General features: G+C 68.1%; 48 protein-coding genes and 3 tRNA genes. 26 read left to right on the top strand and 25 right to left on the bottom strand.

Going from position 1 to position 57,671, the window contains the following annotated elements; all coding sequences use genetic code 11:
• Nucleotides 1-145 precede the first annotated feature (145 nt).
• A tRNA-Ser gene (locus ABI385_RS18340) sits at nucleotides 146-232 on the top strand.
• On the opposite strand, the gene ABI385_RS18335 is transcribed toward ABI385_RS18340, so the two are convergent.
• The 4 genes from ABI385_RS18335 to ABI385_RS18320 form a co-directional block, all read right to left on the bottom strand.
• Entirely contained in the window at nucleotides 214-486 is a 273-nt protein-coding gene (locus tag ABI385_RS18335; protein ID WP_348105204.1) for a hypothetical protein, read from the bottom strand. The genes ABI385_RS18340 and ABI385_RS18335 overlap by 19 nt on opposite strands.
• A 44-nt stretch (nucleotides 487-530) precedes the next feature.
• Nucleotides 531-2,579: a glycosyltransferase family 39 protein gene (locus ABI385_RS18330; protein ID WP_407068301.1), complete on the bottom strand. Its 2,049-nt coding sequence runs from the start codon at nucleotides 2,577-2,579 to the stop codon at nucleotides 531-533.
• 86 nt (nucleotides 2,580-2,665) lie between these two features.
• Nucleotides 2,666-4,243 (bottom strand): HAMP domain-containing sensor histidine kinase, encoded by a 1,578-nt coding sequence (locus tag ABI385_RS18325; RefSeq protein WP_348105202.1) that lies wholly within the window; start codon nucleotides 4,241-4,243, stop codon nucleotides 2,666-2,668.
• Nucleotides 4,221-4,958 carry a response regulator transcription factor gene (locus tag ABI385_RS18320; protein ID WP_348105201.1) on the bottom strand — a complete coding sequence of 246 codons (738 nt, stop codon included), beginning with the start codon at nucleotides 4,956-4,958 and terminating at the stop codon, nucleotides 4,221-4,223. Before ABI385_RS18320 ends, ABI385_RS18325 begins: the two co-directional genes overlap by 23 nt.
• Nucleotides 4,959-5,629: 671 nt before the next feature.
• Here ABI385_RS18320 and ABI385_RS18315 point away from each other — a divergent pair.
• On the top strand, nucleotides 5,630-5,833 hold the full coding sequence (locus ABI385_RS18315) for a cold-shock protein (RefSeq protein WP_348105200.1): 204 nt from the start codon (nucleotides 5,630-5,632) through the stop codon (nucleotides 5,831-5,833).
• A 46-nt stretch (nucleotides 5,834-5,879) separates the two neighbouring features.
• Here ABI385_RS18315 and ABI385_RS18310 read toward each other — a convergent pair whose 3' ends face one another.
• Nucleotides 5,880-6,299, bottom strand: coding sequence for an RtcB family protein (locus tag ABI385_RS18310; RefSeq protein ID WP_348105199.1), 420 nt, complete (start codon nucleotides 6,297-6,299; stop codon nucleotides 5,880-5,882).
• Between the two features lie 242 nt (nucleotides 6,300-6,541).
• Between ABI385_RS18310 and ABI385_RS18305 the strand changes: the two genes are divergently transcribed.
• Nucleotides 6,542-6,614 (top strand) — tRNA-Arg (locus ABI385_RS18305).
• Between the two features lie 69 nt (nucleotides 6,615-6,683).
• Here ABI385_RS18305 and ABI385_RS18300 read toward each other — a convergent pair.
• The 6 genes from ABI385_RS18300 to zwf all read right to left on the bottom strand — a co-directional run bounded on the left by ABI385_RS18300 (nucleotide 6,684) and on the right by zwf (nucleotide 13,896).
• Nucleotides 6,684-8,198 carry a cation:proton antiporter gene (locus ABI385_RS18300; RefSeq protein ID WP_348105198.1) on the bottom strand — a complete coding sequence of 505 codons (1,515 nt, stop codon included), beginning with the start codon at nucleotides 8,196-8,198 and terminating at the stop codon, nucleotides 6,684-6,686.
• 178 nt (nucleotides 8,199-8,376) lie between these two features.
• Entirely contained in the window at nucleotides 8,377-9,315 is a 939-nt protein-coding gene (locus ABI385_RS18295; protein WP_348105197.1) for a hypothetical protein, read from the bottom strand.
• Nucleotides 9,316-9,386: 71 nt separating this feature from the next.
• The gene (locus ABI385_RS18290; RefSeq protein WP_348105196.1) at nucleotides 9,387-10,391 is read right to left on the bottom strand and encodes a radical SAM protein; all 1,005 of its coding nucleotides are present in this window, start codon (nucleotides 10,389-10,391) and stop codon (nucleotides 9,387-9,389) included.
• A complete protein-coding gene (locus ABI385_RS18285; protein WP_348105195.1) occupies nucleotides 10,385-11,197 on the bottom strand; it encodes a PhnD/SsuA/transferrin family substrate-binding protein in 813 nt (270 codons plus the stop codon). The genes ABI385_RS18290 and ABI385_RS18285 overlap by 7 nt, the downstream gene beginning before the upstream one ends.
• Nucleotides 11,198-11,232: 35 nt before the next feature.
• Nucleotides 11,233-12,372: an acyl-CoA dehydrogenase family protein gene (locus ABI385_RS18280; RefSeq protein ID WP_348105194.1), complete on the bottom strand. Its 1,140-nt coding sequence runs from the start codon at nucleotides 12,370-12,372 to the stop codon at nucleotides 11,233-11,235.
• 117 nt (nucleotides 12,373-12,489) lie between these two features.
• Nucleotides 12,490-13,896: a glucose-6-phosphate dehydrogenase gene (gene zwf / locus ABI385_RS18275; protein ID WP_348105193.1), complete on the bottom strand. Its 1,407-nt coding sequence runs from the start codon at nucleotides 13,894-13,896 to the stop codon at nucleotides 12,490-12,492.
• Nucleotides 13,897-14,008: 112 nt separating this feature from the next.
• On the opposite strand from zwf, the gene ABI385_RS18270 reads away from it, so the two are divergent.
• Together ABI385_RS18270 and ABI385_RS18265 are read left to right on the top strand one after the other, a co-directional pair.
• Nucleotides 14,009-14,749 carry a GntR family transcriptional regulator gene (locus ABI385_RS18270; RefSeq protein WP_348105192.1) on the top strand — a complete coding sequence of 247 codons (741 nt, stop codon included), beginning with the start codon at nucleotides 14,009-14,011 and terminating at the stop codon, nucleotides 14,747-14,749.
• Nucleotides 14,750-14,831: 82 nt separating this feature from the next.
• Complete coding sequence (locus tag ABI385_RS18265; RefSeq protein ID WP_348105191.1) at nucleotides 14,832-16,799, top strand: potassium transporter Kup; 1,968 nt, start codon at nucleotides 14,832-14,834, stop codon at nucleotides 16,797-16,799.
• 119 nt (nucleotides 16,800-16,918) lie between these two features.
• Here ABI385_RS18265 and ABI385_RS18260 read toward each other — a convergent pair whose 3' ends face one another.
• The 8 genes from ABI385_RS18260 to ABI385_RS18225 all read right to left on the bottom strand — a co-directional run bounded on the left by ABI385_RS18260 (nucleotide 16,919) and on the right by ABI385_RS18225 (nucleotide 26,274).
• Nucleotides 16,919-18,418: a CoA-acylating methylmalonate-semialdehyde dehydrogenase gene (locus tag ABI385_RS18260; RefSeq protein WP_348105190.1), complete on the bottom strand. Its 1,500-nt coding sequence runs from the start codon at nucleotides 18,416-18,418 to the stop codon at nucleotides 16,919-16,921.
• A 28-nt stretch (nucleotides 18,419-18,446) separates the two neighbouring features.
• Nucleotides 18,447-19,484, bottom strand: coding sequence for a Gfo/Idh/MocA family oxidoreductase (locus ABI385_RS18255; protein ID WP_348105189.1), 1,038 nt, complete (start codon nucleotides 19,482-19,484; stop codon nucleotides 18,447-18,449).
• A gap of 87 nt (nucleotides 19,485-19,571) precedes the next feature.
• On the bottom strand, nucleotides 19,572-20,468 hold the full coding sequence (locus ABI385_RS18250; RefSeq protein ID WP_348105188.1) for a sugar phosphate isomerase/epimerase: 897 nt from the start codon (nucleotides 20,466-20,468) through the stop codon (nucleotides 19,572-19,574).
• Entirely contained in the window at nucleotides 20,465-22,405 is a 1,941-nt protein-coding gene (iolD, locus tag ABI385_RS18245; RefSeq protein WP_348105217.1) for a 3D-(3,5/4)-trihydroxycyclohexane-1,2-dione acylhydrolase (decyclizing), read from the bottom strand. The genes ABI385_RS18250 and iolD overlap by 4 nt, the downstream gene beginning before the upstream one ends.
• Nucleotides 22,406-22,449: 44 nt before the next feature.
• A complete protein-coding gene (iolB, locus tag ABI385_RS18240) occupies nucleotides 22,450-23,382 on the bottom strand; it encodes a 5-deoxy-glucuronate isomerase (protein WP_348105187.1) in 933 nt (310 codons plus the stop codon).
• Complete coding sequence (locus tag ABI385_RS18235) at nucleotides 23,379-24,266, bottom strand: deoxyribose-phosphate aldolase (RefSeq protein ID WP_348105186.1); 888 nt, start codon at nucleotides 24,264-24,266, stop codon at nucleotides 23,379-23,381. Before ABI385_RS18235 ends, iolB begins: the two co-directional genes overlap by 4 nt.
• A 29-nt stretch (nucleotides 24,267-24,295) precedes the next feature.
• Nucleotides 24,296-25,258, bottom strand: a complete 963-nt coding sequence (iolC, locus tag ABI385_RS18230; RefSeq protein WP_348105185.1) for a 5-dehydro-2-deoxygluconokinase — start codon at nucleotides 25,256-25,258, stop codon at nucleotides 24,296-24,298.
• An 11-nt stretch (nucleotides 25,259-25,269) separates the two neighbouring features.
• Nucleotides 25,270-26,274, bottom strand: a complete 1,005-nt coding sequence (locus ABI385_RS18225) for a Gfo/Idh/MocA family oxidoreductase (RefSeq protein ID WP_348105184.1) — start codon at nucleotides 26,272-26,274, stop codon at nucleotides 25,270-25,272.
• 261 nt (nucleotides 26,275-26,535) lie between these two features.
• On the opposite strand from ABI385_RS18225, the gene ABI385_RS18220 reads away from it, so the two are divergent.
• Together ABI385_RS18220 and ABI385_RS18215 are read left to right on the top strand one after the other, a co-directional pair.
• On the top strand, nucleotides 26,536-28,515 hold the full coding sequence (locus tag ABI385_RS18220; protein WP_348105183.1) for an acyltransferase: 1,980 nt from the start codon (nucleotides 26,536-26,538) through the stop codon (nucleotides 28,513-28,515).
• Nucleotides 28,516-28,615: 100 nt separating this feature from the next.
• Complete coding sequence (locus ABI385_RS18215; RefSeq protein WP_348105182.1) at nucleotides 28,616-28,840, top strand: hypothetical protein; 225 nt, start codon at nucleotides 28,616-28,618, stop codon at nucleotides 28,838-28,840.
• Nucleotides 28,841-28,911: 71 nt separating this feature from the next.
• Here ABI385_RS18215 and ABI385_RS18210 read toward each other — a convergent pair whose 3' ends face one another.
• On the bottom strand, nucleotides 28,912-29,502 hold the full coding sequence (locus tag ABI385_RS18210) for a YceI family protein (protein WP_348105181.1): 591 nt from the start codon (nucleotides 29,500-29,502) through the stop codon (nucleotides 28,912-28,914).
• A 184-nt stretch (nucleotides 29,503-29,686) separates the two neighbouring features.
• Here ABI385_RS18210 and ABI385_RS18205 point away from each other — a divergent pair, with 184 nt between their 5' ends.
• Together ABI385_RS18205 and argS are read left to right on the top strand one after the other, a co-directional pair.
• Complete coding sequence (locus tag ABI385_RS18205) at nucleotides 29,687-31,339, top strand: AMP-binding protein (RefSeq protein ID WP_348105180.1); 1,653 nt, start codon at nucleotides 29,687-29,689, stop codon at nucleotides 31,337-31,339.
• A gap of 41 nt (nucleotides 31,340-31,380) precedes the next feature.
• Nucleotides 31,381-33,138 carry an arginine--tRNA ligase gene (gene argS, locus ABI385_RS18200; RefSeq protein ID WP_348105179.1) on the top strand — a complete coding sequence of 586 codons (1,758 nt, stop codon included), beginning with the start codon at nucleotides 31,381-31,383 and terminating at the stop codon, nucleotides 33,136-33,138.
• A 44-nt stretch (nucleotides 33,139-33,182) separates the two neighbouring features.
• On the opposite strand, the gene ABI385_RS18195 is transcribed toward argS, so the two are convergent.
• Nucleotides 33,183-33,956, bottom strand: a complete 774-nt coding sequence (locus ABI385_RS18195; RefSeq protein ID WP_348105178.1) for an IclR family transcriptional regulator — start codon at nucleotides 33,954-33,956, stop codon at nucleotides 33,183-33,185.
• A gap of 141 nt (nucleotides 33,957-34,097) precedes the next feature.
• Here ABI385_RS18195 and ABI385_RS18190 point away from each other — a divergent pair, with 141 nt between their 5' ends.
• From ABI385_RS18190 to pntB, 15 genes are all read left to right on the top strand, one after another.
• Nucleotides 34,098-35,597: an NAD-dependent malic enzyme gene (locus ABI385_RS18190; protein ID WP_348105177.1), complete on the top strand. Its 1,500-nt coding sequence runs from the start codon at nucleotides 34,098-34,100 to the stop codon at nucleotides 35,595-35,597.
• Nucleotides 35,587-37,185, top strand: coding sequence for a malate synthase A (gene aceB, locus ABI385_RS18185; protein WP_348105176.1), 1,599 nt, complete (start codon nucleotides 35,587-35,589; stop codon nucleotides 37,183-37,185). The genes ABI385_RS18190 and aceB overlap by 11 nt, the downstream gene beginning before the upstream one ends.
• Nucleotides 37,182-38,438, top strand: coding sequence for a DUF6986 family protein (locus ABI385_RS18180; protein ID WP_407068300.1), 1,257 nt, complete (start codon nucleotides 37,182-37,184; stop codon nucleotides 38,436-38,438). The genes aceB and ABI385_RS18180 overlap by 4 nt, the downstream gene beginning before the upstream one ends.
• 33 nt (nucleotides 38,439-38,471) lie before the next feature.
• Nucleotides 38,472-39,302 (top strand): bifunctional allantoicase/(S)-ureidoglycine aminohydrolase, encoded by an 831-nt coding sequence (locus tag ABI385_RS18175; RefSeq protein ID WP_348105175.1) that lies wholly within the window; start codon nucleotides 38,472-38,474, stop codon nucleotides 39,300-39,302.
• 143 nt (nucleotides 39,303-39,445) lie between these two features.
• The gene (locus ABI385_RS18170) at nucleotides 39,446-40,894 is read left to right on the top strand and encodes a nucleobase:cation symporter-2 family protein (RefSeq protein WP_348105174.1); all 1,449 of its coding nucleotides are present in this window, start codon (nucleotides 39,446-39,448) and stop codon (nucleotides 40,892-40,894) included.
• 48 nt (nucleotides 40,895-40,942) lie between these two features.
• Nucleotides 40,943-41,269, top strand: a complete 327-nt coding sequence (uraH, locus tag ABI385_RS18165) for a hydroxyisourate hydrolase (protein WP_348105173.1) — start codon at nucleotides 40,943-40,945, stop codon at nucleotides 41,267-41,269.
• Nucleotides 41,270-41,337: 68 nt separating this feature from the next.
• The gene (gene pucL, locus ABI385_RS18160) at nucleotides 41,338-42,219 is read left to right on the top strand and encodes a factor-independent urate hydroxylase (RefSeq protein ID WP_348105172.1); all 882 of its coding nucleotides are present in this window, start codon (nucleotides 41,338-41,340) and stop codon (nucleotides 42,217-42,219) included.
• A gap of 98 nt (nucleotides 42,220-42,317) precedes the next feature.
• Nucleotides 42,318-45,044, top strand: a complete 2,727-nt coding sequence (gene aceE / locus ABI385_RS18155) for a pyruvate dehydrogenase (acetyl-transferring), homodimeric type (protein ID WP_348105171.1) — start codon at nucleotides 42,318-42,320, stop codon at nucleotides 45,042-45,044.
• A gap of 97 nt (nucleotides 45,045-45,141) precedes the next feature.
• Nucleotides 45,142-45,978 carry a TIM barrel protein gene (locus ABI385_RS18150; protein WP_348105170.1) on the top strand — a complete coding sequence of 279 codons (837 nt, stop codon included), beginning with the start codon at nucleotides 45,142-45,144 and terminating at the stop codon, nucleotides 45,976-45,978.
• An 88-nt stretch (nucleotides 45,979-46,066) separates the two neighbouring features.
• Complete coding sequence (locus ABI385_RS18145) at nucleotides 46,067-46,951, top strand: 2-hydroxy-3-oxopropionate reductase (protein ID WP_348105169.1); 885 nt, start codon at nucleotides 46,067-46,069, stop codon at nucleotides 46,949-46,951.
• Between the two features lie 57 nt (nucleotides 46,952-47,008).
• The gene (gcl, locus tag ABI385_RS18140) at nucleotides 47,009-48,784 is read left to right on the top strand and encodes a glyoxylate carboligase (RefSeq protein ID WP_348105168.1); all 1,776 of its coding nucleotides are present in this window, start codon (nucleotides 47,009-47,011) and stop codon (nucleotides 48,782-48,784) included.
• Between the two features lie 12 nt (nucleotides 48,785-48,796).
• On the top strand, nucleotides 48,797-49,978 hold the full coding sequence (locus ABI385_RS18135) for a glycerate kinase (RefSeq protein ID WP_348105167.1): 1,182 nt from the start codon (nucleotides 48,797-48,799) through the stop codon (nucleotides 49,976-49,978).
• Entirely contained in the window at nucleotides 49,975-51,312 is a 1,338-nt protein-coding gene (gene allB / locus ABI385_RS18130) for an allantoinase AllB (protein ID WP_348105166.1), read from the top strand. The genes ABI385_RS18135 and allB overlap by 4 nt, the downstream gene beginning before the upstream one ends.
• Nucleotides 51,313-51,689: 377 nt before the next feature.
• Complete coding sequence (locus ABI385_RS18125; protein WP_348105165.1) at nucleotides 51,690-53,225, top strand: Re/Si-specific NAD(P)(+) transhydrogenase subunit alpha; 1,536 nt, start codon at nucleotides 51,690-51,692, stop codon at nucleotides 53,223-53,225.
• Between the two features lie 3 nt (nucleotides 53,226-53,228).
• A complete protein-coding gene (pntB, locus tag ABI385_RS18120; RefSeq protein ID WP_348105164.1) occupies nucleotides 53,229-54,635 on the top strand; it encodes a Re/Si-specific NAD(P)(+) transhydrogenase subunit beta in 1,407 nt (468 codons plus the stop codon).
• Between the two features lie 24 nt (nucleotides 54,636-54,659).
• Here the strand turns inward: pntB and ABI385_RS18115 are convergent, their stop codons facing one another.
• From ABI385_RS18115 to upp, 3 genes are all read right to left on the bottom strand, one after another.
• Nucleotides 54,660-55,454 carry a PH domain-containing protein gene (locus ABI385_RS18115; RefSeq protein WP_348105163.1) on the bottom strand — a complete coding sequence of 265 codons (795 nt, stop codon included), beginning with the start codon at nucleotides 55,452-55,454 and terminating at the stop codon, nucleotides 54,660-54,662.
• Between the two features lie 144 nt (nucleotides 55,455-55,598).
• Nucleotides 55,599-55,766 (bottom strand): hypothetical protein, encoded by a 168-nt coding sequence (locus ABI385_RS18110; protein ID WP_348105162.1) that lies wholly within the window; start codon nucleotides 55,764-55,766, stop codon nucleotides 55,599-55,601.
• 111 nt (nucleotides 55,767-55,877) lie between these two features.
• Nucleotides 55,878-56,516 carry a uracil phosphoribosyltransferase gene (gene upp, locus ABI385_RS18105; protein ID WP_348105161.1) on the bottom strand — a complete coding sequence of 213 codons (639 nt, stop codon included), beginning with the start codon at nucleotides 56,514-56,516 and terminating at the stop codon, nucleotides 55,878-55,880.
• A 73-nt stretch (nucleotides 56,517-56,589) separates the two neighbouring features.
• Here upp and ABI385_RS18100 point away from each other — a divergent pair, with 73 nt between their 5' ends.
• Complete coding sequence (locus tag ABI385_RS18100; RefSeq protein ID WP_348105215.1) at nucleotides 56,590-57,045, top strand: nucleoside deaminase; 456 nt, start codon at nucleotides 56,590-56,592, stop codon at nucleotides 57,043-57,045.
• A gap of 10 nt (nucleotides 57,046-57,055) precedes the next feature.
• Nucleotides 57,056-57,145: transfer RNA gene (locus tag ABI385_RS18095), tRNA-Ser, on the top strand.
• Here ABI385_RS18095 and ABI385_RS18090 read toward each other — a convergent pair.
• A partial coding sequence (locus ABI385_RS18090; protein WP_348105160.1) for a tyrosine-type recombinase/integrase occupies nucleotides 57,146-57,671 on the bottom strand: 526 nt, incomplete at its 5' end.

Genomic DNA, 57,671 nt, shown 5'->3' with positions numbered 1-57,671 from the left:
CCGCACCTGGGGCCCGCGGCGGGTGGGAGAGCAGCGGGCCTGATGGGCGGGCGGGACGGTGGCGGGGTTTGGTCCGTCCCCGGGGCCCCGGTAGCCTGTGCTGGCTCCGACCGTCGCTCGTCCACGGTCTGGTCGGGTCCGAGCTGGAGGCGTCGCATAGTGGCCTAGTGCGCCCGCCTGCTAAGCGGGTTGGGGGTAACACCCCTCGCGGGTTCAAATCCCGCCGCCTCCGCCGGCCGGTTCCGGATGACCCGGGACCACAGCGAGGACAGCCCGAACCACACGGTTCGGGCTGTCCTCTGTTCCCCCGGTCAGGACGTCGCTCTGGGCGTCCGCGACGACCAGCGACTGGACGTGGTGACGCGCCGGTCCGTTGCCGCCGCGCACCCCGAACGTCCACGCCCGGTTCGCCGCGGTGTTCACGACCGTGGAGACGAGCAGTCCCACGAGGTTCGGGGTCTGGGCCCCCAGCGGCGTCGTGAGCACCGGTGAGCGGGGTGAGTGGCTGGGTGAGTGTCGAGGCAGCCATGTCACACCGTGGCCGTCGTGGTGGCCGTCGTGGTGGCCGTCGTGGTGGCCGTCGTGCTGCCCGAGGTACTGGTCAGCGGCTGCGTCAGGTCGTAGAACGTCGACCCGCCGATGGTGACCGCGGTGAAGTTCGACTGCACCCAGGTCGAGATCTGCGACGAGGCGTTGCTTCCCCCGGTGTTCCCGCCACCTATGCCGCCACCGGCCAGGAAGTAGTGGATCTGCCCGGCTGAGACGTATGCCTGGAACTGGGCAAGCGTCGGTGACGGGTCACTGCCGTTGAACCCGCCGATCGCCATCACCGGCAGCTGGATGCCCAGCTGCAGACCGGCCGCGTTCTGCGAGCCGATCGCCGCGGCGACCCAGGTGTACTTGTCAGCGTTCGCCGACAGCGCCGAGACCACCGCCGTGCTCGGCGCGGAGGCATCGAGCAGGCCGCCCATTCCGCCGCGCTGACCACGGCCGAAGCCGCCCGCCCCCGGTCGGCCGCCCGCACCGCCGGCGACGGTCGGGCCGGCGTCGATGATGGAACCGCTGTGACCCGTGCTCACGGTCTGCACCGAGTAGGCAGCCGGACCGAGGAGCGAAGCGAACAGCGCGGCCCCGATGACGACGGGCACAGCGCGGGCGTGGAGCCGGTTGAGCGCGAGGAACCCGAGCGCCGCAGCGAGACCGACCGCGAGGACGACGACGCGCAGCCAGGAGTTCCAGTCGGTGCTGCGCGACAGGAGCAGGAACCCCCAGACGGACGTAACAGCAGTCGCCACTGCGAGGGTGAGGTAACCGATCGCCTTCTCGCGGCGCTGCCAGGCCTCGGCCGCGCCCATCCCCACCAGGGCGGCGACGGCCGGTGCCAGCGCGATCGTGTAGTACGCGTGGAAGATGCCGGCCATCAACGAGAACGTCAGCATCGTCACGGCCAGCCAGGAACCCCACACCAGGTATGCCGCGCGGCGGTTGTCGGTGCGCGGCCGACGCCCGCGCAGGACCAGTCCGACGACGAGCAGGATCAGGGCTGCCGGGATGAGCCAGGAGGTCTGGCCGCCGATCTCGGAGCTGAGCAGGCGAGTCAGGCCGGTGGCACCCCACCTACCGGTGCTGGTGCCGCCACCGCCGACGGAACCGGTCTCGTTGCCGGTGATCCGACCAAAGCCGTTGTAGCCGAAGGTGAGCTCGAGGAACGAGTTGGTCTGAGAGCCGCCGACGTAGGGCCGCATGCTCGCCGGGATCAGCTCGATGAGCGCGACCCACCAGCCGGCCGAGACGACGATCGCAACGCCGCCGAGCAGGACGTGCGCGACCCGCCGGCCGAACGTCGCCTTCGCCGCCACGAGGTAGGCCACCGCGAAGCCTGGCACAACGAGGAACGCCTGGAGCGTCTTGGTTAGGAAGGCGAACCCGATGAAGACGCCCACCAGCATGAACCAGCGGACCGACGCCTTGTCGACGGCGCACACCGTCGCCCAGGCGCCGAGCACCATGAGCAGGGTGAGCAGTGCGTCCGGGTTGTTGAAGCGGAACATCAGGACCGCGGCCGGTGTCAGCGCCAGTGTCGCGCCGGCGATGAGCCCGGCCGCCGCCCCGAAGTGGCGGCGCACCGTGGCATACAGGACCCCGACGCTCGCTACGCCCATGAGGACCTGGGGCGCGAGGATGGCGAACGAGCTCAACCCGAGGAGCTTGACCGACAGGGCCATCACCCAGAGGGAGGCCGGGGGCTTGTCGACGGTGATCGAGTTCGCGGCGTCCGAGGAGCCGAACAGGAAGGCCTCCCAGTTGGCCGAACCCGCCTGCACCGCAGCGGAGTAGAACGAGTTGGCCCAGCCGCTCGCCGTCAGGTTGTAGAGGTAGAAGGCGGCGGTGGCCACGAGTAGGGCCAGCAGCGCCGGACGCGCCCAGCTCGGCTCGTCCGTGGGTCCGCGCCAGAGGCGCTGGACACGGGAGGCCGGACGGGTGGGAGTGCCGCCGCCGCCCAGGGGCGCGGTCGATGTGCCGGACGCGGGGACGACACGCGCACCGTGTGGGTCCCGGGAGAGGGTGGTGATGTCCATGACGACCACGATGGGGTTCTGCACTATGTGGTTCCTGTGGCGAGCCAAGGGTCCGGAGATGAGCCTCGCGGCGGCGTCAGGCTGCGTCAGGCAGGGAGCAGGACCGTGAACGTGGTGTCACCCGGTCGGCTGGCGAGCTCGACGGTGCCGCCGTGGGCCTGGGCGACGGCGGCGACGATTGACAACCCCAGACCCGTGCTGCTGCCGGCCGCCCGGTAGCGCGACGATTCGCCGCGGGCGAACCGCTGGAAAACGTTTGGTTGCAGCGACTCTGGGACTCCTGGGCCGTCGTCCTGGACGCTGATCCGCACGTGGTCCGACTCACGACCGATGCTGGTCAGGACGACGGTTCCAGGTGCCGTGTGGGTTCGCGCGTTGGCGAGCAGGTTCGCCACGATCTGGTGCAGGCGGGCGGGGTCACCTCGGACCTCGACCGGCTCGTCTGGCAGGTCCAGCCGCCAGGAGTGGTCGGGTGCAGCCGCGTGGGCGTCGCTGACGGCGTTGACGACCATCTCCGAGATGTCGACGTCCTCGCAGTCGAGGGGGCGGCCGGCGTCGAGACGGGCGAGCAGCAGCAGGTCGTCGACGAGGGTGCTCATCCGCATCGCCTCGGACTCGACGCGCCCGATGGCGTGGCTCACTGCGGCAGGGACAGGCTCTGTCTCGCGGCGGGTCAGCTCGGCGTATCCGCGGATCGAGGCCAGCGGCGTACGCAGCTCGTGGCTCGCGTCCGCCACGAACTGGCGGACCCGTTCTTCGCTCAGGTGTCGGGCCGTGAGCGCGTCGTCGATGTGGTCGAGCATCTCGTTCAGAGCCGAACCAACCTGGCCGACCTCGGTGCGCGGGTCGGTGTCCGCGGAGGGCACCCGCTCGATCAGGTCCACCCTGCCGGAGGACAGGGGGAGGTGCGCGACCCGGGTCGCAGTAGCAGCCACGCGGTCGAGCGGATTGAGGTTGCGTCGGACGAGCCACGTTCCCGCGAGGAAGACGATGACGAGTCCGGCGAGAACTCCGCTGACCACGGCGAGGACCATGCGTTGGATAGTCTGATCCTGTGGGGCGGTCGGCAGCCCGACCACGATCGTCGCCGCCACCGTGCTTCCGTCGGTCAAGGTGGCGCTTCCCTGCCCGGCCATGAGCCGGTAGGTGCCCAGGCCTCCACCGAGGTTGAGGTTCATGGGTTGCGTGCCGACCCCGGCCTTGAAGATGATGTTGAGCTGAGCCGCCGTCAGGGCAACCCGCTCGTTGTCGTGGCCTGCGGCATAGCCCTGCTGCGACGAACCGTCCAGGGTGGTGACGGCGGCGAGTCCCTCGTTGCCTGGGCCTCGCCCGTAGGTCTCACGCCCGCCGGGCGAAAACCCCTGGACGGGGCCTGGCCGGTGAAGAGACTCCTGCAGCTGTTGGTCGACCTGCCCGTAAAGGTAGTTGCGCATCACCACTGTGGTCACGGCGCCAGTTGCCAGGGTGACCACGGCGAAGAGCACGAGCATCGAGGCGACCAGCTTGGCCCGCAGCGTCCAGCGAGAACCAGAGAGCCAGATGGGGGCCGAGCGTCGTGTCGCACGCGAGTCGGAGCCGATGGGCGACGTGGCCGTGGGCTCGTCGACAGCCGGCGGTTCAGCCGGGGGTGAGGTGATCTGGTCAGACCGCAGGCTTGAGGACATACCCCACGCCTCGCATGGTGTGGATCATCGGCTCGCGGCCGGCGTCGATCTTCTTGCGCAAGTAGGAGATGTAGAGCTCGACGACGTTGGCCTGGCCACCGAAGTCGTAGTTCCACACGCGGTCCAGGATCTGCGCCTTGGACAGCACCCGCTTGGGGTTGCGCATCAGGTATCGCAGCAGCTCGAACTCGGTTGCGGTCAGCGCGATGTTGGCTCCACCCCGCATGACCTCGTGGCTGTCCTCGTCGAGTGACAAGTCGCCCACCGTGAGGACCGAGTCGTCGTCGTCGGTCGCGACGATGGCGGTACGCCGCATCAGGGCGCGGAGCCGGGCGACAACCTCTTCGAGGCTGAACGGCTTGGTGACGTAGTCGTCGCCACCGGCCGTGAGCCCAGCAATACGGTCCTCGACGGCGTCGCGCGCTGTGAGGAACAGCACCGGGATGCGTTCGTTGGTCTCGCGCAGCTTGCGCAGGACCTCGAGCCCGTCCATGTCCGGCAGCATCATGTCGAGCGCGACGACATCGGGCTCGAACTCACGAGCGGCACGGACGGCAGCCATACCGGAGCCGGCCGACTTGACGTCCCAGCCCTCGTACCGCAGCGCCATACTCAGCAGCTCGGTGAGGTTGTGCTCGTCGTCGACGACGAGCACGCGCGGGGCGGTTCCGTCGGGTCGCTGGAGCTTCTGTGCCCTGGTCGTCACGTTCGTCATACCTCGGATGGTGGTGAGCGAGTCTTGGTGTGCCGTGTGGTGATCCTGTGCCTTGGCTGTGGACGCTCTGTGGTGCGTGTCCCCAGCACGACGATATGCCTCCCACAGCCTCAGCACAGGGGTGCCGCGCAACGTGCTCGTGTGACCGTCTGGAACCCGCCCCCGACACCCCGCGATGCGCCCGGACCCCAGGATGCGCTGATTGTGCTGGCGTTCACGACGGGCGGCGCGGTGGGCGCGGCGGTTGTCTCGCCGAACGGCATTCCCGGGGGGACCCAGCAGCGAGGCGGTTTCGGGCCTGGCACGGGCGGACGCGGGTTGCCCCCGGTGGGGGCTTCGGTCCTGGTGGCGGCTCTCGTCAGAACGGGCAGCAGGGAACCCCGCGGCAGCAACCGCAAGCGCCGGTCCAGACCTGATGCCGAGACGCCCCGACCGAGATGAGCCGGGGTTTGGGGCAGTAGATAACCGCAGACTCCCCCTGGGGGTGAAACCCTGCTACGGTATGTCCCGGTTGCAGTGAAAGTTCCTCGCACGACGAAGACGGACCCGCCATCGCGCGGGTTTTTTGTTTGTCAGTACCGGTTCCGTCAGGAGCCTGGGGGTCAAAGCCGCAGCTCGAGAGTCACGATTCCCGTGACATCTCGCTGGTTTCATCAGAAAGAGATATCCCCATGGCAGAAGGCACCGTTAAGTGGTTCAACGCTGAGAAGGGCTTCGGCTTCATCGCCCAGGATGGTGGCGGCCCCGACGTGTTCGTCCACTACTCCGCTATCGAGAGCAACGGCTACCGTTCGCTCGACGAGGCGCAGCGCGTGCAGTTCGAGGTCACCCAGGGTCCCAAGGGTCCCCAGGCCGAGAAGGTCTCCGCGATCTGAGATCGTCAGAGACTGCATGAACCAGGCGTGACGAGTCGCTGAGTCTTCAGCACCCGTCCGCACACGAAGCCCCCGGCCCGTTGGCCGGGGGCTTTCGTGACCCCGACTCCGGTAGGCCTGGAGGGTCGTATGCCGCCGGGATCTCATCGACGAACGCCTTGGAGCCGGACCACTCGATGCCGTCCATGGATGCGATCAGCTGCTCGTAGGAGAACGTCCGCTTGGCGTGTATCCGGCCGTACTCCCGACCCGCACCGTGCGGCGCCGAGCTCAGCGCAGGCGCATACCCCTTGCCTGTCACGACGTAGGTCCGGGTACCCATGCTGCCCGGGATGGGGCCCGGTGTACCCCGCATGGTGTCGATGGCGCCCCTCCGGGACAGCCACACGTCCTTGCCGAAGTGCCGTTCCTCGGTCGTGCAGTTGGGGTTGGCTGTTGACCTGCTCGGTCTGCTCCACGGCCGCACCGGTCCACTCCTCCAGGCACGTGACCACCCGGTCCATCATCACTTCTCGGTTGAGCAGGGCGAAGTGCTGCGCCCACCGCAGTTCCTTGATGTAGGTGGTCCAGGAGCCTCGGAGCGGGGCGATCCGTTTTCCACAGCCGGGCCGGTGTGACAACGGGGACAGCGGATTTCGTCGCCGCGTCGCCTGCCGGTAGTCTTGCCAGTCGTTGTCGCCCGCCACTTCGGTTCGGGTGTCACGGCCCGCGCCCGTAGCTCAACGGATAGAGCATCTGACTACGGATCAGAAGGTTGGGAGTTCGAATCTCTTCGGGCGCACTCTGTGTTGAGACAGAAACCAGCAGGTCACAGCCTCGAACCGGTGCAGCCGGTTCGGGGCTGTGGCTGTCAAGCCCCGCTGCGAGCGTTCGGGCTGTCGAAGGCCGACTTCAACGCTGTGTGGAGAGCAGACTCTGCGAGGACGACGACCTCATCGCCGGCAGCTAGGCGGGTGTCGTCGCGCACCCCCACCAGGACCCGGTCCCTCACGACCATGCTGACCCAGATGCCCCCGTTGTCCCCGCTGTCGTCGTCGACCCGTTCCTCGATCAGGTCGGCCAGCTCGGCGACCGTCGAGCCGTCAGCCGGCGACGTGGCCCCGACGCGGAGCCGGTGCACCCCGGAGGGTTCGGCCCGCAGCCGCACGCCCAACGCCCAAGGCTCTGGCTCCAGCTCGCGAGTCGGCAACCGCAGCAGCCGAGCCGCCGCCGGAACCAGGCTTCCCTGCACCAGCACCGAGAACACGACCACCACGACGACGATCCCGTAGAGCCGCTCGGCTTCAGGCACCTGCGCGGCACGCAACAGCTCGCCCAACAGGATCGGAACAGCGCCTTTGAGGCCGGCGAACAGGACGAACGCCATCTCGTTGCGGCGTAACCGGGCCGGCAGGAGGCAGAGCCCGGCGAAGACGGGCCGGATCACCACCGTCAGGACGACCCCGAGCAACAGGCCAGGCACCCACACATCCAATCGGGCTAACACGTCGAGGTCGACCGTGAGGCCGAGAACGAGGAACGCGACGATCTCTCCGAACGTGGCCAACGCCGAGTGGAAGCGCTCGATCTCGCGCTTGTATGGCGCTCCGGCGTCTCCGATCAGGATGCCGGCTACGAAGACGGCGAGAAAACCCGACCCGTGGGCTACCGTCCCCGCCCCATACAGGGCCAGCGCACAGAAGACCGTGCGCAACGGGTAGAGCGCCTCGTTGGGCAGCGGGACGTGGCGGATGAACCACAGCAGCGCGGACCCACCGACCAGTCCGACCGCGAGCCCGATGACCATCTGCAGCGCGAACGTCACCCCGACCTGCCCGGCCGCCACCCACGACAGTCCTCCCGCAGCGAGCAGGCTTGCCAGCAGGGCGATCCCCACCGGGTCGTTCGCCCCCGACTCGCCCTCGAGGATCGTGCTGCTGCGGCCCTTGATCTCCCGCCGCCCCAGGACGGCGAACACGACCGCTGGATCGGTGGGCGCCACCGCGGTAGCCACCAGCACTGCGAGATACCAGTCGAGTCCGAACGCGGTATGCAGGAACACCGCTCCCGCGCCCGCAGTCAGGAAAGTCCCCGCCACCCCCACGACGCCGATCGGGATCCCCGCAGACCGGAACCGTCGCCACCCGATATGCATCCCCCCGTCGAACAGGATGAGCACGAGGGCCAGGGTGACGACGTGCTCGACCGTGACGACGTCGGGGATTGCGAACCCCGGAACGACGTTCGCGACGACCGCAGCGCCCACCAGCATCAGCAGCGGTGTGGGAACCCGGATCCGCTCCGACAGTCGGCTCGACAGCACTGCAGCCAAACCCGCCAAGCTCCCCGCGAGCACCACCAGCGCATACTGCGCACTTTCCGACAAAGCGGCTCCTGGAGGTCCGGGGGTACGAGACGACCGACGGTAACCCACGGGTTCGGCGGGTGGGTTGACGAGCGTTCTCCCAAAGGCTGCGGAGCAATACGGGCGGTAGCGGACCAGCAGCGCCGGAGACCCGAGGGTGAGGTCGGCGCGGCAGGACGGACGATCTCTGTCCCTTCGGTCAGGTGGTCGCGGGGGCGGTGTCCTTGCGCTCCGTGGTGGGCTCCTGCAGGTTCCCATCGGGAGCTCGACCGATCGACCGGCCCATCAGGAGGGCGACCAAGGCAATAGCCAGGAATAGTGCCGTGCTGCTGCCGTTGCCGCCGAGGGGAACCGACCCGAAACCCCAACGCGCGACGACCGAGAGTGCCGCGACGGCGGCGACCGCCGCGACAATTCGGGTATAGCTCGCGTTCGTGCGTCGAGCGGCCACGACCAGGGCAGCGCCGAGCAGCACGAGGAGGAGGCCACCAAGCAGGTTGTACTGCCCGACCTGGAGCTCGAGTTCGGGCAGGCCGACCGTGGTTCCGCCGCTGGCCAACGGGTCACCGAAAGACGTGGCGGCTGCCCATAGTCCTGCGACGATCGCCACCGCCCCCCACCCGGTCAGCTGCCGCCCTGCAGCCATCGTGCGGTTTCCACTGCCGTACAGGATCTTGTCGACACCGGGCTGGGCGGCGGGCGAGGAGGCGAGGATCGCCAGGTGCCCCAGCATCATGAGCGCGTAGCTCCACGGCCATTCGTTGGGCGTCACGGCGACCGACAGCCCGATGGCCAACGACTGGGCGATCCCCAGGAGCGCGGCGAACCGGGTCCAGGTTCCCGTCAGGAGCAGAACCGCCAACAGGGTCTCGACGGCGATGGTCATCCACGCGAAGGGCAGGAACGCCGGGATGACCGCATGCTCGACGAGCCAGCTGTAGGGCGGGAACACCGGATGCGCGACGGCGTCGGCCAGGTAGGAGTAGAGGCCTCCCTTGGTGCCACGTCCGAACTCTGGCGGTACCTTCCAGGCCAGGTTGGAGATCCACATCAGCCCGAGCCCGACCCGCACGACGGTCATGGCAACAGGTGCTTGGCGGAACTCTCCGGCGAGGAGGCCCTTCACGGTGGCTGTCATGGTATGACTCTGAGGCCCCACGAGGGGCGCGTCAAACGACGGCGCCGTTTCGTTTGCGAACCACAAGGTGTCTAGGCGCAGGAAAACCACTGGGCCGCCTCGTCGGCTCGCGCTCGGTAGGCGGCGAACCGACGAGTGACCTCGTCGATGGCGGTCTTCAGCGGGAAGATGTCGCGCGAGACGAGCTGGTCCTCGTCGTCGGCGCTGACCGGGTGCCAGTAGACCCCGTCGGCGGTCACCGTCACCTCGGGGATGAGCACGTCGACGGTGAGCTCGAGTCCCCCGTCAGCCAGCCCACGATGCGCGAGGGCACGGATCACCTGGTCCTCTCGCTGGATGCCGAGATCGTCGAGAAACCCGCGGAACGTGGAGACCTCATCTGCCCGGGGACGGTCCAGGGTGGCCGCAACCCGCACGCGGAAGCCCTCGGCCTGAGCGGTATGGATGCCGTCGACAGCGCGTGCCCAAGAACCGGCCCCTCGGTGTGAGTCGTGCAGGTCGGGTGTGGGTGAGTCGATGCTGATCTGCAGCGTCAGTCGATCCCGGTCCATCCGCCGCAGTCGTTCCAGCCGCCGACCGTGCAGCAGCATCCCGTTGGTGAGCAGGGTCGTCGGCAGGACCGCCGTGCATGCCGCCACGAGCTCGTCGATATCCGGGAGGAGGAACGGCTCACCCCCGGTGAGCACCAGCTCGCAGACTCCTGCTGCAACGGCCTCGTCGGCGAGCTGTCGTACTCGGTCGAGGCCCAGCGCTCGCCGTTCGGCCCGGGGTGACGACCGGACACAGCAGTAGTCGCAGGCCAGGTTGCAGTCGAAGTTGGTGTACATCCACAGCCGCGTCCCGGGCACCTGGTCCGGTGCCAGCCCGGTGAACGGGTCGGGGCGCGGTCCGCGTCTGACGGTCGCAACGCCAGCCGCGATCTCGACGAGCTCGTTGCCGCTGCGCCGGCACCATTCGGCCACCAGGTCGCGCTCGGCCTGGACGTCCGATCCAGACAGTCGCACCGTCGTTGTCTGTCCGAGAGGGAGCGGGATCATGCTCTCGACGAGGTCGAGTACGACCGAGGAAGTCACCACGTCGGCGAGATGTGTTGTTCCTCGACGGCTTGGAAGAGGGACGCATACCCGTCCATCTGTGGCAGGACCCACTTGCGCAGACCCTCCATCTCGAGGATCGGCCGGTGCTGTGGGTTGTCGAAATCCATGGCCAGGAGATGGTCGACCCAGGGCTTGGCCCGCTCGTCCGACAGGCTCGGCATCGCGGTGAAGTTGCAGTGTGAGTATGTCGGCGACTCCCAGAATGCCTCGAACGCCCCGGGCATCAACGCATCTCGACCGATGGCCTCCCACGTGTTGATCCCGAGGGCGGCCACGTCGGCCTCCTCGTTGGCCAGGGCACGCAGGGCGTCGAGCTCGCTGCGGCCGGTGTCGCCGTGTTTGCCCACGTCGCTGTTGATCCGCAGGATCGCGACGTCGTCGTCGGCGAGCCCGGCATCCCTGAGATAGTGCACCGGGAGGATCGCCGCCTGAGCGGAGTCCTGCGAACCCAAGGCGACGCGCATACCCTTCAGGTCCTGCAGCCCGGTCAGGCCGGCGCCGGCGCGGCTGACGAAGATCGTCTGAAACACCGTGTCCGTGTCGCGCTGCGCCAGCGCCCGACACGCTCCGTCGGTCTGCAGCGTTGCCCTGACCCAGGCCAGGTTGGTGTTCCAGGCCAGGTCGATCTGACCGGAGACGAGCGCGTCGACCTGCCGTCCATAGTTGGAGAACAGGACGAAGTCCATCTCGGCGGGGCTGCCGGAGAAGTACTCCCGGATGCCCTCCCAGATCGTGACGACGTTGGGGGAGTAGGCGACGGATCCGATGACCAGCGGCGATGTCATGAGAGATGTGCTCCTTCGGGTGGCGTGCTGGGAGTTCAGAACAGCGGTTGACCCGTGATCGCCTTGCCGTAGAAGTCGTACAAGACGTCGGCGGTCGGAGCCATCACGGCGCCGGCGCGGGCATCCTTGAAGTAGCGCGCGATCTTGTTGTGCTCGGAGAACGCCGCCCCGCCGCAGACGCGCATCGCGGCATCGGTGATCTTCAAGGCGGCGTCGTTGGATGCGGCCTTGACACCGAGGACGAACAACGGCGTGTCGTCCTGCGGCTCGCTTACCCGACCAGCAGCGACGTCGAGGTAGGCCGTTGCCATCGCCAGGTCGATCGACATCTTGGCGAGCTGGGCGCGGATTGTCGGGAGGGCCGACAGGCTCTGGTCGAGATGCTCCAACCGTGATGCTGTGCAGTGGTATACCGCGGCGTCGACGGCGGCCTTGGCGAGGCCCAACGAGACGGATGAGTTGCCGAGGTTGAACCACGGCATCACGACCTGCAGCATCGTGCCGAACCCGGATCCTGCGTCGCCGATCCGGAAATCGTCGGGAACCTCGACGTCGATGGTCATCGGGGACGAGGCGTTCCCGCGCAGACCCATCCCGCGCCACGGGCTGGCGACCTTCAGACCAGCAGTGTCTGCTGGGACGACGAACAGGTCCACGGAGCCCTCGCCCGCCTCGTCGTCGGCCGACAACGTCGAGATGACGTAGACGTCGGCTTCTCCTGCGGAGGTCACCCAGCTCTTGTTGGCTCTGATGTGGACGGTCTCACCATTGCTGTCGGCGCGAGAGACGGGGGCCCAGAAGTGGGACCTCGAGGCCCCTTCCGAAAAGGCGAGCGAGGCCAACGTGGACCCGTCGGCCAGCTGGTGCAACAGCTTCGGCAGTCCCGGCGGCGGAGCGGCGGCGACAGGCATGGATGAACTGACGTGCATCAGGTAGATCATCGCCGTCGACCCACACGCACCAGCGAGCGCCGTCAAGACGGCAACGAGATCCCTGGGGGTCCCGCCGAGACCGCCGACGTTCTCTGGCAACGTCAGACCCAGCAGCCCACTCTCGCGCAACGCCGCCACGGCCTCCGCAGGAAACCGTCCGTCGAGGTCGACCTCGCGAGCATGGGTCCGGGCGGCTTCCACAACGTCGGGCAGCCTGTCGTCCAGATCCATGGTCAGCCTCATCTGTTGCAGCAAGAACCGTCACCGCGAGTATGACCCCCGCCGTTACAGAAGACCTTAACCCGAGTCAGAAGAAGGCGGCCCCTCGCGCCCGGGTCGCGCTGGGTCGAAGTCTCGTGATCAGGCGGAAGGGCCCGTGGCCCAGCCCCCGACGTCGGACGCCAGCTCCTCGGCTGCGTCCGGACCCCAGGTCCCAGGTTGGTATGACTCGGGTCGCGACGGAAGGTCGAGGAGGGGTTCCAGGACCCGCCAGGTCTCCTCGATGACGTCTTCACGGGTGAACCGGCTCTCGTCCCCGGCCATGGCTGCATGGAGCAGCTCCTGATAGGGAGTGGGGACGTCCGGCCCACTGAGGTCGACGGACAGCTCGATGGTCCTGATGGCGTCGCTGGCCTCGGTCTGGCCCTGCAGGACGACACGGACACCGGGTGCGGGGTCGACGTCGAGGACGATCTGGTTTGCTTCCGGAACGCCGTCGGCGTCGCTGAACCCCAGCGCCGGAGGCGCCTTCAGGATGAGGCGGACCTCGGTGCGGGTCACGGGCAACGACTTGCCTGCCCTGATGAGGAAAGGGACTCCCGACCAGCGCCAGTTATCGACGAAAAGCCGCAGTGCGGCATACGTCTCGGTCGTCGAACCGGAGGCGACGCCGGAAGTCTGCTGGTACCCGGCGTACTGACCCCGCACGTATGCGTCGGGGTCGGCGGCGGGCATCGCAGCGAACACGTCGCTCTTGCGATCCGACAGCGCGTCCAGGCCACCGCGCGAAGGTGGCTCCATCGCCACCATGGCGACGACCTGCATCAGGTGGTTCTGGACCACGTCGCGCAGGGCACCGACCTTGTCGTAGAACGCTCCGCGGCCGGCGACGTCGAAGTCCTCGGCCAGGGTGATCTGCACCGACTCGACGTAGTTGCGGTTCCATACCGGCTCGAGCAGGGTGTTGGCGAAACGCAGAGCCAGGATCTGCTGCACCGACATCTTCCCGAGGAAGTGGTCGATCCGGTAGAGCTGCGACTCGCGCAGGATCGCCCGTAGCGAGGTGTTCAGGGCCTGAGCGGACTCCAGGTCGTGTCCGAACGGCTTCTCCACCACCACGCGCGACTGGTCCGCCAGGCCGGCTTTGTCCAGCCCCTTGACAACCATCTCGAACAGAGAAGGAGGGATCTCGAGGTAGAACACAGGGCACTTCGCGTCTCCCAACGCCTTGGCAACGGCCGTGTATGTCTCATCCTTGGCGAAATCCCCACTGACATAGTGCATCCGGGCGATGAGCCGGTCGAGAATCGCGTCGTCGACGTCGTCCTTCATGGCGGCTCGGATGTCGTCCTTGGCGTGCTGGCGCAGGTCGTCGTCGCTCCAGGCGTCGCTCGCCACGCCGATGATGGGGCAGTCCAGCTCCCCGGATCGCTCGATCCGATAGAGGGACACGAAGGTCATCTTCTTGGCGAGATCGCCCGTGATGCCGAATGCCACGAAGGCATCGGCTGGCTGCTGGTCTTGGGAGCGGTCCTGGGTGCCGATCATGTGCGTCATCGTTGCAGGTAGTGCTGAGAAGAGCCCGGACGTTGACCCCGGCTATGAGAACAAAATGTCCTGACATCGTGACGTGCTTTTGTCGGGACTCTATTCTCGTCGCATGGACGCCCAGCTCGTCGACCTGTGGATCGACCGGAGCTCACCAGTCCCGCTATACCACCAGCTCGCTCAGCAGCTCACCGCCGCGATCACCGACGGGCGCCTGCAGCCAGGTGACCCGTTCGAGAACGAGCTGGCGCTGTGCCATCGGATGCAGCTGTCGAGGCCAACGGTCCGCAGGGCCATCCAGGAGATGGTCGACAAGGGTCTTCTCGTACGACGACGCGGGGTCGGCACGAGGGTGGCGAACCGCAAGGTGCACCGCACGTTCGAGCTGTCGAGTCTGTTCGACGACCTGAAGCGTGCCGGCCGGGCACCGCACACTACGGTCCTGGACTTCGAGATCGTCGAGGAGCCGAGGGCCGCGGCGGCCCTGGACCTAGCCGAGAACTCGGCGCTGTTGTCCATCCTCAGGCTCAGGCTCGTGGACGACAAGCCTCTGGCGCTCCTGCGCAACTGGTTGCCGCCGGCCTACTTCGACCTCACCCGCGAGGAGCTGCAGCGGACCGGCCTCTACGACGCGCTCCGGACCCGAGGCGCCAAGCCGGTCGTCGCTCGGCAGAGCATCGCCGCACGGATGCCCACGGCGAACGAGCGGCGTCACCTGGCGCTCCGTGGCGTACAGCCGGTGCTTACGATGACCCGGATGGCCTTCGACGTCGCGGGCAAGGCCGTCGAGTTCGGTGACCACAGCTACCGGGCCGAGGACTACACCCTGGACATGGTGGTCGACGAACGTTGACGCGTACCGGCGGCACAGCTCTGAGAGAAGCGGACGTGCCAAGAGCTGGGGTTCAGCCTCCTCGCGTCCCTACACTCGAGCGATGAGCTCACCGGCCTCAGCGGTGCCCACGCCGGACCCCGCCGCACCCGACCTGCCCCCGGGTCGTCCGGTGCACCGCTCGGTGGCTAGACCCGCAACACGGGCACTTGTCCTCGGCGCACTCGGTGTCGTGTTCGGCGACATCGGGACGAGCCCGCTCTACGCGCTGCAGGTCGTCTTCTCGATCGACGAAGGGGCCGTCAAGCCGACGCCCGACGACGTCTACGGCGTTATCTCGCTGGTGTTCTGGTCCGTCACGCTCATCGTCTCCGTCAAGTACATCCTGGTCGTCATGCGGGCGGACAACGAGGGCGAGGGCGGCGTCATGGCCCTGGCGGCGCTGGTGCGTCGGACCATGGACCCGAGCTCCCGCCGGATCGGCCTCGTCGTCGCACTCGGAGTGCTTGGAGCCGCGCTGTTCTACGGCGACTCGGTCATCACCCCCGCCATCTCACTGCTGTCTGCTGTCGAGGGACTGACGGTCAGCGACCCGGGGCTGGTGCACCTGGTTGTCCCCATCGCCGCCGTCATCCTCACGGCGCTGTTCGTCGCGCAACGCTGGGGGACGCAACGGGTGGGCTCGTTGTTCGGGCCGGTGATGCTGCTGTGGTTCCTCGTCCTCGGGGTCGCCGGCCTCGCGCAGATCGTGAAGGCCCCGGAGATCATCAAGGGACTGTCGCCGACCTACGCGCTGGGCTTCGTTGTCTCGCACCCGTTCATCGCCTTCATCGCGCTCGGCGCCGTCGTCCTGTCGATCACCGGGGCCGAGGCGCTCTACGCCGATATGGGTCACTTCGGTCGACCGGCCATCAGCCGAGCCTGGTTCGCCGTGGCCTTCCCCGCCCTGATCCTCAACTACCTCGGCCAGGGCGGGTTGATCCTCCAGACGCCGGAAGCGGTCAGCAACCCGTTCTTCCTGCTTGTGCCGACCTGGGCGCGGTTGCCGCTCGTGATCCTTGCGACAGCTGCGACCGTGATCGCATCGCAGGCGGTGATCTCCGGGGCATTCTCCATGTCGCGGCAGGCGATGCAGCTCGGGTTCCTGCCTCCGCTGACCGTGCGGCAGACCTCCAAGGAGGAGTCCGGTCAGGTCTACCTCCCCGCAGTCAACGCCGCTATGTTCGTAGTCGTCCTCGTCCTCATGCTGACGTTCGGGTCCTCGGAACGGCTGGCGACGGCATACGGAATCTCCGTCACCGGTGCTCTGCTCATCGACACCATGCTGTTGCTGACAGTCGCCAAGGCGTTGTTCGGTTGGCAGCTGTGGAAACTGGTCCTCGCCGGCGTCGCATTCGGCGGCACCGAGGCGATGTTCCTCTCCGCCAACCTCACTAAGTTCCTCACAGGTGGATGGTTGCCACTACTGATCGCCGCGGCGATGTTCACGATCATGACCACGTGGCAGCGCGGTAGGCACCTCATCATCCAGAACCGGTCCTCCGAGGAGGGGTCCCTCGAGGAGTTCATCGAACACCTCCACGCGAACCCCGTGCACCGCGTGCCTGGTACGGCGGTCTTTCCCCATCCGACGAGCGAGACGACGCCCCTCGCACTACGGGCGAACGTGGAGCACAACTTCGTCCTGCACGAGCACGTCGTCATCGTCTCCGCGATGGCGCAGACCGTGCCGCATATCCCGATCGAGGAGCGGTTGACCACGGACGACCTCGGGTATGGCGACGACGGCATCGTCTACATCAGTATCCGCTACGGGTTCGGCGACCAGCCGGACATCCCGGGCTGCCTGCGGGCAGCCATCCAGGCCGACGACCCCATGATGCGCTTCGACCCCGACACCGCCTCGTACTTCCTGTCCCGCGCGACGCTGACCCCCACGCGCGCACCAGGTATGCAGCGGTGGCGCAAGATGCTCTTCATCGGTATGGCGCACAACGCGGCGGACCCGTCGACGCGCTTCGGACTGCCTCCTGACCGCACCGTGGTGATGGGTTCCCAAGTGGAGCTCTAGCGTTGCGTCCGACGTTTCGGTAGCCCGGGCGACCACAGTGTCGGACACTGCGGGGTGTGCCGGAGTCGCCTGCGTGGGTCGGGCGTTTGCGCCCGCGGCCGGGTGGAGCGGAAACGGGATCAGGTGTTTTGCGGGAACCCCAGGTTGATGCCGCCGTGGCTCGGGTCCAGCCAACGCGACGTCACGACCTTGCCCCGGGTGAAGAAGTGCACGCCCTCCATACCGTGGGCGTGTGTGTCACCGAACAGGCTGTTCTTCCAGCCGCCGAACGAGTAGTAGCTGACCGGCACCGGGATCGGCACGTTGATGCCGACCATCCCGACCTCGACCTGGTGCTGGAACCGGCGTGCCGCACCGCCGTCGTTGGTAAAGATCGCTACCCCGTTGCCGTAGGGGTTGGCGTTGATCAGCTCCAGCCCCGCGTCGTAGGACGTGACGCGCACCGTCGACAGCACCGGCCCGAAAATCTCGTCGCGGTAGATCGACATGTCCTTCGTGACGTGGTCGAACAGCGTGGAGCCGAGGAAGAACCCGTTGTCTCCACCGTCGAAGTCGCCGTTCCGGCCGTCCACGACCAGCGTCGCCCCTTCCTCGAGCCCTGCGTCGACGTAACCGGAGACCTTGTCCCGGTGGGCGCCGGTCACCAGCGGGCCCATGTCGCAGCCTTTGGTGCCGTCGCCCGTGCGCAGCTTGCCCATCCGGTCGACGATCTTCTGGACCAGCTCATCGGCGATCGGCTCGACCGCAACCACGGCGGAGATCGCCATGCACCGCTCCCCGGCCGAGCCGAAGCCGGCGTTGACCGCGGCGTCGGCGGCGAGGTCGAGGTCGGCGTCCGGGAGGACGAGCATGTGGTTCTTCGCCCCGCCGAGGGCCTGGACACGCTTGCCGTGCGCGGTGCCCGTCTCGTAGACGTACTGCGCGATGGGTGTCGACCCCACGAAGGAGACCGACTTGACGTCGGGGTGCGCGAGTAATGCGTCAACCGCCTCCTTGTCCCCGTTGACGACATTCATCACGCCGTCGGGAAGCCCGGCCTCGGTCCAGAGCTCGGCGATGGCGATCGCGGCTGACGGATCCTTCTCCGAGGGCTTCAACACGACGGCGTTGCCGCAGGCGATTGCGACGGGGATGAACCACATCGGGACCATCGCGGGAAAGTTGAAGGGGGAGATGACAGCAACGACACCGAGTGACTGCCGCATCGAGTAGACGTCGACATTGGTCGAGGCGTTCTCACTGAAACCGCCCTTCAGCAGATGCGGTATGCCACAGGCGAACTCGGCAACCTCGAGCCCTCTCGTCACCTCGCCGAGCGCGTCGGCGAGGACCTTTCCATGCTCGGCGGTGATGAGTGCAGCGATGCTCTCCTTCTGCGCGTCAAGCAGCTGCCGGAACGCGAAGAGCACCTGCGAGCGCTTGGCGAGCGAGGTATCGGCCCACGTCACCCACGCCTTCTTCGCCGTGGTGACGACCTCCCCGACAAGATCGGCCGACGCCAGGTCGAGCACGCCGGTGACCTCGCCGGTGGCAGGGTTGAAGACCTCGCTGGTGCGTTCGGCCCTGCCCTCCCAGGGGCGGCCGGCGACGAGGTGCATGATGCGGGTGGGTGTGCTCATGGGTCATCCTTCGGGTGGTGTTCCGGTGTCAGTTCACGGCGGGGGAGGAATGTACGGGTCGAGCGGCAGCGCGGTCGGCCAAGGTGACCTTGACCGGCGTACCGGAGGCCAACGACTCCAGGCCTGCCTCGCAGACGGCCGATGCGGCGTACCCGTCCCAGGTCGTCGGCCCGACGACCTCGCTGCGCCGCGAGGCGTCGACCCAGGACTGGACCTCGAGGTCGTACGCCCGACCGAAGCGGAACCGGAAGTCGTCGGGGATCTCGCCGCCGTAGTGACCGTCGGTGCGCACGAACACGGACTGGCCGAGTCCGATGGTGGCGTTGCCTTTCTCGGCGACTGCCTCGCAACGCACTTCGTAGCCGACCTGGTTTGTGACGAAGACCTCGGTGGTCGCGATGCCACCCCCAGCCATCCGGAAGACGGCGATCTGCGGGTCGAGCACCCCTTCGGTCGCCAGTGCCGACGGTGTCGGGGCGAGCACAGTGATCTCGACGATCTCCTCACCGAAGAGCCAACGGCACACGTCGACCTCGTGCACGAGCGAGTCGCGCACGATCATCTCGGAGGTGAACGTGTCGGGGACGGTCTTGTTGCGGTGGATGTTGTGCACCACAAGGGTCCGGCCGAGACTGCCTCCGTCCAGGATCGACTTCATCTGCGCGTACTCCGGGTCGAAGCGGCGCATGAAACCGACCTGGATGAAGGGTCGACCCGCCGCCTCTTCCGCCTCGACGACGCGCAGAGAAGATGCCGCGTCCATCGTCAGCGGCTTCTCGCACAGCGCGTACTTGCCGTGGTCGATGCACGCGAGAACCTGCTGCTCGTGGACGAAGCCCGGCGAGGCGATGAGCACCGCGTCGACCTCGTCGTCCCCCACGAGATCGAGGGGGTTGCCGATGCTCCGTACGCCGTCGAACCGAACCGCGAGCTCAGCTGCCCGCCCGGTGTCGGGGTCGCTGACGGCGACGAGCCGTGCGCCCGCGATGCGGGTCACGAGCCGCTCTGCATGGTCGGCGCCCATCATGCCGACACCGATCACACCGACCCGAAGGTCATCCGGCATGTCGTCTCACTCCCTGTTCTCGTCGGTTCGTCGTCGGCTTCTCACCAGCCCGATGTCGTTGGTATGCGTCCGTGTTGGCTGACGCGGTCAGCGCAACGGGCCACAGCCCTGCAGATAGGTCAGGGTTCGCGCGGCGATGGGACCTGGCTGGTCCGGCCGGCACGGGTACATGTCCTGCTCCACAACTGCGAAGATCTCGACGTCGAGGGCGGCGAGGGCCTCGAGGATCGGTGGCATGTCCGGCACCCCGAGCGGCGGCTCGCACATGACGCCCATCTTCACGGCCTCCCCGAACCCGATCTCGTCGGTTCGCACCTTCTCGAGAATCGCCGGTTCAACCTGCTTGAGGTGCGCATAGCCGATGCGGTCGGGGAAGTCCTGGATGATCCTCAGACTGTCACCTCCGCAGTACGCGATGTGCCCGGTGTCGAGGCACAGCGTCACCAACGAGGGGTCGGTCTCGGCGAGGAACCGCTCGACGTTGGTGTGCGTGTCGACGTGGCTGTCCGCGTGGGGGTGGAACTGGAACTTCAGCCCGTAGTCGTCCCGGATTGCCTTGGCCAGCCGGTTGATCCCGGTGGCGTAGGCCGGCCAGTCGCGTTCTGTCAGCTCGGACGGCTCGAGAACCACCCCGGTCGCCGGGTCGCGCCAGAAGTCCGGGATGACGACGATGTGCTCACCACCCATGTCGCGCGTCAGCTTGGCAACGGCGGAGACCTTTGAGTGGACCTCGTCCCACGAGCCCGCGCGGTGCAGGTGCTCGAAGATCGTCCCGGCAGTCACTGTCAGACCGCGGCGGTCCAGCTCGTCGCGCAGGCGAGCCGCGTCGGTCGGTAGGTACCCGTACGGGCCCAGCTCGATCCGGGTGTATCCCGCGGTGACGCACTCGTCGAGGAACCGGCTCCACGGCGTCTGCTGCGGGTCGTCGGCATACCAGACTCCCCAGCTGTCGGGGGCGGTGCCGAGCATCGCGGGCCTGCTCATCGTTCGTCGTTCCTCTCTGCAGGGGTGAGCAACGCGCGCTGCGTCGCCTTGTGTTCGAGGTAGTCGCGATAGGCGGATCTGGTGCTCTCGAGGTCGGCGACCTCGCTGACCGGCACGTCCCACCACGCGTCGCTGCCCGGGGCGTCGACGCTCGGGTCGGTCTCGACGTGAATGACGACCGGCCCCCCGTCCCCGGGTGCGGCCTTCGCGTCCTTGATCGCCTGCTCCAGCTCTGGGGCGGAGTGCACCTCGATGACGTGGGCACCGAGGCTGCGGGCATTGGCAGCCAGGTCGACCGGGAGGGGTCCGCCGTCGAGGCGTCCGGTCGAGGTGTCCCGGAAGCGGTAGGACGTGCCGAACCGCTGCGATCCCAACGCCTGCGACAGCGAGCCGATCGAGTGGAACCCGTGGTTCTGCACGAGCACGACGATGACCTTGATCCGCTCCTGCACCGCGGTCACCAGCTCGGTCGGCATCATCAGGTAGCCGCCGTCGCCCACCAACGCGAACACGTCGCGGTCGGGCTCCGCAAGCCGGATCCCCAGGGAGGCGGGCACCTCGTATCCCATGCAGGAGTAGCCGTACTCGACGTGGTAGGCCTTGCGGTCGCGAACGCGCCACAGCTTGTGCAGGTCACCGGGCATGGAACCTGCCGCACAGAGGATGACGTCACGGGGGTCGCTCAGCTCGTTGACGGCGCCGAGGACCTGTCCCTGGGTGAGCAGGCCGTCCGCCAGCACGTCGGTCACCTCGATGGTCGGGTGGTAGGTCGCCTCGACCTGCTCGTCCCATGCACGCCAGAGCGTCGCTTGGCGTTCGCGATAGCCGGGGTCCACCCCATAACCGTCCAACGCCTCCGCCAGCGGGGTGAGCGCGTTCCGCGCGTCAGCGACCACGGCGAGACCAGCCTGCTTGCCGGCATCGAACCGCGCGATGTTGATGTTGACGAACCGAACCCCATTGTCCTGAAACACTGTTCGCGAGGCGGTGGTGAAGTCACTCCACCTCGTGCCGACGCCGATCACGACGTCAGCCTCGGCGGCAAGCGCGTTGGCGGCCGTCGTGCCGGTCGAGCCGATGGCGCCCATCTCCTGAGGGTGTCCGTGCGGCAGAGACCCCTTTCCGGCCTGGCTCTCACCCACCGGTATGCCGGTCTGCTCGCAGAGGGTACGCAACGCATCTTCGGCCCCCGAGTAGTGCACACCCCCGCCGGCAACCAACAAGGGTCGCCTTGCGGTCCGGATCAGCGCCGCGGCCTCGTTGATGTCGACCTGCTCGGGCAACGGCCGGGCGACTCGCCAGACGCGCGGGACGAACAGCTCTACCGGCCAGTCGTGCGCCTCGGCCTGCACGTCCTGAGGCAGCACGAGCGTGACCGCGCCTGTCTCGACCGGGTCCGTCAACACCCGCATCGCCGCCAGCAGGGCCGAGGGCAGCTGTTCCGGACGGGTGACCCTGTCGAAGTACCGAGACAGGGGCCGAAAGGCGTCGTTGACGGTGACGTCGCCGGCATACGGCTGCTCCAGCTCTTGGAGAACCGGACTGGACGCTCGCGTCGCGAACGTCCCGGACGGCAACAGCAGCACCGGGAGCCGGTTGATCGTCGCGAGTGCCGCGCCGGTCAGCATGTTGGTCGAGCCCGGTCCGACGGACGCGGTGCACACCCAGGTCTGCAGGCGGTCCTTCTGCCGGGCGTAGGCGACGGAGGTGTGGACCATGGCCTGCTCGTTGCGCACCAGGACGTAGGGGAGGTGCTCCTCGCCGTCGGCCAGCTCGTTCTGCAGCAGTGCCTGTCCGATGCCCGCGACGTTGCCGTGGCCGAAGATGCCGAAGCACCCGGCGAAGAGCTTCTGGCGCTCACCGTCGCGCTCGCTCCACTGGACGGCGAGGAACCGCACGACGGCCTGGGCCACGGTGAGCCGCACGGTCGGCGCCATAGCCGAGATGGCCGTCGCGCCTGTAGGCGGCTCGGGGTGATTTGTCATCGGGTGCCTCCTAGCGGCAGTCGGGGGTCGACCTTCTGCCCGGCCCAGGTGTCGCGGACCCAGGCGTGGGCCGGGTCGTCGCAGATGAGCCAGGCGCGTTCCGGCCCGGGGCCGGCCATGACGTTGAGGTAGTACAGGTCGTATCCGGGAGCGGCCATCGCCGGGCCGTGCCACCCGTGCGGCACGAGCACCACGTCTCCCGTCCGCACCTCCGCGAAGACGTCGATCGGACGGTCCGTCGTTCCGTAGACCCGTTGATACCCAACAGGATCGGCGCTTTCCGGAGCGTTGTCGACCTCGTCCGAGACCTGGGCCTCGAAGTAGTAGATCTCCTCGAGCTCGGTCTCGACACCCTCACGTCGTTCGTCGTGCTTGTGCGGCGGGTACGAGCTCCAGTTCCCAGCCGGTGTGACGACCTCACAGGCGATGACGGCCTCGGCATCGAGGACGCCAGGCACCCCGAAGTTGCGGACCTCCCGGGAGGCTTGGCCCGCCCCTCGCAGCTCGACCGGCACCTCGTCGACCTGGACGTGACGGAAGGCGGGGACCCACGAGCTGCTCTCCGGTAGAGCGGCGGCGCACACGGCGACCCGGCAGTCCTGGGTCGCCTCGATGACGACGCTACTGTCCCGCGGGGCATAGGCCACGTCGGTCGGACCGGAGAACACCGAGGGGCGGCCGGCGAGGTCCGCCGTGGACTCGACACCCGAGGGGTCCGTGCACCGCACCCGAACCGGTCCAGCGAGCGGCACGACGACAAGCTCTCTCCGGCCGGTCGAGAACCTCCGGTGCTCGCCGGGCCTCAGCGCGCCGGCATACAGACCGGTATGCGTCCACCCGTCGGCCGAGTCGTCGACGACGACCTCCCACCCGTCTCGGGCGGATGAGCCCAGCGGCAGCACCCAGCGCGAGCTCGACGCCGTGGTCACGGCAGCGTCCCGTGGACCAGCTCGGCAGCGATATCGACGGCGGCGGCAACGTCACCGTCGGGGGGGAACAACAGCGTGCGTCCGACGACGAGCCCACGAACGGGGGGCAGCTCCAGAGCCCGACTCCACGAGGCATAGACGTCGTCGGGGTCACCCTGGGGGTCTCCACCGAGCAGCAGCGTGGGAAGGGTGGTCGCGGCCATGACCCGGGCGAGGTCCTCGACGACGGGCAGCTTCAGCCAGGTGTGGGCACTGGGGGCGCCGAGTCCCGAGGCGATGGCGATGGACCGGATGGTCGAGTCGGGGTCGAGCAGGTTGACCACCCGACCCTCTCGGCGGGTGGACAAGAACGGCTCCACCATGGCCATCAGACCCAGCCCGGCAAGGTCGGACACGGCTACCGCGCTGGCCTCGAGCGTGGCCGCAGTGCCTGGGTCGTCTAGGCAGATCCGGGTCAGCATCTTGCCGCCGTCCAGGCCGTGGGCGGCGATGTCGCGAGCCCGGTATGCGGTGAACCGGTCGTCGAGCTCGAAGGACGCACCCTGCAGACCCCCCCGGTTCATCGAGCCGATGGCGAGCTTGCCTTCGAGTGCGCCCATCAGGAGCAGGTCGTCGAGGATGTCGGGAGTGCCGAGCACCCCGTCCACCCCGGGGCGGGAGACTGCCACGACCAGCCGCTCGAGAAGGTCGATCCGGCTCGCCATGGCCATGGTGTCGGAGCGCACCCCGAGCGCGCCACGGGCCGGATGGTCCGCAGCCACAACGAGCAGCCGACCGTCCGGTCCGACGACTGCACGCCTGGACCGTTCGGCCCACATCCGGCCGATCCGGTGCGGCTCGCGCACGCGGACCTCGGTGAGCTGAGAGACGGGAACCGTTGCCATGGCTGTGGACTCGGTGGTCTGAGTTGACATCACGCCCCCCAGGCGGTGAGTGCGCCGGTCGCGAGGCCAGCCTCGACCTCCGCCTCGGTGGGCATCGCGGTCGAGCACTCCAGCCGCGAGGCGACGATCGCCCCGGCGACGTTGGCGAACTCGAGGATTCGGCGCAGCGGCCACCCTTCGACCAGACCGTGGACCAGGGCTCCGCCGAAAGCGTCACCGGCGCCGAGCCCGTTGACGACCTGGACCGGGAAGACAGGGACCTCGACGCGTTCGTCCGCGGTGGCGGCCAGGACACCCTTGGGTCCCTGCTTGACGATGGCGAGCTCGAGGCCACGCTCGAGCAGGGCGTCCGCGGCGCGCGAGGGGTCGGTTTCACCAACGGCCACCTCGCACTCCTCCTTGTTGCCGACGGCGATGGTCACGTGCTCCAATGCGGCGGCCGCCTGGGACCGGCCCTCGTCGACGTCGGGCCAGAACATCGGGCGCCAGTCGAGGTCGAGGACAGTGTGCCGGCGCCGGCCACGTGCCTCCCACGCAGTGAAGTGGGCGGTGCGGCTCGGCTCCTGGGACAGGCCGGTGAGTGTCGACCAGTAGACCGCTGCAGCGCGGATGGCGTCCAGCGGGAGCGTCGCTGGCTCGATGAGGAGGTCGGGTGCGACCGGGTAACGGTAGAAGTACAGCGGGAAGCTGTCGGGCGGGAAGATCTCGCAGAACGTCACCGGGGTAGGCGGGCCGTCCACGGCCTCGACGAAGGCGTCGTCCACCCCCAGTCGGCGCAGCTCCCTGCAGACGTACGCCCCGAAAGGATCCCGGCCAGTGCGGGTCACGATCGCCGCGGCGTGCCCGTAACGGGCGCTGGCAACGGCCACGTTGGTGGCGCTGCCGCCGAGGAACTTCTCGAAGGTCCGCACGTCCTCCAGCCCGACCCCGTGCTGGAGGGGGTAGATGTCGACTCCGGTACGCCCGATGGTGATGACGTCGTAATCGTTCACGTCGTTGAGGTTCATAGTGAAGGGACCTCCTCGAGCCGGACGGGACGCCCCTCATGGCGGGAGATCTCGCACGCCTCCGCCGTGCGGAAGGCCTGCAGGGCGTCCTCGACGGTGCACGGAGAGGGTCGGCCGCCGCCGGCGACCTCGACGAAGGCGGTGAGCTCGGCCCGGTATGCCGGCAGGAACCGCTCCATGAAGGACCCGTGCCGCGGACCGGCGGGAAACGCGACATCGGGCTCGGCAGACGTGACGGCGAGGGAGTCGTCGTAGCCGACACCGATGGTGCCGTCGCTGCCCAGCACCTCCATCCGCACGTCGTGGCCGGCACCGTTGTAGCGGGTCGCCGAGAGGGTGACGAGCGTGCCGTCGTCCATCGTCAGGACGGCGGCGGCCGTGTCGACGTCACCTGCCTGAAAGAAGAACGACGCGCCCTTGTTGGCTCCCGTCGCGTAGACGGACGCCACCTCCCGCCCGGTGACGAACCGGAGAATGTCGAAGTCGTGGATCGAGCAGTCGCGGAACAGGCCACCGCTGGTGGGGATGTAGGCCGCATGGGGTGGTGCCTGGTCGTGGGTGTTGACGCGCACGGTGTGCAGGAACCCGAGCTCGCCGTCGCCGACGGCCTGCCTCGCTCGCTGGTAGCCGACGTCGAAGCGGCGCTGGAACCCCACGTGGACAGGGACATCCGTTGCCGACGCGAGCTTGGCCAGCTCGAGCGTCTCCTCGAGCGTGGACGCGACAGGCTTCTCGCAGAACGTGGGAACTCCGGCCGCCAAGCCGAGCCGCAGGAGCGGGGCGTGACCCGGTGTCGCGGTGGCGATGACGAAGCCGTCCACCCCCGAGGCCAGCAGCTCCTCTGGGCTCGCGGCAAACTCGACCTGGAGCCGGTCGGCCAGGACCCGGGCTGCCTGCGTATCGAGGTCCGTGACGACCAGGGCGTCGACCTCGTCGAGGGCCGTGAGGGTCGCGGCGTGGAAGGCACCGATCCGACCAACGCCGGCAAGGCCGATTCGCATCAAACGCTTCCTGTCGAGCCATGAGGGGAGGGCGGGGCAACGCCGTCCTGTCGAGATCGATGTTCTGACAACCGAGGTCAAGTGTCAAACAAATGTTAGAACATTATGACCTATATCAACACCCGGCGATAGTGGTGACACGACTGAGCTACCGGGTTGCAGGCGGGTTTTCGCGTATCCTGCGCGCGGCGATGAGGGGTCGACCCGCCGCCGGCGGGGGAACCTCGAGACGCCTCGCAGCCTGCCTCGAGGAGACCTCGTATGCCCCGCCCGATCGACGCCAGGGGCACCTATCTGCCTGCTCTCGACGGTATCCGGGCCCTAGCGGTCGGCGCGGTCGTGGCATACCACCTCGGGGTCGGCCAGACGCCTGGAGGGCTACTCGGGGTCGGCATCTTCTTCACGCTCAGCGGGTTCCTCATCACCGGGATCCTCCGGGCCACCTGGGAGCGACGCGGGAGCTTCGACCTGCGGCACTTCTGGGTCCGCCGGGCGCGCCGGCTGCTTCCCGCCGTGACCCTGCTGCTTGTCGTCGTCCTCGGCGTGACGCTCCTGACCAACCGCGCCGAGCTCGGGGTCAGGGGAGCCAAGACGCTCGCCACCCTGTTCTACGTCAGCAACTGGACGACCATCCACCTCGGGGTCTCCTACTTCCAGCGGTTCAACGGCCCCGGACCACTAGACCACCTCTGGTCGCTGGCAGTCGAGGAGCAGTTCTACGTCTTCTGGCCGCTGATCCTGTGGGGTCTGGTCACGGTCTGCCGGCGCCGCTGGGGCAAGGTCGCGTTGACGACACTGGGTCTCGCGGTGGTCTCCTTCGTGCTGCTGTGGGTGCTTGCCAAACCGGGTTTCGACAACACCCGCCCCTACGAAGGCACCGACACCCGGGCCGGCGGACTGCTCGTCGGAGCGGCGCTCGGGATGGTGTGGAGGCCGTCCAAGCTGAGCGCCACGATTGGCGCCCGGCCACGTCTGATCCTCGACGGCGTGGGCGTCGCGGCGCTCCTGGTCATGGCCCTACTCGTCGTGCGGACCGACGAGTACTCGATCTTCATCTATCGCGGCGGACTGCTGGTCCTGTCGCTGGCCATGGCGGCGCTGATCGCGGTCACCACGCATCCGGCGTCGGTGCTGAGCAAGGTTGTCGGGGCCCAGCCGTTCCGCTGGATCGGCGAGCGTTCCTACGGCATCTACCTCTGGCACCTGCCGGTCGTCGTCTTCATGCCCGAGGACGTCCTCGCCGACAGCCCCCTCCGTCCGCTCGTCCTGGTGGCGATCACCGTCGCGCTCGCAGCCCTCAGCTGGACGCTGGTGGAGGACCCGATCCGACGGCGTGGACTCAAGGGAGCCTTCCAGCGCGGACGCGAGCACCAGGCCTGGGCCGGTGCACCCGCGCGGTCGAGCTCCCGGGGTGGGGGCACCGCGCTCGTCCCGAACGTCGTCGCTCTCGTCCTGATCGCTACAGCCGGACTGACGGCCATGAACGTCTCCGGCGCCTCGGCCCGCGACATCGCAGCGCTTTCACCCGGGGATCTGGACAACCCACCGCTGCCGCCGCCCGTCGCCGCCCTGACGACCACCACCCCGGCGACCGACGTCAACACGAACAACCTGAAGATGTCCTGCACCTCGGTCTTCCACGTCGGTGACTCGACGTCGGTGGGTCTGATGAGCAGGGACTACCTGCCCAACCCCGCCGACCGGGTCGACGCCCAGTACAAGCTCTTCGGCGCCGCCAACGCCCGCACCGACATCCTCGGGGCGCGCTCGATCGTCGAGGGCTGGAACAACCAGCCGAATGGCGAAGACGTCGTCAAGACCCAGATCGCCAACGGGTACGACGGGTGCTGGGTCTTCGCGATGGGGACCAACGAGGCCGCGAACCAGGCGGTCGGCGGCAACACCCCGATGGACCAGCGGATCGACCTGCTCATGAAGCACGTGGGTGACTCGCCGGTGCTCTGGGTGACGGTCAAGACACTGCTGACCAAGGGCCCCTACGCCGAGGTAGAGATGCAGAAGTGGGACGACGCTCTCGTCGCGGCGTGCTCGACGTACCCGCACATGCGGGTCTACGACTGGGCGGCCGAAGTCCAGGGCAAGTGGTACATCAGCGACAAGATCCACTTCACGACCCCGGGTTACCAGCAGCGCGGGCACCGGATCGCCGAGGCGATGGCCATCGCCTTTCCCAAGGGCGGGCAGTCCCCGGACGGCTGCCTGATCCGCACCCCGGGCTGAGAACTCGCTGGGGGTCCCGCGAACCGGGCATTTCCACCCCTACGATGACGACGGTTCCGGTGCTTACCGGAGTCGTCACCATGAGGTGGAGGAGATCGGAATGGCAGTGCAGGCAAACCTCTCGAAGGCGCTCGACAAGTCCTACGAGGACAAGTCGATCTCGGAGATCCTCAGCGCACCCCCGTCCGCGCTCGCTGGGCTGACGACGGCGCACGACGCGGTGCTCAAGGAGCACTTCGGTATCGACACCGTGCGTGAGCTCGGGTCCAACAAGTACTTCGCTCTCGCCGGCGTCCTCGTCGCCCTGTCAGGCAAGGAGGGCTGACCCGCCGCAGGCGAAAGCAGGGCCGCCCCGACGGGGCGGCCCTGCTGGTGTCGGAACGCCGTGCGCGAAGCTCACGCCTCCTGGCGGATGGCCGAGACGTCGAACTCGAGGGTGACCTTCTCGCTGACGAGAACGCCGCCGGTTTCGAGCGCGGCGTTGAAGCTGAGGTCCCAGTCGCCGCGGTTGATCGCGACACTGCCCTCGAAGCCCACGCGCGTGTTGCCGAACGGGTCCTTGGCGGAGCCGGTCTCTTCGAACGGGATCGTGATGGAGTGGGTCGTGGCGTTGATGGTCAGGTCGCCCGTGATCGCCCACTCGGCGGCGTCGCGCTCGACGTTCGTGGAAACGAAGGTGATCTGGGGGTAGGTCTCGATGTCGAAGAAGTCAGGCGTCTTCAGGTGGCCGTCGCGCTGCGCCTGGCCGGTCGTGACGCTGGCGGCCTGGATGGTGATGGACACGGCGGAGTCGGCCGGGGTGGCGGTGTCGATGTGGGCATTGCCCTCGAACTCGTCGAACTGGCCGCGGACCTTGGTCACCATCGCGTGCCGGGCGGAAAAGCCGACGCGGGTATGCGAAGGGTCGAGGATGTAGTCGCCGGCGATGTCGTCGAGGAGGCTGCTGGCGTCATCGGCAGGGGCTGAGGTGCGGGAGAACAGGGCCATGAAGGATCCTTCGGTTGCAAATGGGCGTTTGTTGAACTTTCAACGAACATGGTGGGCCGATATTCCCCACCGGAACAACCCCAGCGTCGCGTCCGACCTTTCGGCGCCCAGGGCGGCCGAAACGTCGGACGCAACCGAGTAACCTGCTGACCGGACCTAGCGAGCAGCTGACCGGAGGCCGTCGATGCCCGAAACCGCACCCTCCCCTTCGCTGCTCTCCCACGATGTCGGCGAGACCGACGTCCCCCTCATCGAGCAGACAATCGGGGACAACCTCGACGCCACGGTCGCCAGGTTCCCCGATCGCGAGGCGTTGGTCGACGTGGCGGCCGGGCGCCGCTGGACCTGGGCCGAGCTGGGTCTTGCCGTCGACGAGGCGGCTCGCGCCCTCGCCGCGGTCGGCATCGTCACAGGTGACCGGGTCGGCATCTGGGCGCCGAACTGCGCCGAGTGGACCATCGTCCAGTTTGCGACGGCCAAGCTCGGCGCCATCCTGGTCAACATCAACCCCGCCTACCGGACGCACGAGCTGAGGTACGTCCTCGGCCAGGCCGGCGTCCGGATGCTCGTAGCGGCGCCGAAGTTCAAGACCAGCGACTATGCCGCGATGATCGACGAGGTGCGTGGTGACCTGCCCGGACTGGAGCAGGTGGTGCTCATCGGCACCGACAGCTGGGACGCGCTGCTGGCTCGAGCTGACGAGGTCAGTGCCGACGAGCTGGAAGGGATCCAGTCCACGCTCGACCGCAACGACCCGATTAACATCCAGTACACCTCTGGCACAACGGGATTCCCCAAGGGTGCCACCCTCAGTCACCGCAACATCCTCAACAACGGGTACTTCGTGGGCGAGCTCTGCCTCTACACCGAGCAGGACCGGGTCTGCATACCGGTGCCGTTCTACCACTGCTTCGGGATGGTGATGGGCAACCTGGCGTGCTCGACGCACGGCGCGACCATGGTCATCCCGGCGCCCGGGTTCGACCCGGCGGCGACCCTGCGGGCCACCCAGGACGAGCGGGTCACCTCGCTCTACGGGGTGCCCACGATGTTCATCGCCGAGTGGGCGCTGCCGGGCTTCGCGGACTACGACCTGTCGGCCGTGCGGACCGGCATCATGGCTGGCTCGCCCTGCCCCGCCGAGCTGATGAAGAAGCTCATCGCCGCGGGCATCACGGAGGTCACCATTGCCTATGGCATGACCGAGACGTCGCCGGTGTCGACGCAGACTCGGACCGACGACTCGTTCGAGCACATGGTCGGCAGCGTGGGGCGCGTCGGCCCCCACCTCGAGATCAAGGTGGTCGACCCGGGGTCGCGGGAGACGCTGCCCCGCGGTGAGCCGGGGGAGCTTGCCACCAAAGGCTATTCGGTGATGATCGGCTACTGGGAGCAGCAGGACAAGACCGACGAGGTCCTGGCGGACGGCTGGATGCATACCGGCGACATCGCCGTGATGGCCGACGACGGATACGTGCAGATCACTGGGCGGATCAAGGACATGGTCATCCGGGGTGGCGAGAACGTCTATCCGCGCGAGGTGGAGGAGTTCCTCTACACCCACCCCGACATCCTCGATGCCCAGGTCGTCGGCGTCCCCGACGAGCGCTACGGCGAGGAGCTCTGCGCCTGGATCCGGATGCGTGACGGCGCCAAACCGTTGACCCCAGAGTCGGTCCGGGCTTTCGCGACGGGCAAACTGGCGCACTACAAGATCCCGCGCTACATCCAGATCGTCGACGAGTTCCCCATGACGGTCACGGGCAAGGTGCGCAAGGTCGAGATGCGGGAGAAGTCGGTCGCCGACCTCGGGCTGTCGGTGGTCGGCCCGTCATAGTGGGTGGAAGCCCGTTGCTCTGAGCACCTAACCTTCACCGTATGCCGTCCCCCGCCGAGGTCGTCGCCCCTCGCATCACCGCCGCGATCGCCGCTGCGTTCGGTGCGGCATACCCGGAGCTGACGGACGCCGACCCGGTGCTGCGCCCCTCGCAGTTTGCGGACCTGCAGGCCAACGCTGCTCTCGCGCTGGGCAAGAAGGTCGGTATGCCTCCTCGTGATGTCGCCGCCAAGGTGGTCGAGCACCTCGACCTGGGCGGCGTCGCGGCGCAGGTCGAGATCAGCGGCCCCGGTTTCATCAACATCACCCTGTCCAACTCATGGGTTGCTGGCGCAACGGGCGAGATGGCGGCCGACCCTCGGCTCGGGGTTCCGTCGCAGCGCACCCAGAACATCCCCATCGACTACTCCTCACCCAACGTGGCCAAAGAGATGCATGTCGGCCACCTGCGTACGACGGTCGTTGGCGACGCCCTGGCACGAACGCTGGAACACCTGGGACACAACGTCATCCGTCAAAACCACCTCGGCGACTGGGGGACTCCGTTCGGGATGCTCATCGAGCATCTGCTCGACGTCGGCGAGAGCTCGTCCGAGGCGTCCCTGCTCGAGAGTGACCCGAACGCGTTCTACCAGCACGCCCGCGACACGTTCGACGGCGACCCGGCGTTCGCGGACCGCGCGCGCGCGCGTGTGGTCGCGCTGCAGGCCGGTGACCCGGACACCTTGCGGCTGTGGGTCGAGCTGGTGGACCTCTCCAAGCGCTACCTCAACCGGGTCTACGCGCTGCTCGGTGTCACCCTCACCGACGACCACTTCGCCGGGGAGTCCCGTTACAACGCCGAGCTGGGGGCCATCTGCGACGAGCTCGAGGCGAAGGGCATCGCCGTCGTCAGCGACGGTGCGCTGTGCGTGTTCCTCGACGGCTACACCGGTCGTGAGGGCAAACCGGTGCCGCTGATCATCCGCAAGTCCGATGGTGGCTACGGCTACGGCGTGACCGACCTCGCGACGATCCGCTACCGCGCGCATGACCTGCACGGTGAGCGGATCGTCTACGTCGTCGGCGTGACCCAGGCTCTGCACTTCCGGATGGTCTGGGACACCGCCCGCAAGGCCGGCTGGATCGGTGACGACGTCCACCCGATCCACGTCCAGATCGGCAACGTGCTCGGTGCCGACCGCAAGATCCTCAAGACGCGCTCCGGTGAGCCGCCGCGGTTGACCGACCTGCTCGACGAGGCGACCGCCTCCGCGCGGGCCGTCATCGATGAGGCCCGGCCCGACCTGGCCGAGGAGGTCCGTGCCCAGATCGCCCCCCAGATCGGGATCGGCGCAGTGAAGTACGCCGACCTGTCGGTCGCGCACGACAGCGAGTACGTCTTCGACCTGGCGCGGATGGTCTCGCTCACCGGCAACACCGGGCCCTACCTGCAGTACGCCGCTGCGCGGGTCCGATCGATCTTCCGCAACGCCGGCCTGGACCCGGCAACCGTCGGGCACGGTGGCGAGAAGCGACGCATCGTCGTGCGCGATGCGGGTGAACGCGACCTCGCGCTCGCGCTGCTGGAGTTCGGGTCGACCGTGACCGAGGTCGGCGACGAGCTCGAGCCGCACCGGCTCGCGGCATACCTCTTCGAGCTCGCGCAGACGTTCTCGTCGTTCTACGAGCACCACCCGGTGCTCAAGGCCGAGGACGCCGAGCTGCGCCAGTCACGGCTGGCGTTGTGCGCACTGACGTTGGCGGTGCTGGTCCAGGGGCTGGCGCTGCTCGGGGTGGAGTCCCCCACCCAGATGTGACGCGGCCTTCTCAGCCCGGTCGGGACACGCCGGTCCGGTATGCGTCAGGACAGGTCGGTCGAGAGTGCAGCAGCCGCGGTCACCAGTGCGGGCACGGCCCGCTGGACCATCTCCTCGGTCATCCGCGACGCCGGTCCGGACACGGACAGGCCGAGCCGGGCCGGGGCGTCGGGAACAACGACGGCCACGCATCGCACCCCCGTCTCCTGCTCCTCGTCGTCGACCGCGTAACCGTGTTTCTCGACCCAGACCAGGGCCGCAGCGAAGCCCTCTGGATCGGTGATCGTGTGCTCGGTGTGCTTAGGCATTCCGGTGCGGCGCAACAGGCCCGCCACCTGGGCCGGTTCCATCTGGGCCATGATCGCCTTGCCGACGGCGGTGCAGTGCGGCAGGACCCGGCGCCCGACCTCGGTGAACATCCGCATCGAGCGCTGCGACTGAGCCTGGGCGAGATAGACGATCTGGTCGCCGTCGAGCATGGCGAGGTTGGCCGACTCGCCGAGCTCGTCAACGAGGCGGTCCAGGTGTGGGCGGGCCCAGAGGTTGAGCATCGCCCCGGAGCTCTCACCCAGCCTGATCAGGCGGGGTGCCAGGACGTACTGTCGGCTCGGGTCTTGACTCAGGTAGCCCAGGTCGACGAGGGTGCGCAGCAGCCGATGGATCGTGGGCAACGGAAGTCCCGAGGCGATCGCCAGCTGCGACAGTCCCATCCTGCCGCCATGGTCGGCCATCGTCTCGAGCAGTCCGAAGGCTCGCTGGATGGACTGGACGGTACCCGAGCGCGCCTGGACGTCGGCGGGTGACGCGGATGAGGTCATCGAGGCTCCTTGAACTTTTTCCGTAGAGCGGAAGTGTAGGCCTGTGAGAGGGCCCCTTTCGGATATATTCAACATCTCGTTGATCTTCCGTAAGACAGATAATAGTGTCCGTAATACGGAATCAACCGAGGAGAAGTCTCAATGGCGACACCCAGTCCTGGCTACGCGATCACGGTCCGCGTGGAGACACCATCCGCATCCGGTGCCACGAGTGCTCTCGTGACGGCGGTGACCTCGGCCGGCGGCGCCCTCACAGCCCTCGACGTGGTCGAGTCGCACGCGGCCCGCCTCGTCGTCGACCTCACGTGCAACGCCTCTGATGCGACCCACGCCGACGCCATCGTGACGGCGCTGCGGTCGGTCGACGGGGTCGTGGTGCGCAAGGTCAGTGACCGCACCTTCCTCATGCACCTGGGCGGCAAGCTCGAGGTGGTCTCCCGGGTGCCGCTCAAGAACCGGGACGACCTGTCGCGCGCCTACACGCCGGGAGTGGCACGGGTCTGTATGGCCATCGCCGAACACCCCGAGGACGTGCGCCGACTCACGATCAAGCGCAACACGGTGGCTGTCGTCACGGATGGTTCGGCCGTGCTCGGTCTCGGCAACATCGGACCCGCCGCGGCGCTCCCGGTCATGGAGGGGAAGGCGGCGCTGTTCAAGCAGTTCGCCGACGTCAACGCCTGGCCGGTATGCCTCGACACCCAGGACACCGAAGCGATCATCGCCATCGTCAAGGCCATCGCCCCCGTCTACGGTGGGATCAACCTCGAGGACATCGCCGCGCCGCGCTGCTTCGAGATCGAACGCCGCCTGCGCGACGAGCTCGACATCCCGGTCTTTCACGACGACCAGCACGGAACCGCGATCGTCGTCCTCGCCGCCCTCACCAACGCCCTGCGGGTTGTCGACAAGCGGATCGAGGACGTCACGGTCGTCGTCAGTGGCGTCGGGGCTGCAGGGCACGCGATCATCACGTTGTTGCTGGCGCAGGGCGTCGGCAACATCGTCGCCTGCGACCGCCACGGGGCCCTCGAGGCCGCACGGGTGGGGGCTGACGAGTCGCGCCAGTGGATCGTGGACCACACCAATACCGAGAACCGTTCCGGCACTCTCGCCGAGGTGCTCAGCGGAGCCGACGTCTTCATCGGCGTCTCGGCACCGCGGCTCCTGACCGGCGCGGACATCGCCACGATGGCCGACGACGCGATCGTCTTCGCCCTCGCGAACCCCGACCCGGAGGTCGACCCCCTGGAGGCCGGCCAGCACGCCGCGGTGGTGGCGACTGGTCGGTCCGACTTCCCGAACCAGATCAACAACGTCCTCGCCTTCCCCGGCTTCTTCCGTGGCATGCTCGACGCGGGCGCCCGCGAGATCACCCGCGAGGTCATGCTCGCTGCGGCAGGGGCCATCGCAGACTGCGTCGCAGAGGAGGAGCTCAACGCGAGCTACATCGTGCCATCGGTGTTCGACCCGGAGGTCGCTCCGGCAGTCGCCGCTGCGGTGCGTGCAGCCGCTGTCCGCGATGGCAACGCTGCGCCTGTAGCGGACCACGACGCCGTCGAGATGGGTGCGCTCGACGAGGAGTCCATCCCCACCTACGAGCCGCAACGCGCGGCGGAAGGAGCTGGCCATGTCCGCTGACATCGAGATCTCCGGACAGCCCGTCGACGGCCAGGACGAGATCCTCACGTCCGAGGCTCTGGCCTTCCTGGTCGAGCTCCAGCGACGGTTCGGCTCTCGGCGGGACGAGCTGCTGGCCGCTCGGCACGCCCGGCGCGAGGAGGTCGGGAAGACGGGTCGACTGGACTTCCTCGGGACGACCGCGTCCGTACGCGAGTCAGACTGGACCGTCGCCCCTGCACCCGCGGACCTGCAGGACCGGCGCGTGGAGATGACCGGGCCTACGGACCGAAAGATGACGATCAACGCCCTCAACTCGGGTGCCCGCGTCTGGCTCGCGGACATGGAGGACGCGTCGACACCGCACTGGCACAATGTGATCGGCGGTCAGGTCAACCTTTGCGACGCGATCCGCCGGACCATCGCCTTCACCGCGCCCCAGGGCAAGTCCTATGCGCTACGCACCGACCAGCGGCTCGCCACGATCGTCATGCGCCCGCGCGGTTGGCACTTCGACGAACGTCATCTCGTTGTCGACGGCACCCCCATGGTCGGCGCACTCGTCGACTTCGGGCTCTACTTCTTCCACAACGCGAAGGAGCTGCTGGCGCGCGGTAGTGGGCCGTACTTCTACCTCCCCAAGACCGAGAGCCACCTCGAGGCGAGGCTGTGGAACGACGTGTTCACGTTCGCCGAAGAGCAGGTCGGGGTCCCGCACGGCAGTGTCCGCGCGACCGTGCTCATCGAGACGATCCCGGCTGCGTTCGAGATGGACGAGATCCTCTACGAGCTGCGCGAGCACGCTTCGGGACTCAACGCCGGACGGTGGGACTACCTGTTCAGCATCATCAAGTACTTCCGCGACTCCGGTCCGGAGTTCGTCCTGCCGGACCGCGCCAACATCGGTATGCCGACGCCGTTCATGCGCGCGTACGCCGAGCTCCTGGTGCAGACCTGCCACCGGCGTGGGGCCTTCGCCATCGGCGGGATGTCGGCGTTCATCCCCAGCCGCAAGGACGAGGAGGCGAACGCCCGGGCGTTCGCCAAGGTCACCGAGGACAAGGAACGCGAGGCCAGTCAAGGTTTCGACGGGTCCTGGGTCGCCCATCCCGACCTCGTCCCCGTCTGCCAGGCGGTGTTCGACCGAGTCCTGGGCGATCGTCCGAACCAGCTCGATGTGCTCCGTGAGGATGTGCACGTCACCGCCCACGACCTGCTCGACATCGCCTCGGCCGAAGGGGCGATCACCCGGGCGGGCCTGGAGAGCAACGTGGAGATCGCCGCGCGCTATCTCGAGTCCTGGCTCGGCGGCAACGGCGCGGTCGGGATCCACAACCTGATGGAGGACGCCGCGACCGCGGAGATCTCGCGGTCACAGATCTGGCAGTGGGTCCATAACGGCTCCAAGCTCGACGACGGGACGACCATCACGGCCGACCTCGTGCGCGACGTGCTCGCCTCCGAGCGCGAGAAGATCCGGGCCGAGCTGGGCGACGGCTATGACGCGCACAACTTCGAGACCGCGTTCGAGGTGTTCGAGCAGGTGGCCCTCGCCGACGAGTACGCGGAGTTCCTCACCCTTCCTGCATACGAAGCGGTCAGCGAGTGACCGCCGACCTCGCGGCGCTGTCAGACCTGCTTGACGAGCAGCTCGCTGACGCGGACTCCGCTCTGCTGCAGCAGTTCCCGGGAGAGCGTGGCCTGCGACAGCCGATCCACACGGTTTACGTCCCTGCCGACCGGTTCACCCCGACCACCGTGACCGAGTGGGGCGAGGCGGCCGTGGCGGCGCTCGACGCATACGGGCGCTCGTCCGCGGAGGTGGCCGACGCGATCGGTATGCCGCTCGGGCTCGTCGACGCGGTGCTGCCGCTGGTCCGACGCAAGCTCGAGCGTGAGCCCATCGAAGACCTGCGCATCGACTTCGAGGACGGCTACGGCAACCGACCGGACACCGATGAGGACGCCACGACCCTCGCCGCGGCCCGTGCCCTGGGGGCGTCACTGCGGGAGGGCACTGCGGCGCCGTTCCACGGGATCCGCTTCAAGTCGTTCGAGTCTCCGAGCAGGCGTCGCGGGCTGCGCACGCTCGACCTGTTCGTCGGCGAGCTCGTGAGCGAGGGAGGCCTCGACGACGGGTTGCGGCTCACGCTGCCCAAGGTGACCTCGGTCGACCAGGTCGCCGCCATGGTCACCACCTGTGACTGGCTGGAGCACGCTCACGGGCTGCCCTCTGGACGGTTGGGGTTCGAGATCCAGGTAGAGACGCCCCAGTCGATCCTCGGACCCGACGGCACGGCACTCGTCGCGCGGATGATCCACGCTGCCGACGGCCGCTGCACCGGGCTGCATTACGGCACCTACGACTACAGCGCCTCCTGCGGGATCGCCGCGGAGTACCAGAGCATGGAGCACCCGGCGGCCGACCATGCCAAGGCCGTCATGCAGGTGGCCGCTGCCGGGACCGGGGTCCAGCTGTCCGACGGGTCCACGAACGTCATGCCCGTCGGCGACGCCGATGCCGTCCACCGGGCCTGGAGGCTGCACGCCCGGCTGGTGCGTCGCTCGCTCGAGCGCGGCTACTACCAGGGGTGGGATCTGCACCCCGCGCAGCTGCCGACGAGATACCTCGCCACGTACGGCTTCTACCGCGACGGCCTGTCATCCGCCTCCGCGCGGCTGCGCGCCTACACCGCAGGAGTTGACGGCGCCTTCATGGACGAACCCGCCACGGCGGTAGCGCTCGCCGGCTTCGTCCTGCGGGGTCTGGAGTGCGGGGCCATCACCGACGACGAGGTCGGCACCGCGATCGGGATCGACCGTATGCGGCTGGCCCAGCTGGCCCGCCGACCAACCATCTGAACCCAAGCTTTGCCACACAAAGGAGTGTCCGCAATGACCACCACCTACTACGCCCCTCGCGGGGGCCACCCCGACCAGACCGAGCTGCTCACCGACCGGGCCATGTTCAAAGAGTCCTACGCCGTCCTGCCGCGCGGTGTCATGCGTGACATCGTCACGAGCAAGCTGCCGTTCTGGGACGAGACGCGCCTGTGGGTCCTGGCGCGCCCGCTGTCCGGGTTCGCCGAGACCTTCTCGCAGTACATCGTCGAGGTGGGACCAGGGGGAGGTAGCGACAAACCGGAGCTCGACCCCCACGCCGAGGGCGTGCTCTTCGTCGTCGAGGGAGGGGCGGCCCTCACGATCGACGGCGCGTCCCACGAGCTCGACACGGGAGGCTACGCATACCTGCCTGCCGGTGCGACCTGGACCCTGCGCAACCACGGGTCGGACGCCTTGCGGTTCCACTGGATCCGCAAGGCCTACGAACCCGTCGAGGGACTGGACCTACCTCCCGCCTTCGTCACCTCTGACAGTGAGTGCACGCCGATACCGATGCCTGGCACCGATGGCCGGTGGGTCACCTCGCGGTTCGCGGACCCCGACGACCTGCGGCACGACATGCACGTCAACATCGTCACCTTCCAGCCCGGTGCCGTGATCCCCTTCGCCGAGACCCACGTCATGGAGCATGGTCTCTACGTGCTCGAGGGCAAGGCCGTCTACCGCCTCAACGAGGACTGGGTCGAGGTCCAGGAGGGCGACTTCATGTGGCTGCGCGCCTTCTGCCCCCAGGCGTGCTACGCCGGTGGGCCTGGGCCGTTCCGATACCTGCTCTACAAGGACGTCAACCGGCACGCCAGGTTGAGCCGCCAGTTCCTCTGACCGTCGCCCGCGCTGCGGCGCGAGTCGTTACCTGAGCCGGCCGGGCTACCCGACGGCTCCGGCTGTCCAATCCCACAACCCCACAGAGCCCATCCCTTCCTTTCCGCTTCCGGAAACCAGCTGACCAACGGAGGTCACACATCATGGTCGACGCGCCCATTACCCAGACGCTCGAAAAACACCCGGTGGACGAGATTCTGCCGGCACCGAAGATGTTCGTCTACGGACTGCAACACGTCATGAGCATGTATGCCGGGGTCGTCGCGGTCCCGCTCATCATCGGCACTGCCCTGAAGCTGAGCGGCGTCGAGCTGACCTACCTCGTCGCGGCGGGGCTGTTCATGTCCGGTGTCGCCACCTTGATCCAGACCCTCGGGTTCTGGAAGATCGGCGCTCGCCAGCCCATTGTCCAGGGCACCTCCTTCGCCGCCGTGTCCACGATGCTGACGATCGGGACCGCTAAGGGTGGTCTCGACGGGCTGCGGGCCATCTTCGGCGCGCTGCTCCTCGCGAGCGTGCTGGCCTTCTTCATCGCCCCGATCTTCACCAAGCTGCTGCGCTTCTTCCCTGAGGTGGTCACGGGAACAGTCATTACCGTCATCGGGATCTCGCTGCTGCCGGTCGCGATCACCTGGGCCGGTGGCGGGGCTGGTGCCAAGAACTTCGGTCAACCGACAAACGTCGGTCTCGCGGCGATCACCATCCTCATCATCGTGCTGATCTACCGGTTCCTCCCGGCGTTCCTCAGCCGGGTGGCCATCCTGCTCGGGCTCGTCCTCGGGACCGTCGTTGCGATCCCGTTCGGGGTCACCAACTTCTCCAAGATCGGGGACGCCTCGATCTTCCAGATCGTCACCCCGTTCCACTTCGGGCTTCCGACCTTCGCGGTCGGAGCGACGCTGTCGATGTTCGTCGTGATGCTCGTCATCATGACCGAGACCACGGCGGACATTCTGGCTATCGGCGAGGTCATCGACAAGCCGGCCGACCAGCAGACGGTCACCAACGGTCTTCGCGCGGACATGGGCGCCACCGCACTGGCGAGCGTGTTCAACGGCTTCTCGGTCAGCGCCTTCGCGCAGAACGTCGGCCTCGTGGCCATCACTGGCATCAAGAGCCGGTTCGTTGTGGCCGTGAGCGGCGTGATCCTGGTCTTCCTCGGACTCTTTCCCGTCCTCGGAGCGCTGGTCAACCTGGTACCGCTGCCCGTCCTCGGTGGCGCGGGCCTGGTGCTGTTCGGCACCGTGGCGGCCAGCGGCATCCGCACGCTGAGCCGGGTCGACTTCGGCGGCAACGCCAACCTGGTCATCGTGGCGGTGGCCTTGTCGATGGGGATCATCCCGATCGCCGTCCCGACGATCTACAACGCCTTCCCGGGCTGGTTCACGGTGGTCTTCGACTCCGGGATCACGGCGGCCGCGATCAGCGCGGTGCTGCTGAACGTCCTGTTCAACATCGTCGGCCGTAAAGAGGGCACCGAAGGGCCGATCTTCTCGGAGGCGCCCCCGATCGCGTCGATCTCCGACGAGGACGAAGAGCGCCTGAAGTCCGAGGCGTCCCGCCGGTTCGACGCGGGAGACAGCCGTGAGTGACGGGCGGGACGGGGCCAGGCGCAGCCGCGTGGTCGAGGAGGTCGCGGTGTGAGCTTCATCAGTGCACACGTCCTCGACGCGAGTGGCGGCCGGCCCGCGGTCGGAGTTGCTATCGCCCTGAAGGCCGCTGACGGCGAGGAGCTGGGCGACGGTGTGACCGATGCCGACGGGCGGGTGTCCGACCTCGGCCCCGACGGGTTGACTCCCGGCGACTACCGGGTGGTCTTCGGGACTGGACGCTACTTCGCCGACCAGGGACAGCAGGCTTTTCACCCCGAGGTGGAGGTCCGGTTCACCGTCGTCGCCGGTGAGCAGCACTACCACATACCGCTGCTGCTCAGCCCGTATGCCTACACCACCTACCGAGGCAGCTGACTCTCCTCCGCACAGCAAGACCCGCCCGATCGTCACCATCACCATCACCATCACCAAAGGAGTAACCCGTGAGCGAGATCGTCCTCACCAGCAACCAGTACGGCAAGGCCGAGAACCGGGTCGTCCGGATCGTCCGGGACACCGACCGGCACGAGATCACCGACCTGAACGTCACCTCCCTGTTGCACGGCGACTTCGAAGCCGCCCACACCGAAGGCGACAACGGCCACGTCGTCCCCACCGACACTCAGAAGAACACCGTCTTCGCGTTCGCCAAGGACGGGATTCCCTCCCCCGAGGTGTTCCTGCTCAGGTTGGCCGACCACTTCACCAGTGAGTTCGACTGGGTCACGGGAGGGCGTTGGTCGGCAGAGGAGTACGGCTGGTCCCGTATCCACGACCACGACCACGCCTTCTTCCGCAACACCCCGGAGACGCGCACCGCCGTGGTGGTCCGGGACGGCGACAAGACCACCGTCATTGCTGGGTTCTTCGGTCTGACCGTCCTGAAGACCACCCAGTCCGGCTTCGTGGGATACCCCAAGGACAAGTACACGACGCTGCAGGAGACGCAGGACCGCATCCTGGCGACGGAGGTCGCGACACGCTGGCGCTACAACACCACCGACGTGGACTTCAACGCCGTGTACGACAGCGTCCGCGACACCATGCTGTCCACGTTCAGCCAGGGGTACTCGAAGGCGCTGCAGCACACGCTCTACCAGATGGCCGAGGCCGTCATCTCGAAGCACGACTGCATCGACGAGATCAAGTTCTCCTGCCCCAACAAGCACCACTTCACCAGCGACCTGTCGCCGTTCGGGTTGGAGAACCCCAACGAGGTGTTCTACGCCGCGGACCGGCCCTATGGGTTGATCGAGGCGACCGTCCTGCGCAAGGGAGCAGTCACCGCAGACGCCGCCTGGGTCGGCATCGCCGGGTTCTGCTGAGCTGCAGCGCTACAGCCGGCCCGACGTACCCTCCCGCTTCCACCTCCTCCGATGACTTCCGATGACCTCCGATGACCTCCGACGAGAAGGACAGACCGATGACGAACGAGCCGGCCACCGACCCACGCCTGGACGGCGTCGACCCGGAGGAGCTGTCCGAGTGGGCGGAGTCCTTCGAGCAGCTCCTGCGCGTCCGGGGGCGCGGGACGGCGGCCGCCGTTCTGAGGTCTCTCGACGAGCTCGCCACCGGCTCGGGACTGGACGGGCGGGAGTCGGTGACGACCGACTACATCAACACCGTCGGTGTCGATCAGGAGCCGGTCTATCCCGGGGACGAGCACCTCGAGCGTGCCTACCGGCGGCTGTTGCGCTGGAACGCCGCGGTGCTCGTCCAGCGGGCCCAGCGCCCGGACGTGGGTGTGGGCGGGCACATCTCGACCTATGCGGGGGCCGCGACCCTCTACGAAGTGGGGCTGAACCACTTCTTCCGGGGTCCGGACCACCCGGGTGGCGGCGACCAGGTCTTCTTCCAGGGTCACGCGTCGCCCGGGATGTACGCCCGTGGGTTCCTCGAGGGCCGGCTGACGGAGGCAGACCTGGACGGCTTCCGGCAGGAGAAGTCGCAGGCCCCGCACGGGATGTCGTCCTACCCGCACCCGCGTCTGATGCCGAGCTTCTGGCAGTTCCCCACGGTCTCGATGGGCATCGGTCCCATGAACGCCATCTACCAGGCCCAGTTCAACCGCTATCTGCAGGGCCGCGGCATCAAGGACACCTCGGAGCAGCACGTCTGGGCCTTCCTGGGCGACGGCGAGATGGACGAACCGGAGTCCCGGGGGCTGCTGCAGCTGGCGGCCAACGACGGGCTCGACAACCTCACCTTCGTGGTCAACTGCAACCTGCAGCGGCTCGACGGACCCGTCCGCGGCAACGGCAAGATCGTCCAGGAGCTCGAGGCCTTCTTCCGCGGCGCGGGCTGGAACGTCGTGAAGGTCCTGTGGGGCCGTGAATGGGATCCGTTGTTGGCTGCGGACACCGGAGGCGACCTCGTGCGGGTCATGAACGAGACCCTGGACGGGGACTACCAGACCTACAAGGGTGAGTCGGGCGCCTATATCCGGGAGCACTTCTTCGGGCGCTCCCCGGCGACCAGCGCACTAGTCGCCGGGATGAACGACGACCAGATCTGGCGGCTCAAGCGCGGTGGGCACGACTACCACAAGGTGTATGCGGCCTATCACGCAGCGACGGCGGGTAACGACAGCGGTAAGCCCACGGTGGTCCTGGCCAAGACGGTCAAGGGCTACGGCCTCGGAGCGAGCTTCGAGGCTCGCAACGCGACCCACCAGATGAAGAAGCTGACGGCCCCGGACCTGAAGCTGTTCCGCGACCTGCTGCAGGTGCCGGTCACGGACGCCCAGATCGACGCCGACGTCTACGCCGTCCCGTACTACTCGCCCGGCCCGGATGCTCCGGAGATCGCCTATCTGCGAGAACGCCGCCGCGACCTCGGCGGCTTCGTGCCGGAACGCCGCAACCGGCCACGCCAGCTGACACTGCCGGAGCCGAAGGTCTTCGACATCGCCCGCAAGGGCTCGGGTAAACAGCAGGCGGCGACCACGATGGCGTTCGTCCGTCTGTTGCGAGACCTGATGCGAGACAAAGGCATCGGCTCGCGGATCGTGCCGATCATCCCGGACGAGGCGAGGACCTTCGGAATGGACTCGTTCTTCCCGACCGCTAAGATCTACAACCCCCAGGGTCAGCAGTACACCGCGGTGGACCGCAGCCTGCTGCTGGCGTACAAGGAGTCGGAGAAGGGCCAGATCCTGCACACGGGGATCAACGAGGCCGGGTCGATGGCGGCGTTCACCGCCGCCGGTACGTCCTACGCCACCCACGGCGAGCCGATGATCCCGGTGTACATCTTCTACTCCATGTTCGGCTTCCAGCGCACCGGCGATGCGATGTGGGCGGCGATGGACCAGATGGCGCGGGGGTTCATCATCGGCGCCACCGCCGGGCGGACCACGCTCACGGGCGAGGGGCTGCAGCACGCCGACGGTCATTCGCCGGTGCTGGCTGCGACCAACCCGGCCATGAAGGTCTACGACCCCGCCTACGGCTACGAGATCGCTCACATCGTTCAGGCGGGGCTGCACCAGATGTACGGGGCCGACTCCACCGACGCCAACGTCATGTACTACCTCACCGTCTACAACGAGCCGATGCAGCAGCCGGCCGAGCCCGACGACGTCGACATCGACGGCATCGTGCGCGGGCTGCACCGGATCGCGACGGGTGAGGGGGACGGACCGCGGTGCCAGCTCATGGGTTCCGGCGTCTCGGTGCCCTGGGCGCTGCAGGCGGCTAAGCTCCTTCGTGAGGACTGGGGCGTGGTGGCCGACGTCTGGTCGGTCACCTCGTGGACCGAGCTCCGGCGGGACGCTCTCGCGGCCGAGCGCGACCGCTTCCTGCACCCGGAAGGCGAGTCCCGGACCGCCTACGTCACCCAGAAGCTGGCGGGGAGTATGGGCCCGATCGTCGCCTCCACCGACTTCGCGTCGGAGGTGCCGGACCAGATCCGCCAGTTCCTCCCGAACGCCTTCGCCACCTTGGGGGCCGACGGTCACGGGTTCTCCGACACCCGGGCCGCCGCCCGGCGCTGGTTCCACATCGACGTGCACTCCATGGTCGTCAGGGCGCTGCAGATGCTCGGGGACGCCGGGCAGGTCGATCCGTCGATCGCCGCGGAGGCGGCGCAGCGCTACCGACTCCTCGACGTCACGGCGGGGACAACGGGTGCCGCCGGAGGGGACTCGTGAGCGCCGTCCTCCGGTTGACGACCGGGTCGTCGGTCCGGCATACTCATTTCCGTAATACAAAAACGATATTCCGCATCGTGAAAGTCGAGAACGTCTCATGACCGTGCAAAACCTCCCGTACCTCGCCAACTGCTCGATGCTGTTCACCGAGCTACCGCTGCTCGAGCGGCCCGAGGCGGCCATGGCAGCCGGTTTCGACACGGTCGAGTTCTGGTGGCCATGGCCCGACCAGCCGGTTCCGGGCGACGCCGATGTCGACGCCTTCGTCGGGGCGGTTCAGGCGGCGGGTGTGCACCTCGCGGGCCTCAACTTCTTCGCCGGGGACCTCGCCGGTGCCGACTGCGGCGTGCTGTCGATCCCGTCCCGCTCGCAGCAGTTCCGCGACAACCTCGAGGTGACGCTCGGCATCGGGGAACGGCTGGGCACCAAAGCGTTCAACGCGCTCTACGGCAACCGGGTCGAGGACGCGACGCCTCAGCAGCAGGACGAGCTCGGCACCGAGAACCTGGCGCTCGCGGCCACGGCCGCGGGCCGGCTCGGCGCGACGGTGCTGGTCGAGCCGGTCAGCGGGCCGAAGCCCTACCCACTGCGCACGGCCGACGACGTGATCGCCATCGTCGAACGGGTGCAGGCGGCGGGCGCCCCCAACGTCGGCTTCCTCTGCGACCTGTTCCACCTGGCCAACAACGGCGACGACGTGGACGCTGCGATCGCGACACACGCGGCGGCCGTCGCGCACGTCCAGATCGCCGACGCCCCCGGCCGTGGCGAGCCTGGCTCGGGCAACCTGCCTCTAGAACGCTGGCTGGCTGACCTGCACACGGCGGGGTATGCCGGCTACGTCGGCCTGGAGTACAAGCCCACCACCACGACCCTCGACAGCCTCGGCTGGCTCCCCCGCGAACGGCGTGCCGCCGCCAGCGCGGCCCACTGAGACCACTTAGGCCACTGAGACCACTGAGACCACTGAGCCCGACAAGCTCGCCCAGCCCGACAGCATTCACCACCAAGGAGACTCGACGATGACCAACCTCGCCTTCATCGGCCTCGGCATCATGGGCAGCCCCATGTCCGTGCACCTTGCCAACGCCGGCCACACGGTGACCGGGTTCAACCGGTCCCCCAAGTACGACGAGCTCGAGGCCGCCGGCGGCACGGGCTCGGAGTCCATCGCGGGCGCCGTCGCCGACGCGGACATCGTCTGCGTCATGGTCCCCGACTCTCCCGACGTGCGCGACGTGTTGGCCGGTGAGGGTGGCGTGTTCGACAGCGCCAAGCCGGGCACGTTGATCATCGACTTCTCCAGCATCCGGCCGGACGCGACCGTCGAGCTGGCCAAGCAGGCCAAGGAGCGCGGTTTCCGACTCATCGACGCCCCCGTCTCCGGTGGCGAGGCGGGTGCCAAGAACGCGGCCCTGTCGATCATGGTCGGCGGTGACGCCGCCGACGTCGAGGAGGCCCGGCCGGTCCTCGAGACCGTCGGCAAAACCGTCGTCCACGTCGGCGGGAGCGGTTCCGGCCAGACCGTCAAGGCGGCCAACCAGCTCATCGTGGCTGCCAACATCCAGGCACTCGCAGAGGCGGTCGTCTTCCTCAAGGCCTACGGCGTCGACCTCGAGGCGGCCCTCGAGGTGCTCGGCGGTGGGCTCGCCGGGTCCAAGGTGCTGGACCAGAAGAAGCAGAACATGCTCACCGACTCGTTTGAGCCGGGCTTCCGGATCGACCTGCACCACAAGGACCTCGGCATCGTCACCTCTGCCGCCCGCGAGGCCGGCGTGGTCGTCCCGCTCGCCGCGATCGTCGCCCAGCTGATGGCGTCGGCCCGCGCGAACGGCGACGGCGCTCTCGACCACTCCGCGCTGCTGCGCGGCGTCGAACGTCTCAGCGGTTCGCTCGACCAGAGCTGACCGGCTTACCCCTCCTTTCCCTGTTCCGGCATCACCTCACACTCAAGGACACAAACCATGACCCGTATGCGCACCGCCGACGCCGCGGTCCTCATCCTCGAGAAGGAGGGTGCGACCCAGCTGTTCGGACTGCCCGGCGCAGCCATCAACCCCTTCTACAGTGCAGTCCGGGCGCACGGGGGGCTCAAGCACGTACTCGCCCGGCACGTCGAGGCGGCCTCGCACATGGCGGAGGGGTACACCCGCGCGAAGGCGGGCAACATCGGAGTCTGCGTCGGCACCTCCGGCCCCGCGGGCACCGACATGATCACCGGTCTGTACTCCGCGTCGGCCGACTCCATCCCGATCCTCTGCCTCACCGGGCAGGCGCCCGTGGCGAAGCTGCACAAGGAGGACTTCCAGGCCGTCGACATCGCCTCGATCGCGGCGCCGGTCGCGAAGTGGGCCGTCACCGTGATGGAACCCGGCCAGATCCCGGGGACCTTCCAGAAGGCGTTCCAGCTGATGCGCTCGGGCCGTCCCGGGCCGGTCCTGATCGACCTGCCCATCGACGTGCAGATGGCCCAGATCGAGTTCGACATCGACGCATACGAGCCGCTGCCGGTGGTCAAGCCGGCTGCGACCCGCGGCCAGGCCGAGAAGGCGCTGACCATGCTCGCCGCAACAGAGCACCCGCTCATCGTCGCTGGCGGTGGGATCGTCAACGCCGACGCCGCCGACCTGCTCGTCGAGCTTGCCGAGGTCACCGGGGTTCCAGTCGTACCTACCCTGATGGGTTGGGGCACCATCCCCGACGACCACGAGCTGCACGCCGGGATGGTCGGACTACAGACCTCGCACCGTTACGGCAACGCGACGATGCTCGAGTCCGACTTCGTCCTCGGGATCGGCAACCGGTGGGCGAACCGGCATACCGGAAGCGTCGACGTCTACACCAAGGGTCGTACCTTCGTGCACGTCGACATCGAGCCGACCCAGATCGGCCGGGTCTTCTCGCCCGACCTCGGCATCGTCTCCGACGCCGGTGAGGCGCTGCGAGTGTTCGTCGAGGTCGCCAGACAGATGAAGGACGACGCACGGCTGCCCGACTTCGGGGTGTGGGCGAAGAGCTGCCAGCAGCGTAAGGGCACCCTGCAGCGCAAGACGAGCTTCGACGTCACGCCGATCAAGCCGCAGCGGGTCTACCAGGAGATGAACACGGCCTTCGGCCCGGACACGACGTTCGTCTCGACGATCGGCCTGTCGCAGATCCAGGCGGCCCAGCTGCTGCACGTCTACGAGTCGAGGCACTGGATCAACGCCGGTCAGGCGGGTCCGTTGGGGTGGACGCTTCCGGCCGCGCTCGGCGTCGCCACCGCGACCCCGGACACCACGGTCGTCGCGCTCTCCGGGGACTACGACTTCCAGTTCCTCATCGAGGAGCTCGCGGTCGGCGCCCAGTTCAAGATCCCCTACATCCACATCGTCGTGAACAACGCCTACCTCGGGCTGATCCGGCAGTCTCAGCGCGGGTTCGAGATGGACTACTGCGTGCAGCTGTCCTTCGACAACATCAACGCTCCCGAGCTCAACGGCTACGGGGTGGACCACGTCAAAGTCGCTGAAGGCCTGGGCTGCAAGGCAATTCGCGTCTTCGAACCGGACGAGATTCTCCCTGCGCTCGAGCAGGCCAAGAAGCTGCTCGTCGAGTTTCAGGTGCCGGTCGTCGTCGAGGTGATTCTCGAGCGTGTCACCAACGTGTCGATGGGGACCGAGATCGACGGCGTCGTGGAGTTCGAGGAGCTCGCGGAGCGCGGTGTGGACGCCCCGACAGCGATCTCCATGCTGGACTGAGGGCGGACTGCTGTGACTACCGTCCTCGTCGCGTCCGACAAGTTCAAGGGCTCGCTCACCGCCGCCCAGGTGGCGGCGGCGGTGAGCGCCGGCATCCGCCGGGTGTCGAGTGTGCCGATCGTCTCGGTGCCCGTCGCAGACGGTGGAGACGGCACCGTTGACGCCGCGGTGTCGGCCGGGTTCGAGCGGGTTCCGGTGACGGCCAGTGGGCCCACGGGGGAGCCGGTCCAGACGGCATACGCACGTCGCGGCGACACGGCGGTCATCGAGATGGCCGACGTGGCAGGGCTGGTACGCCTGCCCGGCGGGGTGCGTCAGCCGCTCACCGCCACCAGCCGAGGGCTCGGTGAGGTCATGGCGGCTGCCATCGACGCAGGGTGCACCCAGCTCGTGGTCGGCATCGGCGGTAGCGCCAGCACCGACGGTGGCGCGGGGCTGGTCGCGGCTCTCGGGGCGAGCCTGCTGGACGCCGAGGGCGAGCAGCTGCCAGGCGGAGGAGCGGCGCTCGAACGCCTGGACCGGGTCGACCTGGGCGCTTTGCGCAGCCGGCTGGAGTCGGTGAACGTCACTGTGGCCTCGGACGTCGACAACCCACTCCTCGGCGAGCGTGGGGCAGCCGCGGTCTACGGCCCGCAGAAGGGCGCCTCCCCCGATGACGTCGAGCGGCTCGACGCGGCGCTGGCGCATTGGGCGGACGTGGTCGAGGAGGTCACCGGACGCGACGACCGCCACCACCCGGGAGCAGGTGCCGCCGGCGGAGTGGGGTTCGGCCTCGTGGGAGTCCTGGGTGCTCGCGTACGCTCCGGGATCGACCTTCTGCTCGAGCTCGTCGGGTTCGACGCCGCGCTCGCGCACCTCGGCCCGGACGACCTCGTCATCACCGGAGAGGGCTCGCTGGACGAGCAGACCCTGAACGGTAAGGCCCCCGCTGGCGTGGCCGCCGCAGCGGCGGCCCGCGGCGTACCGGTTGTTGCGGTATGCGGACGCACCACGCTCGACGTCGAACGGCTCCGCGAGGCAGGCATCGACGCGGCCTATGCTCTCGCCGACATCGAACCGGACATTCGGCGCTGCTTCACTCATGCGGCGGCTCTGCTCGAACAGCTGGGTGAGCGAGTTGCGCGAGATCGGTTGGCACACAAGACGACCCGAAGCGACGATGCAGTCGATACACCGAAGGGAGCGACTCCATGACCGAGTTCGACATGGTGATCCGGGCGCAACGAGCGGTGCTACCCAATGGCGAGCGTGCCGTCGTGGTGGGCGTGCGGGACGGGGAGGTGGTGGCGGTCGAGACAGCTGGTGCCGACCTGATCGGCACCGAGAACATGGAGCTCGGGCCCGACGAGGTGCTGCTGCCCGGACTGGTCGACTCGCACGTCCACGTCAACGACCCCGGCCGCACCCATTGGGAGGGTTTCACGAGCGCGACCCGCGCTGCGGCCGCCGGTGGCGTGACGACCATCGTCGACATGCCACTCAACAGCATTCCGCCGACCGTCGACGTCGCGGCGCTAGAGGTCAAGCGCACAACGGCGGACGGGCAGACCTGGGTCGACGTCGGGTTCTGGGGTGGCGCGGTGCCGGGCAACGCCGCCGACCTGGCCGGGCTTCACGAGGCTGGGGTGTTCGGGTTCAAGTGCTTCCTCGTCCACTCGGGCGTCGACGAGTTCCCGCATCTCGAGCCCCCGCAGGTCGAGGAGGCGATGCGTGAGATCGCCTCGTTCGACGGGCTGCTCATCGTCCACGCCGAAGACCCAGACGAGATCGAGCACGCACCCGAGGCGCACGGACCCGACTACGGTGGCTTCCTGGCGTCCCGCCCGCGCGATGCCGAGAACCGCGCCATCGAGCACGTCATCGCGCAGTCTCGTGAGACCGGCTGCCGCGTCCACGTCCTGCACGTGTCCAGCTCCGACGCCCTGCCGACTATTGCCGCGGCTGAGGCTGACGGCATCCGCATCTCGGCCGAGACCTGCCCTCACTACCTGACCTTCACTGCGGAGGAGATCCCTGCAGGCGCAACGCAGTACAAGTGCTGCCCGCCGATCCGTGAGTCGTCCAACCGGGACCTGCTGTGGGAAGGCTTGCGCGACGGGACGATCGACATCGTCGTGTCCGACCATTCGCCGTCGACCATCGATCTGAAGCTGCTCGACAGTGGCGACTTCGCTGGCGCCTGGGGCGGCATCTCGTCGCTCCAGATCGGCCTCTCCGCAGTGTGGACGCAGGCACGGCACCGCGGGTTCGACCTGACCGACGTCGTGCGCTGGATGGCGAGCGGCCCCGCCGACTTCGTCGGCCTCCCGACCAAGGGCCGCATTGCCGTCGGTGCGGACGCCGACTTCTGCGTCTTCGCGCCAGACGACACCTGGGTCGTCGACGCCGACCGGCTGCACCACAAGAACGCCATCACCCCCTACGCCGGGCGGACCCTCGACGGTGTCGTTCGCAGCACGTGGCTGCGCGGCAGACCAGTCGACGTCGCCGCACCGCCGCGTGGACGGCTCCTCACCCGAGGAACCTGAGCAGGCACGCTCACCTGGCACGGATGCGGGCAGGTTGGTCGAGTGCCGAGCATCGCGCACGGTGCTCGCGTGGCGACCAACGTGCGCGCAGTCGTGCGGCATGAGCGAGGTGGTCGCTCATACACGGCGTCATCGGCGCCTGACGGTGGGTGCCTACCCGGTTTTCCTACCGGCAACGGCCGCGTCGGCTACCCTGAGGTTGTTGAGGCGTCAACGATGCCCGATCCCCGGTCAGCTGAAGGCCCGCGATGTGTCCCCTGTCTCGCGGGCCTCCAGCCTGTCTGGACTCCTGACACGCTCGCCGTGGCCGTTGGATAGCCTCACCGCGGTGCCGGGCTGATCGCCCGAGGCAGCTGAGTCATCCGACGGGAGCAAAGATGCAGATCGGTGTGCCCGCGGAGTCGCGCGGCGGCGAGACCCGCGTCGCGGCGACGCCGAAGACGGTCGAGCAGCTGCGCGGGCTCGGCTACGAGGTGGTCGTCCAGGCCGGAGCCGGTACGCGTGCCAGCTTCTCCGACGCGGCCTTCGAGACCGCGGGTGCGCGGGTCGTCACGGGCGCCGAGGCGTGGGGCAGCGACGTCGTTCTCAAGATCAACCCGCCCACCGATCCCGAAATCGCCGAGCTGCACGATGGCGCCATCCTCGCGAGCCTGGTCAGCCCCGCGCTGGACCCCGACCTCGTTGCGCGGTTGGCCGCCCGGCGGATCACCGTCCTCGCCATGGACGCGGTGCCCCGCATCTCGAGGGCGCAGAGCCTCGACGTCCTCAGCTCGATGGCCAATATCGCCGGCTACCGCGCTGTCATCGAAGCCGCACACGAGTTCGGCAGCCTGTTCACTGGTCAGGTGACCGCTGCGGGCAAGGTGCCTCCGGCGAAGGTTCTGGTCATCGGCGCCGGCGTCGCGGGCCTGGCCGCCGTCGGGACCGCAGGCAGCCTCGGGGCCATCGTCCGGGCGTTCGACGCCCGGCCTGAGGTTGGCGAGCAGGTCGAGTCGATGGGGGCGGAGTTCCTGCGGGTGGAGCGCACCGAGGGAGAGGCTGAGGCGAGCTCAGACGGCTACGCGAAGGCGACGTCGGAGGACTTCGACCGCCGAGCTGCCGAGCTCTACGCCGCGCAGGCCGCCGAGGTCGACATCATCATCACCACCGCGCTCATCCCCGGTCGTCCCGCCCCGCGCCTCATCACCGCTGACATGGTCGCCTCGATGAAGCCCGGGAGCGTCATCGTCGACATGGCCGCCGCCAACGGTGGCAACTGTGAGCTCACCGTCAAGGACGAGCTGGTCCTCACGGACAATGCGGTGCGGGTCATCGGCTACACCGACCTTCCCGGGCGGCTCCCCACCCAGGCCTCCCAGCTGTTCGCGACGAACCTGGTCAACCTCCTCAAGCTGCTCACCCCGGCCAAGGACGGGGTGCCGGTCCTCGACATGCAGGACCAGGTGGTCCGGGGCATGACCGTCGTCAGGGATGGCGAGCTGATGTGGCCACCGCCTCCGGTCCAGGTCTCGGCGACCCCCTCCGTCGCTCCGGCAGCCCGGCCGGTTGTCGTCGCCAAGGCGCCCCCCGACCCGAGGCGCCGGTATGCCGGCATGGTCGTGGGCGCGCTGCTGCTCGGTCTCGTGGCGGCATACTCGCCGGCGTCGTTCCTCGGGCACTTCACGGTGTTCGCGCTGGCCTGCGTCGTCGGGTTCTACGTCATCACCAACGTCCACCACGCCCTGCACACGCCGTTGATGTCGGTGACGAACGCGATCAGCGGGATCATCGTCGTCGGCGCCCTCGTCCAGATCGGCACCGGATCGATACTGGTCAGCGTGCTGGCTGTGGTCGGGATCCTCGTCGCGAGCATCAACATCTTCGGCGGGTTCACCGTGACCCGGCGGATGCTCAAGATGTTCAGGAGGGCTTGAGCCATGAGCGCCCCCAACGTCGTCGGGCTGGCCTCCGCCGCATACATCGTCGCGGCGTTGCTGTTCGTCGCGAGCCTCGCCGGGCTGTCGCGACACGAGACGGCCAAGTCCGGCAACACGTTCGGCATGATCGGGATGGGTCTCGCGCTCATCGCCACCGTCGGCCTGGTCCTGCGGTCGGTGGACGACACGGGCGGCTCGACTCCGCTGGCCGTCGTGCTGATCCTGGTGCCGATGGTCGCCGGCGGCGCCGTGGGCGTGTGGCGGGCGCTGCGTGTCGAGATGACCGGGATGCCGCAGCTGATCGCCATGCTGCACAGCTTCGTCGGCCTGGCAGCGGTGCTGGTCGGCTACAGCTCGTGGCTGGAACCGCTGGAGAACGGTGCGGTCCACCTCGTCGAGGTGTTCCTCGGCGTATTCATCGGGGCCGTCACGCTCACCGGTTCGGTGGTGGCCTTCCTCAAGCTGAGTGCTCGGATCCCCTCCAAGCCGCTCATGCTCCCCGCCCGGCACCTGATGAACCTCGTGGCGCTGATCGTGACGGTTGCGCTGCTTGTCTGGTTCGTCACCTCGGACGGTTCCGCGGCGGCACTGCTCCTCATGACGGCGATCGCCTTGGTCTTCGGCTGGCACCTGGTCGCGTCCATCGGGGGGGGCGACATGCCCGTCGTCGTCTCGATGCTCAACTCGTACTCCGGATGGGCCGCGGCGGCCGCCGGGTTCATGCTCGGCAACGACCTGCTCATCGTCACCGGCGCGCTGGTGGGGTCCTCCGGTGCCTACCTGTCCTACATCATGTGCCAGGCGATGAACCGGTCCTTCGTCTCGGTCATCGCGGGCGGTTTCGGGTCGGGCGCGGTCGCCTCCTCGGACGACACGGACTACGGCGAGCACCGCGAGACGTCCGCCGCGGACGTGGCCGACCTGCTGCGTGAGGCGTCGTCGGTGGTCATCACGCCCGGCTACGGTATGGCGGTCGCCCAGGCGCAGTACCCCGTGGCCGACCTCACCCGCCGGCTGCGCGAGCGGGGCATCGACGTCCGGTTCGGGATCCACCCGGTGGCGGGCCGGCTGCCCGGGCACATGAACGTGTTGCTGGCCGAGGCCAAGGTCCCCTATGACATCGTGCTCGAGATGGACGAGGTCAACGACGACTTCCCGGCCACCGACGTCGTGCTCGTCATCGGGGCCAACGACACGGTCAACCCCGCGGCGGCGGAGGACCCGACCTCACCCATCGCCGGTATGCCGGTGCTCCAGGTCTGGAACGCCAAGGACGTCGTCGTGTTCAAACGGTCCATGGCGGCGGGCTACGCCGGGGTGCAGAACCCGTTGTTCTTCCGGGAGAACAGCCAGATGCTGTTCGGCGACGCGAAGGAACGTGTCGAGGACATCATCAAGGCGCTCTGAGCTGCGGGTCCTAGCGACCAGGGATCAGTCGTCGTCCGACCAGCGAGAGCGACGGCGTGGGGGGGTCCCGCTCGGGCCGACCAAGGGGCCCGTCTCGGCCTCGCGGCGCCGCCGGCGCTCACCGTCACTGCTGTAGATGATCTCGCCGCTGGTGGTGCCCGACGGGGTGACGCGAGGGTCACGGTGCAGCGGGATCGCTCGCGAGTGGGACGGGTTCACTTCGACGGGAGAGACCGGCACGCTACCGAGCGGACTGGAGATCGGCGTGGGCAGCGGGCTGCGTGGTGGTGGCCCCCCGTCCGAGCCGAAGCTGTCCCCAGACCCGTCCTCGCCGTCGCTCCCGCCGGCCGTGGCTCCGTCGCCCGGGGTCAGGTCGTCCTCGGCGACGACCCCGAAGATCTCGGCGCAGATGATCCGGTAGGTCTCGTCCGGCCGCGGTACCCACTCGATCGTGCGCAGCGCCTGGTCCTGGCCGGCGCTCTCGAGCACGAAACGTCCGTAGCCGAAGACCCGCCCCGGCACCGACCGGTTGTAGGACATATCGGTGACCTTGCTCAACGGCATCATGGCGACCTTGCGGGTCAACAGGCCGTAGCGCAGCAGCAGCCGCTTGTCCGTCGCGAGGAACCAGTCGGACCGCCATTCGGACAGCTGCCAGACCGTCCAGCCGAGGAGCCCGAGCCAAAGGACCCACAAGGCGCGCATGAACACGCTGTTGGGGTACGTCACTCGCGCGTCGAGGAAGAGCACTACCACGAGCCCGGCGAGCGCGAGCGCGATGGGACCGGCGATCCGGCTCCAGTGCTGGTGGACCGCCACGACCACCTTTTCGTCAGGTAGCAGGAACCGTTGCAGCCCGACTGGTTGGTCGCGCCGAGCAGTCGATGTCGATGCTGAGTGTCGAGCCCGTGGTGCCATGGTGAGGTCGTCCCGTATGCCGGTCAGCTCGCGCCGAGGTCCGGGTCAGCGCCGCAGCAGAGCGTCGAAGAAGCTGCCGATGGCCTGGACGCCCTGGGCGATGATGTCGAACGCGGTTCGCACGATGTCGGCGGCCTGTGCCGGAGACTTGATGATGGCGTAGACAAGGAAGATGAGCAGCACCCAGCCCAGGATCTTCCTGACTCGGGTCATCGTCCGGCTCCTTGGTCGGTGCGCAGGTGCCGAACGCACCCTGGGCGACAGTGTGCCGCACGTGACCCCTGTGACGGGAGTGCCACGCCGCCCAGCATACCGGTCGGCTGCTCAGACCAGCCCGTAGAGCCGGTCGCCGGCGTCGCCGAGGCCGGGGACGATGTAGCCCTGCTCGTCGAGGCGCTCGTCGACGGCCCCGGTGACGAGGTTGACGGGGACCTGCAGCCCGCTCAGCTCCCGCTCGATGTGGGCGATCCCCTCGGGCGCCGCGAGCAGGGTGATCGCGGTGATGTCGTCGGCGCCGCGGTCGACGAGGTAGTGGATCGCCATGGCGAGGGTGCCTCCGGTGGCGAGCATGGGGTCGAGGACGTAGCACTGCCGGCCCGACAGGTCGTCGGGAAGCCGGTTGGCATACGTGATCGCCTCCAGCGTCTGCTCGTTGCGCATCATCCCGAGAAATCCGACCTCCGCCGTCGGCAGCAGCCGCACCATCCCGTCGAGCATCCCGAGCCCGGCCCGCAGGATGGGGACGACGAGCGGTTTGGGACGGGCGAGCTTGATGCCGGTCGTCGGCGCGACCGGGGTCTCGATGTCGAACGGCTCGACCCGAACGTCGCGGGTGGCCTCGTACGCGAGCAAGGTCACCAGCTCGTCGACCAGGCGCCGGAAGGTCGGGGAGTCGGTGCGCTTGTCGCGCAGGTAGGTCAGCTTGTGCGAGATCAGCCGGTGGTCGGCCACGTGAACGCGCATGCGGGAAACTTAGCGCGTGCCCCCGGATCCGCCGCCGCTCGAGCTCGCCGTCGACCACCGGTATGCCTCGTGGATGGCTCGCCCGCTGGAACTGGCCGCCGCGGCCGGCGCGGCGGGGGACGTACCCGTCGGTGCCGTGGTCGTCGACGCGGCCGGGGAGGTCGTCGGTGAGGGCGCCAACGTCCGTGAAGCGTTGGGGGACCCGACCGGCCACGCCGAGGTGCTGGCGCTGCGGGCTGCGGCGAGGCATACCGGTCGAGGCTCGGGGCAGAAGTCCTGGCGCCTGACCGGTTGCACGCTGGTCGTCACGCTGGAGCCGTGCGTGATGTGCTCCGGCGCAATGCTCCTCGCGCGGGTGCCGACCGTGGTCTTCGGGGCGTGGGACCCCAAGGCGGGGGCGTGCGGGTCGGTGTGGGACCTGGCCCGGGACCGGCGGGCGAACCACTGGGTCGAGGTCGTCGGCGGCGTCCGCGAGCAGGAGTGCGCCCAGCTGCTCCTCGATTTCTTCGCCGCCCGGCGGCTCGGGTAACCTTCCCGGCGGTGGCGTGTCCGAGCGGCCTAAGGAGCACGCCTCGAAAGCGTGTGTGGGGGAGACTCCACCGTGGGTTCAAATCCCACCGCCACCGCCATTATGAGCACAGATCAGCCCCTCGCCGGATCCCCGGTCGAGGGGCTGATTCGCGCCTAGTCTCAATTTTAGTCTCAATTGGCGACCTCAAACCAGACTTCTCGGTCCCTACGTTGGACTGCCAGAGAAGGCCGCTGAGCCTGGCGGCGATGTCCTGCCGGATCGGTTCGACCATGTGGGCGTAGCGGGTGGCCATGGCCGGGTTGGACCAGCCCATGATGCCCATCATGGACCGCTGGTCGACGCCGAGCAGGAGCAAGACGGTCGCCGCGGTGTGCCTGGCATCGTGAAGCCGTCCGTCACGAATTCCGGCCTGGATCAGCAACTGCTTCCAATGGCTCCAGTCGGTACGTGGGTTGATCGGGGCCCCTGTTTCGGTGGCGAAGATCCAGTCGCCGTCCGTCCACAGTTGAGCCGCGCGCCCGCGCTCCTTCACTTGGCGGCTGCGGTGCGCGTCGAGTAGCTGAACCAATTCGTTCGGCAACCCCACAGCTCGTCGTCCGGCTCTGGACTTCGTTGAGTCAGTG

The organism is Lapillicoccus sp., from assembly GCF_039935575.1.
Classification (GTDB): Bacteria; Actinomycetota; Actinomycetes; order Actinomycetales; family Dermatophilaceae; genus Lapillicoccus.
This window is presented reverse-complemented; position numbering and strand designations above follow the sequence as displayed.

Bases quoted from the DNA above. Each gene is read 5' to 3' on its own strand.
- ABI385_RS18235 (WP_348105186.1), bottom strand. From the start codon at position 24,266: ATGGCAACGGTTCCCGTCTCTCAGCTCACCGAGGTCCGCGTGCGCGAG.
- argS (WP_348105179.1), top strand. From the start codon at position 31,381: ATGCCGTCCCCCGCCGAGGTCGTCGCCCCTCGCATCACCGCCGCGATC.
- ABI385_RS18285 (WP_348105195.1), bottom strand. From the start codon at position 11,197: ATGACATCGCCGCTGGTCATCGGATCCGTCGCCTACTCCCCCAACGTC.
- ABI385_RS18210 (WP_348105181.1), bottom strand. From the start codon at position 29,502: ATGGCCCTGTTCTCCCGCACCTCAGCCCCTGCCGATGACGCCAGCAGC.
- pntB (WP_348105164.1), top strand. From the start codon at position 53,229: ATGAGCGCCCCCAACGTCGTCGGGCTGGCCTCCGCCGCATACATCGTC.
- zwf (WP_348105193.1), bottom strand. From the start codon at position 13,896: ATGATCGGCACCCAGGACCGCTCCCAAGACCAGCAGCCAGCCGATGCC.
- ABI385_RS18250 (WP_348105188.1), bottom strand. From the start codon at position 20,468: ATGAGCAGGCCCGCGATGCTCGGCACCGCCCCCGACAGCTGGGGAGTC.
- ABI385_RS18270 (WP_348105192.1), top strand. From the start codon at position 14,009: ATGGACGCCCAGCTCGTCGACCTGTGGATCGACCGGAGCTCACCAGTC.
- ABI385_RS18215 (WP_348105182.1), top strand. From the start codon at position 28,616: ATGGCAGTGCAGGCAAACCTCTCGAAGGCGCTCGACAAGTCCTACGAG.
- gcl (WP_348105168.1), top strand. From the start codon at position 47,009: ATGACCCGTATGCGCACCGCCGACGCCGCGGTCCTCATCCTCGAGAAG.
- ABI385_RS18325 (WP_348105202.1), bottom strand. From the start codon at position 4,243: ATGTCCTCAAGCCTGCGGTCTGACCAGATCACCTCACCCCCGGCTGAA.
- ABI385_RS18205 (WP_348105180.1), top strand. From the start codon at position 29,687: ATGCCCGAAACCGCACCCTCCCCTTCGCTGCTCTCCCACGATGTCGGC.
- ABI385_RS18100 (WP_348105215.1), top strand. From the start codon at position 56,590: ATGGCTCGCCCGCTGGAACTGGCCGCCGCGGCCGGCGCGGCGGGGGAC.
- aceE (WP_348105171.1), top strand. From the start codon at position 42,318: ATGACGAACGAGCCGGCCACCGACCCACGCCTGGACGGCGTCGACCCG.
- allB (WP_348105166.1), top strand. From the start codon at position 49,975: ATGACCGAGTTCGACATGGTGATCCGGGCGCAACGAGCGGTGCTACCC.
- ABI385_RS18255 (WP_348105189.1), bottom strand. From the start codon at position 19,484: ATGCCGGATGACCTTCGGGTCGGTGTGATCGGTGTCGGCATGATGGGC.
- ABI385_RS18170 (WP_348105174.1), top strand. From the start codon at position 39,446: ATGGTCGACGCGCCCATTACCCAGACGCTCGAAAAACACCCGGTGGAC.
- ABI385_RS18220 (WP_348105183.1), top strand. From the start codon at position 26,536: ATGCCCCGCCCGATCGACGCCAGGGGCACCTATCTGCCTGCTCTCGAC.
- ABI385_RS18145 (WP_348105169.1), top strand. From the start codon at position 46,067: ATGACCAACCTCGCCTTCATCGGCCTCGGCATCATGGGCAGCCCCATG.
- ABI385_RS18295 (WP_348105197.1), bottom strand. From the start codon at position 9,315: ATGACAGCCACCGTGAAGGGCCTCCTCGCCGGAGAGTTCCGCCAAGCA.
- ABI385_RS18175 (WP_348105175.1), top strand. From the start codon at position 38,472: ATGACCACCACCTACTACGCCCCTCGCGGGGGCCACCCCGACCAGACC.
- ABI385_RS18190 (WP_348105177.1), top strand. From the start codon at position 34,098: ATGGCGACACCCAGTCCTGGCTACGCGATCACGGTCCGCGTGGAGACA.
- aceB (WP_348105176.1), top strand. From the start codon at position 35,587: ATGTCCGCTGACATCGAGATCTCCGGACAGCCCGTCGACGGCCAGGAC.
- ABI385_RS18280 (WP_348105194.1), bottom strand. From the start codon at position 12,372: ATGAGGCTGACCATGGATCTGGACGACAGGCTGCCCGACGTTGTGGAA.
- ABI385_RS18315 (WP_348105200.1), top strand. From the start codon at position 5,630: ATGGCAGAAGGCACCGTTAAGTGGTTCAACGCTGAGAAGGGCTTCGGC.
- iolD (WP_348105217.1), bottom strand. From the start codon at position 22,405: ATGGCGCCGACCGTGCGGCTCACCGTGGCCCAGGCCGTCGTGCGGTTC.
- ABI385_RS18265 (WP_348105191.1), top strand. From the start codon at position 14,832: ATGAGCTCACCGGCCTCAGCGGTGCCCACGCCGGACCCCGCCGCACCC.
- ABI385_RS18225 (WP_348105184.1), bottom strand. From the start codon at position 26,274: ATGCGAATCGGCCTTGCCGGCGTTGGTCGGATCGGTGCCTTCCACGCC.
- ABI385_RS18195 (WP_348105178.1), bottom strand. From the start codon at position 33,956: ATGACCTCATCCGCGTCACCCGCCGACGTCCAGGCGCGCTCGGGTACC.
- ABI385_RS18330 (WP_407068301.1), bottom strand. From the start codon at position 2,579: ATGGACATCACCACCCTCTCCCGGGACCCACACGGTGCGCGTGTCGTC.
- upp (WP_348105161.1), bottom strand. From the start codon at position 56,516: ATGCGCGTTCACGTGGCCGACCACCGGCTGATCTCGCACAAGCTGACC.
- ABI385_RS18150 (WP_348105170.1), top strand. From the start codon at position 45,142: ATGACCGTGCAAAACCTCCCGTACCTCGCCAACTGCTCGATGCTGTTC.
- ABI385_RS18125 (WP_348105165.1), top strand. From the start codon at position 51,690: ATGCAGATCGGTGTGCCCGCGGAGTCGCGCGGCGGCGAGACCCGCGTC.
- ABI385_RS18260 (WP_348105190.1), bottom strand. From the start codon at position 18,418: ATGAGCACACCCACCCGCATCATGCACCTCGTCGCCGGCCGCCCCTGG.
- ABI385_RS18320 (WP_348105201.1), bottom strand. From the start codon at position 4,958: ATGACGAACGTGACGACCAGGGCACAGAAGCTCCAGCGACCCGACGGA.
- ABI385_RS18110 (WP_348105162.1), bottom strand. From the start codon at position 55,766: ATGACCCGAGTCAGGAAGATCCTGGGCTGGGTGCTGCTCATCTTCCTT.